This is a genomic window from Heliomarina baculiformis (assembly GCF_019966545.1).
In the GTDB taxonomy this organism is placed as follows: domain Bacteria; phylum Pseudomonadota; class Alphaproteobacteria; order Rhodobacterales; family Rhodobacteraceae; genus Heliomarina; species Heliomarina baculiformis.
Map to the genome: position 1 here is coordinate 173,015 of NZ_JAIMIC010000003.1, position 55,623 is coordinate 228,637.

Annotated in this window: 57 protein-coding genes and 2 pseudogenes (2 of these 59 only partly in view); 29 read left to right on the plus strand and 30 right to left on the minus strand. The window is 62.5% G+C overall.

What is annotated here, in order from left to right:
- The 15 genes from MF268_RS07895 to MF268_RS07965 all read left to right on the plus strand — a co-directional run.
- Positions 1 to 234, plus strand: the 3' portion of a protein-coding gene (locus MF268_RS07895; RefSeq protein ID WP_238370358.1) for a NapC/NirT family cytochrome c. It extends 459 nt beyond the left edge of the window; 234 of the gene's 693 nt are visible here — the last part of the coding sequence; its start codon lies off the left edge, out of view; its stop codon occupies positions 232 to 234.
- Positions 235 to 366: 132 nt separating this feature from the next.
- A complete protein-coding gene (locus tag MF268_RS07900) occupies positions 367 to 537 on the plus strand; it encodes a twin-arginine translocase TatA/TatE family subunit (RefSeq protein WP_238370359.1) in 171 nt (56 codons plus the stop codon).
- Positions 538 to 705: 168 nt separating this feature from the next.
- Positions 706 to 2,886 carry a NosR/NirI family protein gene (locus tag MF268_RS07905; protein WP_238370360.1) on the plus strand — a complete coding sequence of 727 codons (2,181 nt, stop codon included), beginning with the start codon at positions 706 to 708 and terminating at the stop codon, positions 2,884 to 2,886.
- 13 nt (positions 2,887 to 2,899) lie between these two features.
- A complete protein-coding gene (gene nosZ / locus MF268_RS07910; RefSeq protein ID WP_238370696.1) occupies positions 2,900 to 4,798 on the plus strand; it encodes a TAT-dependent nitrous-oxide reductase in 1,899 nt (632 codons plus the stop codon).
- A 17-nt stretch (positions 4,799 to 4,815) separates the two neighbouring features.
- Positions 4,816 to 6,069 carry a nitrous oxide reductase family maturation protein NosD gene (locus MF268_RS07915; protein ID WP_238370361.1) on the plus strand — a complete coding sequence of 418 codons (1,254 nt, stop codon included), beginning with the start codon at positions 4,816 to 4,818 and terminating at the stop codon, positions 6,067 to 6,069.
- The gene (locus MF268_RS07920; RefSeq protein WP_238370362.1) at positions 6,066 to 6,974 is read left to right on the plus strand and encodes an ABC transporter ATP-binding protein; all 909 of its coding nucleotides are present in this window, start codon (positions 6,066 to 6,068) and stop codon (positions 6,972 to 6,974) included. The genes MF268_RS07915 and MF268_RS07920 overlap by 4 nt, the downstream gene beginning before the upstream one ends.
- The gene (locus tag MF268_RS07925) at positions 6,971 to 7,798 is read left to right on the plus strand and encodes an ABC transporter permease subunit (protein WP_028288192.1); all 828 of its coding nucleotides are present in this window, start codon (positions 6,971 to 6,973) and stop codon (positions 7,796 to 7,798) included. Before MF268_RS07920 ends, MF268_RS07925 begins: the two co-directional genes overlap by 4 nt.
- Positions 7,795 to 8,328: a nitrous oxide reductase accessory protein NosL gene (locus MF268_RS07930; protein ID WP_238370363.1), complete on the plus strand. Its 534-nt coding sequence runs from the start codon at positions 7,795 to 7,797 to the stop codon at positions 8,326 to 8,328. The genes MF268_RS07925 and MF268_RS07930 overlap by 4 nt, the downstream gene beginning before the upstream one ends.
- Positions 8,325 to 9,242 carry an FAD:protein FMN transferase gene (locus tag MF268_RS07935; RefSeq protein ID WP_238370364.1) on the plus strand — a complete coding sequence of 306 codons (918 nt, stop codon included), beginning with the start codon at positions 8,325 to 8,327 and terminating at the stop codon, positions 9,240 to 9,242. The genes MF268_RS07930 and MF268_RS07935 overlap by 4 nt, the downstream gene beginning before the upstream one ends.
- Before the next feature lie 83 nt (positions 9,243 to 9,325).
- Positions 9,326 to 10,474 (plus strand): copper-containing nitrite reductase, encoded by a 1,149-nt coding sequence (gene nirK, locus MF268_RS07940; protein ID WP_138862303.1) that lies wholly within the window; start codon positions 9,326 to 9,328, stop codon positions 10,472 to 10,474.
- An 80-nt stretch (positions 10,475 to 10,554) separates the two neighbouring features.
- On the plus strand, positions 10,555 to 11,385 hold the full coding sequence (locus tag MF268_RS07945; RefSeq protein WP_238370365.1) for an SUMF1/EgtB/PvdO family nonheme iron enzyme: 831 nt from the start codon (positions 10,555 to 10,557) through the stop codon (positions 11,383 to 11,385).
- A gap of 39 nt (positions 11,386 to 11,424) precedes the next feature.
- On the plus strand, positions 11,425 to 11,814 hold the full coding sequence (locus tag MF268_RS25355; protein ID WP_238370366.1) for an HPP family protein: 390 nt from the start codon (positions 11,425 to 11,427) through the stop codon (positions 11,812 to 11,814).
- Positions 11,815 to 11,878: 64 nt separating this feature from the next.
- Positions 11,879 to 13,038, plus strand: a protein-coding gene (locus tag MF268_RS07955) for an IS3 family transposase (RefSeq protein ID WP_238370367.1) whose coding sequence is annotated in 2 segments (ribosomal slippage) — positions 11,879 to 12,128 and positions 12,128 to 13,038 — 1,161 coding nt in all. Because the reading frame shifts where the segments join, the coding sequence is not laid out codon by codon here.
- Positions 13,035 to 13,487 carry an HPP family protein gene (locus MF268_RS07960; protein ID WP_420485422.1) on the plus strand — a complete coding sequence of 151 codons (453 nt, stop codon included), beginning with the start codon at positions 13,035 to 13,037 and terminating at the stop codon, positions 13,485 to 13,487. Before MF268_RS07955 ends, MF268_RS07960 begins: the two co-directional genes overlap by 4 nt.
- 113 nt (positions 13,488 to 13,600) lie before the next feature.
- Entirely contained in the window at positions 13,601 to 13,801 is a 201-nt protein-coding gene (locus MF268_RS07965; RefSeq protein WP_238370368.1) for a hypothetical protein, read from the plus strand.
- Positions 13,802 to 14,053: 252 nt separating this feature from the next.
- Here the strand turns inward: MF268_RS07965 and MF268_RS07970 are convergent, their stop codons facing one another.
- The 9 genes from MF268_RS07970 to MF268_RS08010 all read right to left on the minus strand — a co-directional run bounded on the left by MF268_RS07970 (position 14,054) and on the right by MF268_RS08010 (position 22,542).
- A complete protein-coding gene (locus MF268_RS07970) occupies positions 14,054 to 15,262 on the minus strand; it encodes an MFS transporter (protein ID WP_238370369.1) in 1,209 nt (402 codons plus the stop codon).
- Between the two features lie 275 nt (positions 15,263 to 15,537).
- Positions 15,538 to 16,893: an oxygen-independent coproporphyrinogen III oxidase gene (gene hemN, locus MF268_RS07975; RefSeq protein ID WP_238370370.1), complete on the minus strand. Its 1,356-nt coding sequence runs from the start codon at positions 16,891 to 16,893 to the stop codon at positions 15,538 to 15,540.
- Positions 16,894 to 16,943: 50 nt separating this feature from the next.
- The gene (locus MF268_RS07980) at positions 16,944 to 17,636 is read right to left on the minus strand and encodes an NnrU family protein (RefSeq protein ID WP_238370371.1); all 693 of its coding nucleotides are present in this window, start codon (positions 17,634 to 17,636) and stop codon (positions 16,944 to 16,946) included.
- Entirely contained in the window at positions 17,633 to 17,851 is a 219-nt protein-coding gene (locus MF268_RS07985) for an NnrT protein (RefSeq protein ID WP_238370372.1), read from the minus strand. Before MF268_RS07985 ends, MF268_RS07980 begins: the two co-directional genes overlap by 4 nt.
- Complete coding sequence (locus MF268_RS07990) at positions 17,848 to 18,033, minus strand: hypothetical protein (RefSeq protein WP_028288202.1); 186 nt, start codon at positions 18,031 to 18,033, stop codon at positions 17,848 to 17,850. The genes MF268_RS07985 and MF268_RS07990 overlap by 4 nt, the downstream gene beginning before the upstream one ends.
- 1 nt (position 18,034) lies before the next feature.
- Complete coding sequence (locus tag MF268_RS07995) at positions 18,035 to 19,909, minus strand: nitric oxide reductase activation protein NorD (RefSeq protein WP_238370697.1); 1,875 nt, start codon at positions 19,907 to 19,909, stop codon at positions 18,035 to 18,037.
- A 4-nt stretch (positions 19,910 to 19,913) separates the two neighbouring features.
- Positions 19,914 to 20,708, minus strand: coding sequence for a CbbQ/NirQ/NorQ/GpvN family protein (locus tag MF268_RS08000; protein WP_238370373.1), 795 nt, complete (start codon positions 20,706 to 20,708; stop codon positions 19,914 to 19,916).
- A gap of 4 nt (positions 20,709 to 20,712) precedes the next feature.
- Positions 20,713 to 22,068: a cbb3-type cytochrome c oxidase subunit I gene (locus MF268_RS08005; RefSeq protein WP_238370374.1), complete on the minus strand. Its 1,356-nt coding sequence runs from the start codon at positions 22,066 to 22,068 to the stop codon at positions 20,713 to 20,715.
- Between the two features lie 21 nt (positions 22,069 to 22,089).
- Entirely contained in the window at positions 22,090 to 22,542 is a 453-nt protein-coding gene (locus tag MF268_RS08010; protein WP_238370375.1) for a c-type cytochrome, read from the minus strand.
- Between the two features lie 125 nt (positions 22,543 to 22,667).
- Here MF268_RS08010 and MF268_RS08015 point away from each other — a divergent pair, with 125 nt between their 5' ends.
- A complete protein-coding gene (locus tag MF268_RS08015) occupies positions 22,668 to 22,922 on the plus strand; it encodes a DUF1858 domain-containing protein (protein WP_238370376.1) in 255 nt (84 codons plus the stop codon).
- A gap of 57 nt (positions 22,923 to 22,979) precedes the next feature.
- On the opposite strand, the gene MF268_RS08020 is transcribed toward MF268_RS08015, so the two are convergent.
- A complete protein-coding gene (locus MF268_RS08020) occupies positions 22,980 to 23,675 on the minus strand; it encodes a Crp/Fnr family transcriptional regulator (protein ID WP_238370377.1) in 696 nt (231 codons plus the stop codon).
- A 102-nt stretch (positions 23,676 to 23,777) separates the two neighbouring features.
- On the opposite strand from MF268_RS08020, the gene MF268_RS08025 reads away from it, so the two are divergent.
- The 4 genes from MF268_RS08025 to istB all read left to right on the plus strand — a co-directional run bounded on the left by MF268_RS08025 (position 23,778) and on the right by istB (position 27,699).
- Positions 23,778 to 24,206 carry a pseudoazurin gene (locus MF268_RS08025; RefSeq protein WP_138862288.1) on the plus strand — a complete coding sequence of 143 codons (429 nt, stop codon included), beginning with the start codon at positions 23,778 to 23,780 and terminating at the stop codon, positions 24,204 to 24,206.
- Between the two features lie 76 nt (positions 24,207 to 24,282).
- The gene (locus MF268_RS08030) at positions 24,283 to 25,473 is read left to right on the plus strand and encodes an NnrS family protein (protein ID WP_238370378.1); all 1,191 of its coding nucleotides are present in this window, start codon (positions 24,283 to 24,285) and stop codon (positions 25,471 to 25,473) included.
- Between the two features lie 157 nt (positions 25,474 to 25,630).
- Positions 25,631 to 26,860 carry an IS21 family transposase gene (istA, locus tag MF268_RS08035; RefSeq protein ID WP_238370698.1) on the plus strand — a complete coding sequence of 410 codons (1,230 nt, stop codon included), beginning with the start codon at positions 25,631 to 25,633 and terminating at the stop codon, positions 26,858 to 26,860.
- On the plus strand, positions 26,857 to 27,699 hold the full coding sequence (istB, locus tag MF268_RS08040; RefSeq protein ID WP_238370379.1) for an IS21-like element helper ATPase IstB: 843 nt from the start codon (positions 26,857 to 26,859) through the stop codon (positions 27,697 to 27,699). The genes istA and istB overlap by 4 nt, the downstream gene beginning before the upstream one ends.
- A 192-nt stretch (positions 27,700 to 27,891) precedes the next feature.
- Here the strand turns inward: istB and MF268_RS08045 are convergent.
- Positions 27,892 to 29,270, minus strand: a protein-coding gene (locus MF268_RS08045) for an IS3 family transposase (RefSeq protein WP_238370380.1) whose coding sequence is annotated in 2 segments (ribosomal slippage) — positions 27,892 to 28,937 and positions 28,937 to 29,270 — 1,380 coding nt in all. Because the reading frame shifts where the segments join, the coding sequence is not laid out codon by codon here.
- A gap of 74 nt (positions 29,271 to 29,344) precedes the next feature.
- On the opposite strand from MF268_RS08045, the pseudogene MF268_RS08050 reads away from it, so the two are divergent.
- A pseudogene (locus MF268_RS08050) lies at positions 29,345 to 30,342 on the plus strand (IS110 family RNA-guided transposase).
- Positions 30,343 to 30,779: 437 nt separating this feature from the next.
- Here MF268_RS08050 and MF268_RS08055 read toward each other — a convergent pair.
- From MF268_RS08055 to MF268_RS08085, 7 genes are all read right to left on the minus strand, one after another.
- Positions 30,780 to 32,159, minus strand: a complete 1,380-nt coding sequence (locus MF268_RS08055; protein ID WP_238370381.1) for a hypothetical protein — start codon at positions 32,157 to 32,159, stop codon at positions 30,780 to 30,782.
- Positions 32,156 to 33,991: a site-specific integrase gene (locus tag MF268_RS08060; protein ID WP_238370382.1), complete on the minus strand. Its 1,836-nt coding sequence runs from the start codon at positions 33,989 to 33,991 to the stop codon at positions 32,156 to 32,158. Before MF268_RS08060 ends, MF268_RS08055 begins: the two co-directional genes overlap by 4 nt.
- 65 nt (positions 33,992 to 34,056) lie before the next feature.
- Entirely contained in the window at positions 34,057 to 34,554 is a 498-nt protein-coding gene (locus MF268_RS08065; RefSeq protein WP_238370383.1) for a hypothetical protein, read from the minus strand.
- A gap of 79 nt (positions 34,555 to 34,633) precedes the next feature.
- Positions 34,634 to 35,428 (minus strand): hypothetical protein, encoded by a 795-nt coding sequence (locus MF268_RS08070; protein ID WP_238370384.1) that lies wholly within the window; start codon positions 35,426 to 35,428, stop codon positions 34,634 to 34,636.
- 81 nt (positions 35,429 to 35,509) lie between these two features.
- Complete coding sequence (locus tag MF268_RS08075) at positions 35,510 to 37,807, minus strand: hypothetical protein (protein ID WP_238370385.1); 2,298 nt, start codon at positions 37,805 to 37,807, stop codon at positions 35,510 to 35,512.
- 75 nt (positions 37,808 to 37,882) lie between these two features.
- On the minus strand, positions 37,883 to 38,353 hold the full coding sequence (locus MF268_RS08080) for a hypothetical protein (protein WP_238370386.1): 471 nt from the start codon (positions 38,351 to 38,353) through the stop codon (positions 37,883 to 37,885).
- Between the two features lie 281 nt (positions 38,354 to 38,634).
- Complete coding sequence (locus MF268_RS08085; RefSeq protein ID WP_146178912.1) at positions 38,635 to 38,916, minus strand: hypothetical protein; 282 nt, start codon at positions 38,914 to 38,916, stop codon at positions 38,635 to 38,637.
- Positions 38,917 to 39,352: 436 nt separating this feature from the next.
- Here MF268_RS08085 and MF268_RS08090 point away from each other — a divergent pair, with 436 nt between their 5' ends.
- A complete protein-coding gene (locus MF268_RS08090) occupies positions 39,353 to 40,099 on the plus strand; it encodes a sulfite exporter TauE/SafE family protein (RefSeq protein WP_107978730.1) in 747 nt (248 codons plus the stop codon).
- A 327-nt stretch (positions 40,100 to 40,426) separates the two neighbouring features.
- Here the strand turns inward: MF268_RS08090 and MF268_RS08095 are convergent, their stop codons facing one another.
- Entirely contained in the window at positions 40,427 to 40,855 is a 429-nt protein-coding gene (locus MF268_RS08095) for a PACE efflux transporter (RefSeq protein WP_107978728.1), read from the minus strand.
- Between the two features lie 86 nt (positions 40,856 to 40,941).
- Positions 40,942 to 42,042, minus strand: coding sequence for an HPP family protein (locus MF268_RS08100; RefSeq protein ID WP_238370387.1), 1,101 nt, complete (start codon positions 42,040 to 42,042; stop codon positions 40,942 to 40,944).
- Between the two features lie 233 nt (positions 42,043 to 42,275).
- On the opposite strand from MF268_RS08100, the gene MF268_RS08105 reads away from it, so the two are divergent.
- A complete protein-coding gene (locus MF268_RS08105; protein WP_107978726.1) occupies positions 42,276 to 42,974 on the plus strand; it encodes a FadR/GntR family transcriptional regulator in 699 nt (232 codons plus the stop codon).
- 11 nt (positions 42,975 to 42,985) lie between these two features.
- Here MF268_RS08105 and MF268_RS08110 read toward each other — a convergent pair whose 3' ends face one another.
- The 6 genes from MF268_RS08110 to MF268_RS25465 form a co-directional block, all read right to left on the minus strand.
- Positions 42,986 to 43,882 (minus strand): DMT family transporter, encoded by an 897-nt coding sequence (locus MF268_RS08110; RefSeq protein ID WP_238370388.1) that lies wholly within the window; start codon positions 43,880 to 43,882, stop codon positions 42,986 to 42,988.
- Between the two features lie 289 nt (positions 43,883 to 44,171).
- On the minus strand, positions 44,172 to 44,633 hold the full coding sequence (locus tag MF268_RS08115; protein WP_238370389.1) for an AAA family ATPase: 462 nt from the start codon (positions 44,631 to 44,633) through the stop codon (positions 44,172 to 44,174).
- Between the two features lie 96 nt (positions 44,634 to 44,729).
- Complete coding sequence (locus MF268_RS08120; protein WP_107978724.1) at positions 44,730 to 45,686, minus strand: mechanosensitive ion channel family protein; 957 nt, start codon at positions 45,684 to 45,686, stop codon at positions 44,730 to 44,732.
- Between the two features lie 370 nt (positions 45,687 to 46,056).
- Complete coding sequence (gene rnk / locus MF268_RS08125) at positions 46,057 to 46,500, minus strand: nucleoside diphosphate kinase regulator (protein ID WP_238370390.1); 444 nt, start codon at positions 46,498 to 46,500, stop codon at positions 46,057 to 46,059.
- An 83-nt stretch (positions 46,501 to 46,583) separates the two neighbouring features.
- Positions 46,584 to 47,051, minus strand: a complete 468-nt coding sequence (locus MF268_RS08130) for a hypothetical protein (protein WP_107978722.1) — start codon at positions 47,049 to 47,051, stop codon at positions 46,584 to 46,586.
- Positions 47,052 to 47,650: 599 nt separating this feature from the next.
- On the minus strand, positions 47,651 to 47,965 hold the full coding sequence (locus MF268_RS25465; RefSeq protein WP_146178891.1) for a DUF1127 domain-containing protein: 315 nt from the start codon (positions 47,963 to 47,965) through the stop codon (positions 47,651 to 47,653).
- 619 nt (positions 47,966 to 48,584) lie between these two features.
- Here MF268_RS25465 and MF268_RS08140 point away from each other — a divergent pair.
- On the plus strand, positions 48,585 to 49,043 hold the full coding sequence (locus MF268_RS08140) for a hypothetical protein (protein ID WP_238370391.1): 459 nt from the start codon (positions 48,585 to 48,587) through the stop codon (positions 49,041 to 49,043).
- Between the two features lie 90 nt (positions 49,044 to 49,133).
- Here the strand turns inward: MF268_RS08140 and MF268_RS08145 are convergent, their stop codons facing one another.
- On the minus strand, positions 49,134 to 49,550 hold the full coding sequence (locus MF268_RS08145) for an RrF2 family transcriptional regulator (RefSeq protein ID WP_107978718.1): 417 nt from the start codon (positions 49,548 to 49,550) through the stop codon (positions 49,134 to 49,136).
- A 131-nt stretch (positions 49,551 to 49,681) separates the two neighbouring features.
- On the opposite strand from MF268_RS08145, the gene MF268_RS08150 reads away from it, so the two are divergent.
- From MF268_RS08150 to MF268_RS08165, 4 genes and pseudogenes are all read left to right on the plus strand, one after another.
- Positions 49,682 to 50,380 (plus strand): 5-formyltetrahydrofolate cyclo-ligase, encoded by a 699-nt coding sequence (locus MF268_RS08150; RefSeq protein ID WP_238370392.1) that lies wholly within the window; start codon positions 49,682 to 49,684, stop codon positions 50,378 to 50,380.
- A 2-nt stretch (positions 50,381 to 50,382) separates the two neighbouring features.
- On the plus strand, positions 50,383 to 50,796 hold the full coding sequence (locus MF268_RS08155; protein ID WP_107978717.1) for a PAS domain-containing protein: 414 nt from the start codon (positions 50,383 to 50,385) through the stop codon (positions 50,794 to 50,796).
- 169 nt (positions 50,797 to 50,965) lie between these two features.
- Positions 50,966 to 51,175: pseudogene (locus tag MF268_RS08160) on the plus strand (integrase core domain-containing protein); the annotation flags it as partial.
- A 120-nt stretch (positions 51,176 to 51,295) separates the two neighbouring features.
- Positions 51,296 to 52,009, plus strand: coding sequence for a pseudouridine synthase (locus MF268_RS08165; protein WP_238370699.1), 714 nt, complete (start codon positions 51,296 to 51,298; stop codon positions 52,007 to 52,009).
- A gap of 46 nt (positions 52,010 to 52,055) precedes the next feature.
- On the opposite strand, the gene gdhA is transcribed toward MF268_RS08165, so the two are convergent.
- Together gdhA and MF268_RS08175 are read right to left on the minus strand one after the other, a co-directional pair.
- Positions 52,056 to 53,411, minus strand: coding sequence for an NADP-specific glutamate dehydrogenase (gene gdhA, locus MF268_RS08170; RefSeq protein ID WP_107978715.1), 1,356 nt, complete (start codon positions 53,409 to 53,411; stop codon positions 52,056 to 52,058).
- Positions 53,412 to 53,783: 372 nt separating this feature from the next.
- Complete coding sequence (locus tag MF268_RS08175; RefSeq protein WP_238370393.1) at positions 53,784 to 53,954, minus strand: universal stress protein; 171 nt, start codon at positions 53,952 to 53,954, stop codon at positions 53,784 to 53,786.
- A gap of 138 nt (positions 53,955 to 54,092) precedes the next feature.
- Here MF268_RS08175 and MF268_RS08180 point away from each other — a divergent pair, with 138 nt between their 5' ends.
- On the plus strand, positions 54,093 to 54,710 hold the full coding sequence (locus MF268_RS08180; protein WP_238370394.1) for a trimeric intracellular cation channel family protein: 618 nt from the start codon (positions 54,093 to 54,095) through the stop codon (positions 54,708 to 54,710).
- Positions 54,711 to 54,731: 21 nt separating this feature from the next.
- Here MF268_RS08180 and MF268_RS08185 read toward each other — a convergent pair whose 3' ends face one another.
- Positions 54,732 to 55,623 carry the 3' portion of a glutathione S-transferase family protein gene (locus MF268_RS08185; protein WP_238370395.1) on the minus strand. 47 nt of this gene lie beyond the right edge of the window, so only the last 892 of its 939 coding nucleotides appear in the window; its start codon lies off the right edge, out of view — the gene reads right to left on this strand; it ends in the stop codon at positions 54,732 to 54,734.

Genomic DNA, 55,623 nt, shown 5'->3' on the forward strand with positions numbered 1-55,623 from the left:
ATGGACCTCAGCCGCCAATCGCCGCGCGCGGCGGAGATCCACACAGAATACCTGCTGTCGGGTCAGCGAACCTGCATCGACTGTCACAAGGGTATTGCGCACGAGCTACCGGACATGACCGGCGTCGAACCGGGCTGGTCCGTGCCAAAGGAACTTCAGGGCGAGACACAGCCGGGTCTGTCACCGGCGGAGGAAATCCAGAGTTTTCTTCTGGAACGGCAGATCGGCGACTGACGCCTCGCGAGTTTGCTGAAGCGCAAAGACAGCAGCCGCAGGGAAGCGCATATCTATCAGCGTTCTTCGCGATTGATGCGAAGTTAGGAGCGGCCGACGTGCCAGTGTAATTGAAAAAAAGGGCATGACGTCATGCTGAACAATATCGGATTGCCGGGTCTGGCGATCATCCTCGTCGTCGTGATTGTGCTGTTCGGGCGCGGCAAGATTTCCTCGATCATGGGCGAGGTGGGACAGGGATTGACCGCCTTACGTCGCGGTATCAGGCAGGAGCCGGAGACAGACGAGACCACAGCCGCCTGAACCGCGGGCAAAAGAAAGACAGAAAGAGAGTGCGGGGCCGGAGGCCCCGCTTTTCGTTTCACAGCCCCCCTAATTCGCCGAGAACGTTGCTCAATCGCAAACTCCGCACCCGGCCCCGCCTTTAAGCAACGTCCAATGAAGTTTGGGCTGATGTGAGGCAGAGAGAAGATGCGAAGCGCGATGCGCCAGATTGCTTGGGCGTTGGCTCTCCTGTTGGGCTCTGCTGTTCAGGCCTTGGCGGCGCCTATCGTGGATCAATTCCTTGAGGTTGTAGAGCCTCAGGACTTCGTGCCTGGAGCCGAGGCCTTCGGTGTTCCACGCGATGACGGGCTCGTGCCGACGCTGAAGGGGAGCGACACGATCGGCTGGGTCTTCCTGACCTCTGATTTCGTGCCCACGACCGGGTATTCGGGCAAACCGATCCACATACTCGTTGGCCTCTCGCCGGAGGCGCATCTGACCGGCGCGAAGCTGATCAAGCATTCGGAGCCGATCGTTCTGGTCGGCATTCCCGAAAGCGAGATCCGGGCGGTCATCGACCATTATACCGGGTTCGATCTGCGCTCCGTGGCCGGTCCGCGGGATACCGGTGACCTGGAAATCGTCTCGGGGGCCACGGTCACGATCATGGTGATCGACGACTCGATCCTGCGGGCCGGGGTCAAGGCTGCCCGCGCATTGGGGCTGGAGGGTTTCGCTGCCCCTTCCGCATCCGGACCGGGAAAAGAGATCGCCCCCGATGCCGGTCAGGTCACCGACTGGGAAACGCTGGCCGGCAATGGTGCCATTCGCCGCCTCATGCTGGACGTCGGAACGATCAATGCGGATTTCGCCGCGCTCGGCGATCTGCGGACGGAGAAAAACGCGGAAACAGCGGCACCCGATGAGGCCTATGTCGATGTCTGGACCGCGTTGGTCAGCCATCCAGCCATTGGGCGGTCGCTGCTGGGCGAGGCGGGCTGGGACAATCTGGCCGCACGGTTGGAGCCAGGGGATCACGCCATCGCAGTATTCGGTGCCGGAGAATGGTCCTTCAAGGGCTCGGGTTATGTGCGCGGCGGCATTTTCGACCGTTTCCAGCTGATCCAGGGTGAGATGTCCTATCGGTTTCGCGATCGCGGGCATCAGCGCATCGGACAGATCGCGGCCGAGGGCGCCCCGGAATTCGGAGAGATGGACCTGTTCATCGTCCCCGCAGCGTCTGGGTTCGATCCGGCCAGGCCCTTCCGGCTACAGTTCCTCGTCAGCCGTGCCGTCGGTCCGATCGAGAAGGTCTTCCTGACCTATGATCTGGGCTACGAGTTGCCGTCCCCATATGTGCGCGAGGTTCCTTCTGAACCCGTCGCACAGGCGGAACCGGCAGCTGTCGACACGGACGCCCGCGACGCGCTCTGGCAACGGATATGGGACACCAAGCGACTACAGGTGATCGTTCTTGCCACCGCGCTGGCGCTCCTGTCGGGCATCTTCTTCTTCCAGGCCTTCGCGACCCGGAACGCGCGAACCTTTGCGATCCTGCGCAACGCCTACCTCGTGTTCACGCTCGTCTTTGTCGGCTGGATTGCCAATGCGCAGCTCTCGGTCGTGAACATTCTCGCGGTGGTGAACGCTCTTTTCAGTGACTTCCAGTGGAACACCTTCCTGATGGACCCGCTGATCTTCATCCTTTGGTTCGCCGTGGCGGCAGCCCTGCTGTTCTGGGGGCGTGGGGCCTACTGTGGCTGGCTGTGCCCGTTCGGCGCGCTTCAGGAGCTGTCGAACAAGATCGCGCGCCGGTTCCGGGTGCCGCAGGTGACGTTGCCCTGGGGCCTGCACGAGCGGCTCTGGGCGGTCAAATACATCATCTTTCTCGGACTCTTCGGCCTGTCGCTCTATTCGCTCGAACTGGCCGAGCGGTTCGCCGAAGTTGAGCCATTCAAGACCGCGATCATCCTGAAGTTCGCGCGGCCTCTGCCCTACGTGCTGATCGCATTGGCCTTCCTGCTGCCGGGGCTTTTCATCGAGCGGTTCTATTGCCGCTATGTCTGCCCCCTCGGCGGCGGTCTCGCCATCCCCGCGCGGCTGCACATGTTCCGCTGGCTCAAACGCTACAAGGAATGCGGCAACCCGTGCCAGCTCTGCGCGACGGACTGCCCGGTCGATGCGATCCACCCGACAGGCGAGATCAACCCGAACGAGTGCATCTCCTGCCTGAATTGCCAGGTGCTCTACCAGGATCACGCGCGCTGTCCGGTCGTCATCAAGACCGACAAGCGGCGCGCCAAGGACGCGGCATCGGCGGCTGCGCTCGCCGCCCATGCCGAACGACCGAACCTCGGTCATCCCAACCAACTTTCCAGTGCCAAATGAAGGAGGAAAGACAATGAGCGAAGAAACCAAGGGTGTGTCCCGCAGAGGGCTGTTCAAGGGAACCGCCGGTGTCGCGGCGCTCGCGACCGTTGCCGGGACAAGTGGGCTGGGCCTGCTTGGCTCGACCCGCAGGGCAGCGGCCGCGACGGCCTCGACCGAGGTCGCACCGGGCGAGCTGGACAGCTACTACGGCTTCTGGTCCTCGGGCCAGTCGGGCGAGGTGCGCATCATCGGCGTGCCGTCCATGCGTGAACTGATGCGCATCCCGGTGTTCAACCGCTGCTCGGCCACCGGCTGGGGGTCCACGAACGAAAGCCTGAAGATCCTGACCGAGGGGCTGCTGCCCGGGACGAAGGAGTTCCTCGCCAAGCGGGGGCGCGTCACCTACGACAACGGCGACCTGCACCACCCGCACATGTCCTTCACCGAGGGCACCTATGACGGGCGCTTCCTGTTCGTCAACGACAAGGCCAACACCCGCGTCGCGCGCATCCGCTGCGACATCATGAAGACCGACAAGATCATCGAGATCCCGAACACGTCGGACATCCATGGTCTGCGGCCGCAGAAGTACCCGCGCACCGGCTACGTTTTCGCCAATGGTGAACACCGCGTCCCGCTGCCGAACGACGGCATCGTGCTGGACGAACCCGAGAAATACGTCTCGATCTTCACCGCCATCGACGGCGACACCATGGAGATCGCCTGGCAGGTGATCGTCAACGGCAACCTCGACAATTGCGATGCGGATTACGACGGGCTCTATGCCTTCTCGACCTGCTACAACTCCGAGAACGGGGTGACGCTGGCGGACATGACCGCGAACGAGCAGGACTGGGTGGTCATCTTCGACATAAAGGCGATCGAGGCGGGCATCGCGGCCGGGGATTACACCGAATACAACGGCGTGAAGGTCCTCGACGGGCGGGAAGCCGGGAAATACACCCAGTATATCCCCGTCTCGAACAGCCCGCACGGCTGCAACATGGCCCCCGACAAGCGCCACCTGTGCATCAACGGCAAGCTGTCGCCCACGGTAACCGTGATCGACGTGACCAGGCTGCCCGAGGTCTTCGGCGGGGCGGAACCGCGCTCGGCCGTGGTGGCGGAGCCGCAACTGGGCCTCGGCCCGCTTCACACCGCCTATGACGGCAAGGGCAACGCGTTCACGACGCTCTTCCTCGACAGCCAGATGGTGAAGTGGAACATCGAGGACGCCATCAAGGCCTTCAACGGCGAAGACGTGGACCCGATCATCGAGAAGATCGACGTGCATTACCAGCCGGGCCACAACCACACCACGATGGGCGAGACGCTTGAGGCGGATGGCCAGTTCCTGATCTCGCTGAACAAGTTCTCGAAGGACCGTTTCCTGAACGTGGGTCCGCTGAAACCCGAGAACGACCAGGTGATCGACATCTCGGGCGAGAAGATGGCGCTTGTCCACGATGGCCCGACCTTCGCCGAGCCGCATGACTGCATCCTCGTGCGGGCCGACAAGGTGAACCCGGTGTCGATCTATGACCGTGGTGACAGCCTGTGGGAAGAGGCGCGGCTTCAGGCCGAGAAGGACGGCGTGGAACTGGAATACGGTGCCGATGTCATCCGTGACGGCAACAAGGTGCGGGTGTACATGCACTCGGTCGCGCCGGCGTTCAGCCTCGATCAGTTCGAGGTGACGCAGGGTGACGAGGTGACGGTCTACGTCACCAACATGGACGAGGTCGACGACCTGACCCATGGCTTCACCCTGGGCAATCACGGCATCGCCTTCGAGGTCGGTCCGCAGGCCACCGCATCGGTGACCTTCACCGCCGATCGTCCGGGCGTGCACTGGTATTACTGCCAGTGGTTCTGCCACGCGCTCCACATGGAGATGCGCGGCCGCATGCTCGTGAAACCGGTCGCGTAAGGGGAGGGGACCGGATCATGCGCTCTCTGGTTTTCGTGCTGGCCCTTTGCCTCGCTCCGCTTGCGTCCCTTGCGGAGACGGTCGAGGTGCGGCCGGGACCGGGGGCGCTGGTGCGGGCCCTCGCGACCGCCCGGCCCGGCGATACATTGGTGCTTGGGGAAGGCACTTATGCCGGGCCGGTGAGTATCAAGACACCTGTCACGCTGACGGGACCTCTTGCCCGGATCGAAGGTCCGGGCGAGGGCTCCGTCATCACGGTCGACACCGGCGGCGTGACGATCACCGCCCTCACCATTTCGGGCGCGGGTGCCCGCCTCAGCGATCTCGACAGCGGTATTCGCCTGACGAAGGCGGCCCGGGGCACGATCATCGACGGTGTGACGCTGGAGGGGAACCTGATCGGGGTCGACGTCCATGGGGCCCGTGACGTCACCATCCGGAACAGCCGGATCGAGGGGCGAAACGACCTGCGTGTCGCGGAACGCGGGCCGGGCATCTACGTCTGGAACGCACCGGGTCTGACGGTCGAGGACAACCGGATCTCGAAAGGCCGGGACGGCGTGTTCATCACGACGTCAAATGACGCGGTCTACCGGCGCAACCGCTTCAGCGATCTGCGGTTCGCGTTCCACTCCATGTACGCCAACCGGATCGAGGTCACGGACAATGTCAGCCGCGGCAACGACATGGGCTTTGCCTTCATGTATTCGACGCGGCTGATCGTCGAACGGAACCTGTCGGACGGCGACGCCGACCACGGCTTTTTCATGAACTTCGCCAACCGGGCCGAGATGCGCCGGAACGAGGTGCGCGACGGCGGCGAGAAATGCCTGTTCATCTACAATTCCAACCACAACCGCATCGAGGGCAACCGCTTCGAAGGCTGCGGGATCGGTGTCCACTTTACCGCAGGCAGCCAGGGCAATGTGCTGGCCGGAAACGCCTTCATCGGCAACAGGACGCAGGTGAAATACGTCGGCACCACCTGGATGGAATGGTCGGCCGACGGCATCGGCAACCACTGGTCCGATCACGTCGCCTTCGACGTGAACGGCGATGGCATCGCCGACAGTCCCTATCGGCCCAATGACAGCATCGACCGGCTTGTCTGGTCGCAGCCGGCGGCACGGCTGCTGATGGGGGCGCCGGCCATGCAACTCATCCGCTGGTCGCAATCACGGTTTCCGGGGCTCTTGCCCGGAGGCGTGACCGACACCCATCCGCTGACGTCGCCGACCGGAACCGGACTGCCGCAAGGAGATCCCTCATGACCGAAACCCTCGCCATCAAAGCTCTCTGTCTGTCTTTCGGCGGGCAGAAGGTGCTCGACGATGTCTCGCTGTCCGTCCAGCCCGGCGAACGGTTGGCCCTGCTCGGCCACAACGGGGCTGGCAAGTCGACGTTGTTCAAGACGGTCCTCGGCTTCCTGCGACCCTGCTCCGGAACCGTTGCCGTTGCAGGGCACGCGCCGGGCTCCGACCCGGCCAGGGAGGCCGTGAACTACCTGCCCGAGGTCGTCTCGTTCCAGCGGAACCTGTCGGGCCGCGAGGTGCTGAGCTATTTTTCGGGCCTGCGGGGAACACCGAAAGCCGAGGTTTCGGACCTGCTGGCGCGTGTCGGCCTTCTGGAGGCCGCCGATCGGGCGGTCGGGGCCTATTCCAAGGGGATGCGGCAGCGTCTCGGGCTGGCGCAGGCCCTGATCGGCACTCCGAGGCTTCTTCTGCTCGACGAACCGACCAGCGGTCTCGACCCGGTGTCACGGCACGAGTTCTACGAGGTGATCGCCGATGCGGCGGCCCGGGGATCTGCCGTGCTCCTCTCGTCGCACGGGCTGGAGGAAGTGCAGGACAAGACGGACCGCATCGCGATCCTCGCCCGCGGACGGCTGACGGCAGAGGGCACACTGGCCGAGCTGGCCCACAGGGCGGGTTTGCCGACCACGATCCGCATATCGGCCAGGCCGGGGGCGGCAGACGCGCTGCATGGCGAATTCGGCGGGCGGCGGATCAACGGATGCAGGCTGGACCTCGATTGCGCACAGGGCGCGAAGGTGGATCTGCTCGCGCGCCTCGGGCGGCACCATGACAAGCTTCGGGACATTGACATCGCGCCTCCCGGTCTCACAGACATCTACCGGCATTTTTCCCGAACGGGCCCGACGGAGAACCAGACATGAGCACGCGCATCGGCACCGTTTTCGGACAGGAGTTGCGGCAGGCGCGCCGCAATCTCTGGGTCATTCTGGCGACCGCAGTGCTTGGTCTGTTCGCCTTGGCGCTGGCGCTCTTCGGGGCCGGGCAGGGAAGTGGCCTGAAGGTTGACGTCCTGACCCTGACGGCGGTCAGCCTCGCCACCCTCTCGGTCTACCTGATCCCGCTGATCGCCTTGCTCATGTCCTATGACTCGATTTCCGGTGAGGTCGAACGGGGGTCCCTTGCCCTGACATTTGCCACACCGGTCCGTCGGTGGGAGGTCTTCGTCGGGAAGTTCCTGGCCCAGACGGTTGCGGTCTGCGTGGCCATCCTGATCGCCTTCGGCACGGTCGGATGTGTCATCGCCCTGCTTTCCGAGACCGGTCAGGACGGTATCTTCGCCTGGCTCCGCCTGATGCTTACCGCAGGCGGGCTCGGGGCGATCTTCGTGGGGATCGGGCTGATGGTGTCGGCGCTGACCTGTCGCACCGCGCGGGCTGCTGCGGCCGCTGTGGGGGTCTGGCTGCTGCTGGTCGTCCTTTATGACGTCGCGCTTCTGGGGGCCATCATGGCGGCAGGTGAGGGCATCTTCGCCACCCACGTCTTCCCATGGCTTGTCATCGCGAACCCCGCCGATGCGTTCCGCCTCTACAACCTCGCCATGATCGACGCCGCGCCCGTCGCGGGGATCGACGGTCTGGCCCAAACCCTTCCCTTCCCGCCGGTGGCCGCGCTGGCTGCCCTCGGGATTTGGCTGGTGGCAACCATCGCCATCGGCTCAGCCCGCACCAGGAGGATTGTCCCATGAAGAAAGTCGTGGTCGCCCTTGCCCTGTCTCTCGCCTTGACCGCCTGCAAGGAAGATGTGGCGAGCGTCGTTGTCCCCGTCGAGATGACGGACGATGCGCTCGGCCATTATTGCCAGATGTTCGTCGCGGATCATCCCGGCCCCAAGGCGCAGGTCCATCTGAAAGGTCGGGCCGAGCCGCTCTGGTTCAGCCAGGTGTCCGATGCCGTCGCCTACATGAATGACCCGGAGCGGGAGATGGAGATCACCGCGGTCTTCGTCTCCGACATGAGCCATGCGGAAAGCTGGAGCATGCCGGGCATCGCCAACTGGCAGGCCGCCGAAACCGCCTTTCTTGTCATCGAGAGCGATCAGCTCGGCGGAATGGGGGTGCCTGAAGCTCTCCCCTTCAGCCGCCGGGAGGACGCGACCGCCTTCGTGGCGGACCGGGGTGGACGCCTCGTCCAATGGGGCGATGTGCCGGAGAGTTATGTGCGTCCCGCGGAAATCGGGATGAGCGGGCATGCCGGCGACCGGGAGCTGATGCAATGACCCGGTTCTCGAGACGTCGTTTCATTGCCATGTCGGCCGCGACCCTTGCGGCTGGCCGTGCATCCGCTGCGGGCAGAGAGGTCGCCTACTGGCGGGGACAAGCGCTTGGCGCGCGCGCCGAGATCGCCCTTTGCGGCATTTCGCAGGCCGAGGCGGCTTCCCTATTCGACGGCCTTGAATTGGAGCTTTCGCGTATCGAGAGCCTCTTCTCGCTCTACCGGACGGACAGCGCCCTGGCTCAGCTGAACCGGGATCAGATCCTGCGTAACCCCGATCCCGCCATGCTGCATCTCCTGTCCCAGGCCCGGGCGGTCTTCACGGCGACAGAGGGCGCCTTCGATCCGACGGTCCAGCCGCTGTTCGACCTGCATGCTCGTGCATTTGCAGAAGGTCGCCGTGTCGGGGCGGACGAAGTGCAGCAGGTGCGTCGCCGGGTCGGATTCCAACATGTGTCGCTATCCCCGCAGGCTATCAGGTTTCAAAGGGGCGGTATGGCTCTGACCCTGAACGGGATCGCACAGGGCTATGCCACGGATCGTCTTGCCTCTCTTCTGAAGAGTGCCGGCCTTCGGGACATCCTGGTAAACGCAGGAGAAATCCGGGTCCTTGGGGACGGGCAGGGGCAGGGGTGGCGTGTATCGATCCCCGGCGGCCGGGCCGTCACCTTGAAAGACCACGCAATCGCCACTTCGGATGCTTCGTGCACCTTGGTCGATCCCGCCGCGGGTATCGGACACATCTTTGACCCCAGGCGTGACGCGCAGCTCACTACCGGGGCGGTCTCGATATGTCATGATAGTGCGGCGATTGCGGATGCCGCATCGACCGCCGCCGTTCTCATGTCGCCAACGGAACGCGACCTGCTTCGGCCGTTAGGGGCGAAAATCGTCGGTATGGTTGGTATTCGGTCCTGAAGTTTGTGTTCCCGCAACGTTCGGAAACACCAAGGCCGGTAGCGTCTTCTCAAACAGCATTCATACCTGAAAGGAGATTGAAAATGCTGACGAGAAGAGCCGCATTGATGGGCGCCGCCGGCATTGCCGCGCTGCCCGTTCTCGCCAAGGCCGCCAAGGCCGAAGAGATCATGGACACGTCGATGGCCCCCCCCGCAGATTTGTCGAGCCTGAAGCGCATTAAGCGCAAGCTCGTGCGTCCTCCAATGGTGCACGAGCATGAGCAGGAGGCCCCGGCCGAACCGCGCATCGTCGAATTCGAAATGCAGATCGTGGAGAAGGAGATCGAGGTCGATGACGGGGCCTACCTTCAGGCCATGACCTTCAACGGGTCCGTTCCCGGCCCCATGATGGTTGTCCACGAAGGCGACTATGTCGAACTGACGCTGTTCAATTCGCCCGAGAACATGATGCAGCACAACATCGACTTCCACTCGGCGACCGGTGCGCTTGGGGGCGGGTCCCTAACGCTGGTGAACCCCGGCGAAAAGACCACGTTGCGGTTCAAGGCGACGCGTCCGGGGACCTTCGTCTATCACTGCGCCCCGGGTGGCCCCATGATCCCCTGGCACGTCGTGAGCGGCATGTCCGGCTGCATCATGGTCCTGCCACGTGGTGGTCTGACCGACCACAAGGGCGATCCGGTGCGCTATGACCGCGTGTTCTATATCGGAGAAAACGACTTCTATATCCCGAAGGACGAAAACGGCGACTACAAGCGGTTCGAGGACGTGGCCGAAAGCTATCCCGACACGCTCGAAGTGATGAATGGCCTGATCCCGAGCCACGTCGTCTTCAACGGCAAGGTCGGCTCCCTGACCGGCGACAACGCGCTGCATGCGGCGCAGGGCGAAAAGGTCCTGTTCGTGCACAGCCAAGCCAACCGGGATACCCGGCCCCACCTGATCGGTGGCCATGGGGACCTCGTCTGGGAACGCGGCAAGTTCAACAACACGCCGCAGCGTGACCTCGAAACGTGGTTCATTGCGGGCGGGTCCGCCGGCGCGGCTCTCTACGAGTTCCTTCAGCCGGGCGTCTACGCCTACGTGAACCACAACCTGATCGAGGCTGTGAACCTCGGCGCGACGGCCCACGTGGTGGTCGAGGGTAACTGGAACAACGACCTGATGGAGCAGGTTCAGGCGCCTGTCGAGTATAACGCCGCCTATGAAGGGAAGACTGCGCTGCCATAAGGCGCGGCTGTTCCAAGGCGGAGGGTGACTGGGGCGGCCGGATTATCCGGGCGCCCCTCTCTTGGTCATGAGGTCCCGATATGGACAGGATTGGAGTGACGATCGGGCTGGCGGGTCTGACGCTGGTCTGCGGCCTCGGGGCAGGGGCGTGGCTTGGCGATCTGGCGCGGGACAGGGAGGCTGCGCAGGCCTTGCGCGCGGCTGCCCTGGAAAGTGATATCGTGCAGGTGCCCGCGGGCGAGGTGGCCTATCGGCCGCTTGGCAACTTCAGCCGCGACGGCAAGGCCGTGACGCCCGGTGTGCAGAGGCTTCCTGTCGGCGCGTTCGACATGATGAAATACCAGGTCTCGCGCCGGGACTACATGGCCTGCGTCGCGGAAGGCGCCTGCGCAGACGTGGAGACTGGCACTGGCGGGCTGGCCCAGACAAACGTCAACTGGTTCGACGCGACGGCCTACGCCGCGTGGCTATCCGAACAGACCGGCCAGACATGGCGTCTTCCGACCGTGCAGGAATGGCACCGGGCTGCGGCCGAGCGTCAGGGTGATCCGGCCCCGGACGAAGGCGACCTCGACCCCGGAGAACGCATGCTTTCGCAATACCAGCGCGGCGTATTCCTGCGCGGCGATTCCAGTCCGGCCCTGAGACCACGCGGCGGGTTTGGCGAAAACAGCCTCGGTCTGGCGGACATGGGCGGAAACGTCTGGGAATGGACGGATGGATGCATGGAGAACGGCGAGGTCGGAGAAGATGGCGAGATCACTGCCCGCGATCCCTATTGCGGTGTGCGCATTGCCGGCGGTCGTCATCAGGCGGCCATCATCGACTTCGTCCGGGACGCAAGCGTCGGTGGGTGTGCCGTTGGGCTTCCACCGGATCACCTGGGATTCCGGCTGGTGCGGGAACGATAAAGCGGCATTGCTCGAACATGTGCTTGAACTCTGGGCGATGTGCTGAAAATTTGCGCGCAATGTAAATGCGGGTCTTGTTTGCAAATTTTCAGATCTTTCGGACCTGCGGTAGGACACGTTCATACCAGTGAAGCTTTGCGTGCCGGTCTCGGTGCGGTCGTCGGTCTGGGGCTGACAGGGCTGTTGCTACTGTCGCCGTCTATCGATTTGGAGTGGGGCCGTTACCTCGTCGCACCTTTCGGAGCGACGTCGGTCCTTCTCTTTGCTGTTCCGAACTCGCCTCTTGCTCAGCCCTGGTCAGCCGTCATCGGCAATACCGTCGCAGCACTGGTTGCTGTTACAGTGTGTCTGCTTGTCTCGGATCCCCTTATACGGGTGGTTGCGAGCGTCGGTTTGGCAATCAGTGTTACCATGATGTGCCGCGCCTGACCTGCCCCCCGCGAAATCCCTCACCGTGATGTAGAGTCTGCGCCAACTCTGAAGGAGCAGACGCATGCGAAAGAGCCGTTTCACCGAGGCGCAGATAATCGGGATGATCAAGGAGCAGGAGGCGGGAATGCCGACTGCCGAGGTGTGCCGCAGGCACGGCCTGAGCAGCGCGACGTTCTACAAGCTGAAAGCCAAGTATGGCGGCCTGGAAGTATCCGAGGCGGCCAGGCTAAAGGCCCTTGAGGACGAGAATGCCAAGCTGAAGCGCCTGCTGGCGGACACCATGCTGGACAACGTCCTGTTGAAAGACCTGCTGGGAAAGAACTGACGACATTGATCAAGCGGCGAGACGCGGCGCTCCGGGTGATGCGGGATCATGACATCTCGCAGCGCCGGGCCTGCAGGCTGATCGGTGTCGATCCCAAGACAGTCCGGCGTGAACGCCCGCCGGACAGTGTTGAGATCCGCAAGGAGATGCAGGAGATCGCCGGCAAGCGGCGTCGGTTCGGCTACCGCCGGATCGGCATCCTGCTGGAACGAAAAGGCATGCGCATGAACCACAAAAAGCTGTATCGCATCTATCGCGAGGAAGGGCTTTCGGTGAAACGACGGCGCGGCCGGAAACGGGCGCGTGGCACCAGAACACCGATGCCGTCGGCCGCGGGCGCCAACGCGCGCTGGTCGTTGGACTTTGTATCCGACAGCTTCGGTGCTTCGCGGAAGTTCCGGATCCTCGCCGTGATCGACGATTGCACGCGCGAATGCCTGTGCCTCGTGGCGGACACCAGCCTGTCCGGCGCACGGGTTGCCCGTGAGCTCAGCGCCCTGATCCGGATCTACGGCAAGCCCGGTTGCATTGTCAGTGACAATGGGACCGAATTCACCAGTCGGGCCATCCTGAAATGGGCAGACGAGAACACCGCCCCCTGGCACTACATCGATCCGGGTAAGCCCCAACAGAATGCCTTCGTCGAAAGCTTCAACGGCAGCCTGCGCGACGAGCTGTTCAACGAGGAGATCTTCGACAGCCTGGGCGATGCGCGGCGGAAGCTGGCCCTCTGGCGCTACGACTACAACACGTTCAGACCGCACTCCTCGCTGGGCAACCAGACCCCGCAACAAGCGCGCCGAGCGCTTGAGCAATTTGAGGGCTCCGCGCTCGGCGCGCTTGCGCCAGACGGGGAAGCCGAATACCAAAATCCAACCTGCAGACTCTCGTTATGAATGAGGGACCGGCAGGGGCAGGTCACGCCTTGCATCCACCGGCCGGTGCCGTGGCGATGACCGCGGCGCTCTCTCCGGAGGCTATCCAGAGCCTCGGCTTTTGGTTCGCGATTATGCCGATCGGCTTGGGCACAGCGGCTCTGGTTGCTGTCGCGATGTGCTTTGCACGTCTGACCGGCCGACGTTATCCCTTCCGGCAATTTGAAGATCCGGGTCCGCAAGGCACGGAAGACGCCTCTCCGATTGAACGCCTCGGCCTTACAGAGAGTGAACTGAGTTCTATTCTCGAACGATACAGACAGTCATTTAACCTGGGGGTCGAGGATCTGGCCCGTTTGATCGGTGCTGCCGAGATCCAGGCGGCTACTCACGAGACCGGACCACTTACCGCAGCCCAGATTATGTCCTCCGACCTTGTTACGGTGGTAGTGTCCCACCGGTTGGTGTAGGAGGCCGCGCGCGGAGCCCCCGGCGTAGTGCAGCGCGCGGCCGGGCTGGCGGCCACCGCACTTCTTCGTAGTCTGAGGTTGTTCAACGACCGACGACAACGAAGGAAAGCACGATGACCGAGACCATGATCGACCTTCCGGGCGTGATCGCCAAGAGCGATGACGCGGATTTTCTGCGTGAACTCATTCAGGATGCCGCGCAGCGGCTGATGGACATCGAGGTGTCCGCGGTGTGCGGTGCCGGACCTCGTGCCACGACCAATACGCCGATCAGTGCTCTGCTCCCAATGATGACTGATGGTGATGTCGTTTGACAGGTTATCGAACACGGCGCGATCACGGGCATCGTAACGCGAACGGACCTGATCGCTGCGCTGGCCAGAAGCGTCGTAAGGAAGACGTAGAAAAGCGCGGTTGCTGTTCGATCACACCGGGGTTCGGGCATGGCTTTGGTAGTTGTCTGTCCCCCAAGAGTCCCAATTCGGCGCTTCGTGTTCCCCCTGTCGTCGTGGATTTTTGTGGTGTTCGAACAGTATTCCTTTCACCGGCGTGAATATCGAACTTGTCTACATGACACGCCGTTCCTCGATCGGTGGCAAGAACCAGACAGCAAGCCCCGCCAAAGGCAGAAAGGCGCAGAGTCGATAGACCGCCTCGACTCCGTACCTGTCCGCCGTTACGCCAAGGAGTGCCGCCGCGATCCCACCAAGACCGAAGTTTAGACCGTAGAACAAACCGCCGATCAGACCGATGCGGTTCGGCAGCAGGTCCATGGCGTAGATCAGGATTGAGGCAAAAGCGCTGGCCATAATCAGGTTGATCGCCACCGTCAGCACGCCGGTCCAGAATAGGTCGGCGAAGGGCAGGATCAGGGTCAACGGAAGGGGCCCCAGCACAGAGATCCAGATAATCTGCCGCCGCCCGATCGCATCACCGACGATTCCGCCGATCAGCACGCCAACCGCCGCTGCGATTAGGAATAGAAACAGCATCATCTGCGACGCGGGGATCGAAAGACCGAACTTCTCGATCAGGTAGAAGGTGTAGAAAGACCGGAAGCTCTCGCCATAAGTGTTCTTGGTGAACATGAGGAAGGTGAGCACGCTCAATCCCAAAGTGATCGTTGCTGCGCTATGCTCGGGTGAGGGAGTATCGGCTCGGCGGCGGGCGGAGCGTTCCGTGAACTCTGAGCGGATTCGATGCTGCTGGCTCCCGATCCAGGTCAACAACGCCATCGCGAGAAGCGCGAGCACTGCGAACCAGGCCAGGCTCGGCTGGCCCCAAGGCACGATGATCAGCGCGGCAAGGACAGGACCGAGAGCGCCACCCGCCTGTCCGCCCACTTGGAATATCCCCTGTGCAAGTCCCTGTCGGTCGCCTGCCGCGTAGCGTGCCATGCGCGTTGCCTCAGGATGAAAAATCGAGGATCCGATGCCAATCAGCGCCACCGCGACGAGAATTCCACCATAACTTGCGGCGAAGGCCAGGCACCACAATCCGGACAAGGTGAAGGCCATGCCAACCACGGGTGAATACGGCGCTGGATAGCGGTCCGTCACCATACCCATCACTGGTTGCAGCAGCGATCCGGCGATCTGAAATGTTAATGTGATGAGTCCGATCTGCACGAAGTCGAGCCCGTATGCCTCCTTCAGGATCGGATAGGCTGCGGGAATGAGCGACTGCATCAGGTCGTTCAAAAGATGTGTCGCGCCGAGTGCGGTAAGCACGACGACGTAGGTCCGGGCATGCGTGGTGGCGGTCAATTCAGTCACTTCTGGCGCGTTTCGACGGATTATGCCTCCAATTGCCGAAGCTACAAGTATGATGAGGAAGAGTTAGAATCCGCTAAGAGGCGCGGAATGGATGTCGTCGGCGCTTTATGCGCGTGGGGCAGTTCGCTGCTGCCATCCGCAGCGAGCCGCCGACAGTTCTGCCAAAAGCGATGGATAAAGGCAGTTGGCCCTGTTCGCCATTGGTTTGTGCAATCTCCAAGTTGTTGGAGACCAGTCGAGAAATTCAGCGCTTCCGGCACTCGTAGAGCATCCGTTCATGAGGCCTGACTATATTTGACGCCGTCCGGGACGTGAGCGTCGAACCAGCTTGCGATGATGCGCGTGAGTGGTCTGCCCGCACGGGAAATGTCGAGATAGTTTTCCGAAAGCTCCACGTAGTCGCGAAACCGGGTAGCCACCTGAGCAATCAATGGATCGACGATGTTTGGTGTGTCGCCGAACACCTGACGAAGTGCAGGTCGGTTGAGGCGGAAATCGCACATCAGCATCTCGATGACGCGAGCCCTGAGCAGATCTTCCTCTGTCATTACGTGACCGCGCGACCCTGCCAATGTCCCGCTCTCAATGCGCTGGATATAAGCGGCGGTGGCCGGCGCGTTCTGGACGTAGCCCGAGGGCAGACGCGAGATTGAGGAGGCCCCGAGGCCGATCAGCGTCGGGCAGGTGTCGTCAGTATAGCCCTGGAAGTTGCGCCGCAGGTGGCCGGTGCGGGCTGCCTGCGCGAGGCTATCGCCGGGCCGGGCGAAGTGGTCGATCCCGATCGCGTCGAAGCCCGCATCCCCGAACCGCTGCGCCGCCAGTCTTGCGAGTTCATATCGCTCGACCTCCTTCGGGAGGGCGTCACCGTCGATCAGTTGCTGGCGTTTCGACACCCACGGGACATGGGCATATCCGAAAATGGCCAGCCGATCCGGCGCCAGCTCGAGCACCTTGGAGACCGTGTCGTCCAGCCGGGTGAGGTCCTGATGCGGCAGGCCGTAGACGAGGTCCGCGTTCAGCGAATGGATGCCTGCGGCACGCAGGTTGTCGACACAGGCCTTCGTGACGTCGAAGGGCTGAATGCGGCCGATGGCTTGCTGCACCTTCGGGTCGAAATCCTGGATGCCGATGCTGGCGCGGTTCATGCCCTCTTGGGCCAGCGCTGCGATCTTGTCGGGATCGACCATAGTGGGATCGATCTCGACCGAGAACTCGTGGTCCTCGGTTGGGGGGATGACGGCGCGAACGGCCTGTGCCAGCCGGTGGATGAGAGGCGGCGCGAGGATCGTCGGCGTGCCGCCGCCCCAGTGCATCCGGCCCATCCGCAGCCCGGCGGGCAGGGTATCTTTCAGCAGCGCCAACTCCTGCTCCAGCGTGCCGATGTAGCTTTCAACGGGGGAAAGGGTCTTTGTGCCCTGCGTGCGGCAGGCGCAGAACCAGCACAGCCGCTCGCAGAAGGGTATGTGGAGGTAGACCGAGACGGGTTCGTCCGGGTTCAGCGCGGCGAGCGCTTTGACCTGGTGAGCGGCGCCGACCTCGGGCGAGAAGACCGGGGCGGTGGGATAGGAGGTGTAGCGGGGCACACGGGCGTCGAAGAGGCCGAGGGATCTGAGGCGGTCGATCTGTTTCATATGCCCCGTATGTGCCTTTCCCGGGTCGTGAACGTTGCGCAAGATCAAGCTCAGAAGGGAAAGGGCGATGCGCCGATCAAGGATCCGTGCAGGTGAAGGGCGGCGACCCAGATCAGTAGGCCGATGGTGGCCCGGATTGTCAGCGGACGCGCGTTTTCTCGGACCCATGCTCGGTCGGTCACGGGGTATAGCGAGAAGGTGCCGGTGGCCTTGAAGAATGCCGTGGCTTCGGGGCCGAGTGAACGGCGGGCTTTCGCGTCAAATGCGGGGATGGCGGCGAGGGCCATGAAGGTGAAGCTGCCGAAGAGGATCACATGGGCGAGGTCACCATTCGGCACGAGATGCGTCCCGGCCCAAAGTGCCAGTGCAAGGAAAAGCGGGTGTCGGGAGACGGCTGCGAAACCCGGATCGTTGGGATCGACGATGGCGTCGCGCTTGCCCCCAAGCGTGTAAGGGTTCCGCAGGCCGAAGCCGCAGACAACCAGCATGGTGGCGACGGGCATCGCGATATTGGGGCCCCATCTGGTCCAAGGAGCCTGTGGCCAGAGTTCGACATAGGGCGCCCGGCTCGCCGCGATGATGACCCAGACCAGCAGGGCGAGGGACAAGAGCCCGTAGGCAGAGAAATACACCCGCCGCCCGACGGCGCCGATCAGCCTGTCGCGCAGCCCGCCGATGCGCGGCAGGACGTGGCTGGCGACGAAGATCACCAGCGCGAGTGTGTATTCCGTCCATCCGGTCATCGGCTTTCGGCTTTCTCCATCAGTCGCACGATGTGACAGGCGAAGGCGTAGGTCGCGGGCAGGCCGATGACGAGTCCTCCGGCGGCAGATTGCCAAGGCGTCAGAACGGGCCAGCCCATCCAGGATCCGATCAGCGAGGCGAAGAAGAGGTTCACTCCCATGGCCCCGGCGCCGAAGGGGTAGAGCGCCGCGAAGAGTTTCGGTGGTGGTCTCATCGGCGGCTCACCAGCATCTGCACGGCGACGAGCGACAGGATCAGCGCGACCGAGCCGACGAAGAACCAGAATTCAGCGGCTTCCGTCTGCGGCTGCGGGATCGGTCTGTCGAACGCCTCGGCCAGGGCGGTCGTGGGCAAGGTCAAGGCAAGATACGGGGTGATGGTGAGGATGCGCTTCATTTCAGCTCTCCATGGTCAGGGTTTGATAGATCTCGGGCAACGCCCGGGGCAGGCGTTCGGGATGCGGCAGCAGGGTGAAGCCGGCGCGGCCGAAGATGCGGGCGAACCAGTCCTGCCCGTCCTGATCGACGATGACGCCATGCACCGCCTGGCCAAGCGCGCGGGCCTCGCGGACGGCCATGCGGCTGTCCTCGATCCCGTGCTGGCTCTCGTAGTGGTCGAGGTCGTTGGGCTTGCCGTCGGTCAGGACAAGCAGCAGGCGGCGGCTGGCTCCTTCATCGGCCAGTTGCGCCGAGACATGGCGGATCGCCGCTCCGAGGCGTGTGTAGTGGCCCGGGGTCAAACCTCCGATCCGGGCGGTGACCTCGTGGGACATGGGTTCCTCGAAGGTCTTGGCGCGATGCAGGAAGACACGGTCGCGTCGTAGCGAGGAAAAGCCCCAGATGCCAAGCCGGTCGCCGGCGGTGTCGATCCCTTCGGCCAGCGAGGACAGCGACTCGCGCGCAACCTCGATCACCGAGGTGTCGCCGATCGCGGCCTCGGTCGAGCGGGAGCAGTCCATCAGGATCGCCACCGACAGATCACGCGCCACGGGGCGGCCCGCCTGCCAGACCCGGTCCGACCCTTCCTGCCCGCAGGCGATGTCCGTGCGGGAGGTGACCAGGGCGTCGAGGTCCAGATCCTCCCCGTCGATCTGACGAGGCAGGACAACGCGGCGCGGATGCAGCGGCGCGAACTGGCGTTTGACCCGGGCGACGAGGCGGGGGTCGGGGGCGTATTCGGCGCGCGGTTTCGCGGCGGCTTCCAGCACGCGGGTATGGCCGGGCATGTAGTCGCCGGTGCGGCGGTTCCATTCCGGGTAGGTGAACTTGCCCGCCAGCATCTCGTGATCGGCGTCCTGCGGCGACAGGTCCAGCGACAGGCGCAGCCGGGTCGCGGCGCGCTTCATGTTCTCCGAGAATGTCAGGTGGTCCTGATCCTCGGCCGCCTTGGCGGCGTTGTCCTGATCGTCGTCATCGACCATGCGGTTGATGTTCAGGCTTTCGGCCCAGGACATGATCGTCTCGAACCGGTGGATGATGAAACCGTCGTTGCGGTTGGCCTGGTCGCGGTCTTCGCGTCTCGCCTCCTTCCGGCTGGGCACGGCGAAGGCGGGTGCCTGGTCGGGCTCTTCCGCCGTATCCGACGCGCCCTTGCCGGTGGTGCGCGGCAGGAACCGCAGCCAGATCGGCACCGGGGCATAGCTGCGGTAGCCGCGCGGGGCGGGGGCGTCGATCACGGCGATCCCGCCGCGCTGGCAGCCGATCTGGTCCAGTATCATCCGTTCGACGGATGCCTCGTGTCGGGGCAGGGCGCTGCGTTTGCGCAGGGCGCAGGCTTCCCGACACAGGGCGTGATAGGCGTCCTGCAGGCCGGGGCAGGCGCGGAACGCCCGGTCCATCGCAGCCCCGTTCGCCGCGATCTGGGCGAGGTCGTTCCGGTAAGGGTCATCGAGCCCCGGGGGCACCGTGGCAAAGGCCGCGATGGAGGCGAGCCAGAGATAGGCGGCGCGGTTGAGGTCCCGCGTCGAGAAGCAGTCCATCTCCGGCGGCAGCCGCAGCCGCTCACCGTCGAAATCTGCCAGATGCACCATCTCTCGCGGAGTGCCGACCCGGCGGAAGAGGCCGGGCCGGTGGTCGGAGGAGGCGAGAGGCGCTGCCACGATCTCGACCCCCGCCGGGCCGCCGAGCGCCCGGAAGAGGGCTGCAAGGCTGGGGCGCATGGCATCGAAGGTGACGGCGCGGTCCGCATCCGATGCGGCCTTGCGCGTGGCAATGTCGTGCCAGAGGTTGCCGACGGTCTCCTCCGGCTCCATGAGGTCGAGAACGTGGATCATGGCATCACCCGAACACGGCGCTGGCGATATCGCGCAGGGCCTGTTGCACATCCGGCTCATCGCTGAGCGGTTCGATGATCGCCGCCTGAAGCGCCCGGTCGACGGGCATCCCCTTCGCGATCATCGTGGCGGCGTAGATCAGCAGGCGGGTGGAGACCCCTTCCTCCAGGTCCATCCCCGAGAGGTTGCGGATGCCGCCCGCCAGCCGGACCAGCGCCTTCGTCCGACCCTCGTCCAGCCCGCTTTCGCGCATGACCACGGGCACCTCGACCTCCGGTGTCGGGAAGTCGAACCCGACCGAGACGAAGCGCTGCCGCGTCGAGGGCTTCAGCTTCTTCAGGATGTTCTGGTAGCCGGGGTTGTAGCTGGCCACGAGCATGAAGCTCTCAGGCGCCACCAGTTCCTCGCCCGTCTTGTCGATGACCAGTCGGCGGCGGTCGTCGGTCAGCGGGTGCAGGACGACGGTGACATCCTTGCGGGCCTCGACCACCTCGTCGAGGTAGCAGATGCCGCCCTCGCGCACGGCGCGGGTGAGCGGCCCGTCGACCCATACGGTTTCGCCCCCCTTTAGCAGGTAGCGCCCGATCAGGTCGGCGGCCGAGAGGTCGTCATGGCAGGCCACGGTGTGCAGCGGCAGGTCCAGACGGGCGGCCATGTGTTCGACGAAGCGCGTCTTGCCGCAGCCGGTCGGTCCCTTCAGAAGAAGGGGCAGAGCGTTGGTATGGGCCGTTTCGAAGACCGCGCATTCGTCGGCGACGGGCTGGTAGAACGGCAGATCGGCTGTGTTGAGGTCTTTCATCGGATCACTCTCCCGGAACGGCCGCGTCCTTGACGACGGGGCCGGGTTTGACCACCTCGCGGCGCACCACGAGCATGGAGTAGATGAAGAGGAGCGCACCGAGGACCACGGCGATGCCGGAGCCGAAGCGCATCAGGTAGAAGAGGCCGAGCTGGTCCTGCACGTCCATGTAGTAGTCGCCCACGATACGCTGCATGTGCGTCTGGATCGTGCCCGCAAAGGTCAGCGTGAAGGTCATGAAGGCCATGCCCCCCGTCATCAGCCAGAAGCTCGCCATGTTGAGCACCTGGTTATAGGGCGCGCGGTTGCGCAGCAGCGGCATCGCATAGCTGAACATCGCCAGGTTGAGGGCGACATAGGCGCCGTAGAAGGCGAGGTGCCCGTGTGCCGCGGTGATCTGCGTGCCGTGGGTATAGTAGTTCACCCCGTGCAGCGTGTGCAGGAAGCCCCAGACGCCGGCCCCGAAAAAGGCCACGGTGGAGGACCCGAGCGACCACAGCAGCGCAGCCTTGTTCGGGTGATTCTTGCGGCCCTTCCAGACCATCACGAAGGCGAAGGACATCATGGCGAAGAAGGGGACGACCTCGAAGGTCGAGAAGACCGATCCGATCCACTGCCAGTAGCCCGGCGCGCCGATCCAGTAGAAGTGGTGCCCGGTGCCGAGGATGCCCGAGAAGAGCGCCGTGGCGACGATGATGTAGAGCCATTTCTCGATCACCTCGCGGTCGACGCCCGTCAGCTTGAGCATCAGGAAGCCGAGGATCGCGGCCATGACGAGTTCCCAGGTCGCCTCGACCCAGAGGTGCACGACGAACCACCAGTACATCTTGTCGAGCGACAGGTTGTCCGGGTTGATGAAGGCGAAGACCCAGAGCAGGCAGAGCAGCCAGAGCCCCGTCATCAGGATGTTGGTGATCGCCGTCTTGCGCCCGGCCAGGAAGGTCAGCGAGACGTTGAAGAGGAAGATCACGGCAGCCACGAGGATGCCGAACTTGACCCAGAGCGGCTGTTCGAGGAACTCCCGCCCGCCGTGGATGCCGACAAGGTAGGAGCCGACGGCGCCGAGCGTGCCGACCACGAGGATCGCCAGCTGGATGTAGGCGAGCTTGACCGAGAAGATCTCGCGCTCGCTTTCCTCGGGGACGAGGTAATAGGCCGCGCCGAAGAAGCCGAGCAGCAGCCAGACGATCAGCGCGTTGGTGTGGATCATCCGGACGATGTTGAAGGGCAGCACCTCGGACAGGGTATTGGGCGAGACGTAGATCCAGCCCAGCAGCAGCCCGCCCAGCACCTGGATGCCGAACAAGCCCATCGCCGCGAGGAAGTAGGCGTAGGCCACTTTTTGCGATTGGTATTTCATGGTCTTTCTCCTTGAAAAGGCTCAGCCCGCGTCGTTCGGCGGCCAGTTCTGGGTGTCGGTCTGATCGGCCCAACGGAGAAATTCGGCGAGCGCGCGCATCTCCTCCTCGGTGATCTCGAAATGCGGCATCTGGCGGCGGCCCTCGATGCCCGAGGGCTGCGCCTTCATCCATCCGTCGAGGATTTCATAGGCGAGCTCGGGATCACCCTGCGCGCCCCACCTGGTCATCACGTTGCCGACCTCGGGCGCGAAGTAGGCGCCCTCGCCGTGGAGCGTGTGGCAGTTGATGCAGGAGTGGCGTTCCCAGACGTGCTTGCCCAGCCGGACCTCTTCGGTGAGGGGCATTCCGGCCGTGGCCTTGTCCACGATGTGACGGTGGCTCTGCGCCGTCAGGGCCACGAACACTACGACGAAGAAGATGGATCCCCCGTAGAACACGTTCCTGGCCCGCGATTTGGTGAGTAGTTCTGACATGTCGCGGTCCCGACAAATTGTTGCGGATACCGGATGTCTATTGACTGCGATATCGCCACTTGTTGCGAAATCGCAAAGAACGGGACGAAAGGTGAGCGCAGCATGCGGGTATGAAAGGACCCGCTATGAGCAAGCCTGACTTCGATGACCCCAATCTGCCCTTGTCAGAGTTGTTTGCGGCCTGGCCTGAGGTTGCATCGGTGTTTTTTGATCGCAGGATGTTGTGTCCTGGCTGCCCGATTGCGCCCTTTCACGCGATTACAGATGCGTGTCTCGAATATGACCTGGACGAAGACGCTTTTCGGGCAGAGTTATCCGCGCGCATCGATGACCAGGCTGATGGCAACGGGAAACTGGGCTCAAACAAGCGACCAAGGTAGCGACTCTCTAAGATCATCCCGCCCTGCGACGTTCGGGGCGGCGTCTTCAAGCGATGGTTATCCTTCGATGCCGCTCAAAAAAACAAGGCGGTGTGGAGCTGTGACCACGATGTGTTTGCGCGTCGACTGCACAATACCGTCCTTCTGCCAAGCGGAAAGCAAACGGCTGACCGTGTGCAGGGTAGTGCCGGTCATCTCTGATATGTCATGCCGAGTGACGGGAAAGGCGATTTCGATTCCTCCCTCTGTCTTCCGCCCTGTTTGGTTCACAAGTCGCAAAAGAGCGCACGCCACGCGTTTCTCTACGGCCTGCGTAGCCATTTCGGTCAGCGTATCCTGAATCTGGCCCAAACGCTGACCGAGAGTCTTATAACTCTCGGTCGCGAAGCCTGGGTAATTCGTGGTGAAGTCTGACCAAAGGCTGACGGGCCACGAGAGGGCAATCGACTCGGCAGCAGCGATGGATGTCGCGGGGTAGGTGTCGCGCTGCAAAGCCGGGGCTATCCCGAACAACTGACCGGGCGAGATATGCAGAACGATGATCTGGTCACCACCGGGGGTTGTCCGAACCACGCGCAGATAGCCGTCGAGCAGCATATAGAACCGGTCCGCGTCGTGTCCTTCACGAAAGATCGCAGTGCCTTCCTCGTAGCGACGTGACACCGCGTGGTCGAGGACCTCGCGAATCTGGGACCTCTCAAGAAGGGAGAAGGGTGGCAGGTCGCTCAGAAGGCTTTCGTCGAGTTTGGGCAATATTTGGGTCCGGAGTTTGTTTCAGAGCAACGTTCGGTTGCTCACCTTAACGCATAACGCGGCCAGAGAATGCAACTGGACAAGATACGAAAGGATGTTCCGATGCTTACGAAACTGATGATGACCGCTGCGCTTGCCCTTGCCGCCGGTGCCGCCAGTGCCGAGACCTTCGAGGTCCACATGCTGAATAAAGGCGAGGCAGGTGCCATGGTCTTTGAGCCTGCCTTCGTTAAGGCGCAGCCCGGCGACGTGGTGAAGTTCATTCCGACCGATAAGGGCCACAACGTCGAGGATATCGACGGTATGCTTCCCGACGGGGTCGAGGGATTCAAGACCAAGTTCAACGAGGAATTCGACCTAACCGTCGAGGCCGAAGGCATCTACGGCATCAAGTGCACACCGCACTATGCCATGGGGATGGTTGCGCTGATCCAAGTGGGCGACGCGGTCAATCTCGAAGCGGCCGAGGCCGTTAAACAGAAGGGCAAGGCGAAAGGCCGCATGGCTGATCTAATCGCTCAGGTCGAATGACGCAGCGTCCCGCGTCTGATGACCGATCCGGGCGGTGCCAGTGGTGCCGCCCGATTGCTTTGAAAGGGTAAGATCAATGAAAACGCGCGAAATCTATGAAGGCCCGGCACTCTTCAGCTATGGCTTTCGTCCTTTCTTTCTTTTTGCGGGTCTCTTTGCTGTCGCGGTGATCCCGATGTGGTGGCTGATCTGGCGCGGAGATGTCAGTATAAGCGGCCACCTCGCACCGACTGACTGGCACATCCACGAAATGATCTTCGGATATGGTGCCGCCGTGGTTGCCGGGTTTCTGTTCACGGCCGTGCCCAACTGGACCGGGCGGATGCCGACACGCGGCTGGCCATTGGCGGTGCTATTGGCACTGTGGCTGGCGGGACGGGCCGGTGTCGCGGGGCTGTTGCCGGTCGGTCCGGTCGGGGCCGCCATCATCGACCAGATGTTCCTGCTGGCTGTCGCCGCGATGATCGCACGGGAAATCGTGGCTGGTCGCAACTGGAAGAATCTCAAGGTGCTCGTCCCGGTCTCCCTGCTTTGGGGCGCGAATATCCTGTTTCACATCGAGGCGTTGACCCAGGGTGTGTCGGATATCGGCCGACGGCTTGGGATCGCCCTGTTGATTTTCCTGATCATGCTGATCGGGGGGCGCATCGTGCCAAGCTTCACGCGGAACTGGCTTGCCCAACGCAAGTCGGAGCGGATGCCGGTTGCGTTCAATCGTTACGACGGTGTCTGCATCCTTTTCGGTGCCGGCTCGCTGGTCAGCTGGGTCATTGGGCCATTTCATGTTGCGAGCGTTCTTGTTGGCAGCGTCGCAGCTCTGCTGCACCTTATCCGGCTGCTGCGTTGGCGGGGGCTCCATACTTGGCGGTCGCCGCTCCTGCTGATGCTGCACCTTGCCTACCTGATGGTGCCGCTGGGCTTTGCTTCCATCGGGGCTGGAGCGGCGGGCCTCGTGGGGCCGGCCGTCAGCGCTCACGTGCTGGGTATTGGGGCAGTCGCCGGTATGACACTGGCGGTCATGATGCGGGCCACGATGGGCCATACCGGTCGTCCGCTCGTTGCCGATCCTTCGCTTACGGCGGCCTTTGCCCTGATCTGTGGCGCCACGGTGGCGCGTGTGGGTGGGCAATGTGTGGTGGTTGGTAGTTTCGACGGCGTAGATCTTTCCGCCGCCCTCTGGACGCTGGCGTTTAGTGTCTACCTTTGGCGAGTCGCGCCTTGGCTACTTGGTCCCAAGGTCGCGCGGAAGGCAGCGTCAAAGGTCTGACAAGTGTAACTGCCGCTCGTAATCTCCCCAGAACCGCCGTTTGAAAATTCCCCAGGCGCGAGCGGCGGCGCCGATTTCCGGACTTCATTTATCCGGAAATTGGCGTCGCCGCGGACCACTGGCCTGATCCCCTCAGCGAAGCGACGGGGACGTGCAGGTGAAGGGACTAAGGGAGATCGTCTTGATCCATGATCTGAAGAAGCAGGGGCTGAGCATCAGCGCCATCGCGCGGAAGGTCGGCCGCGACCGCAAGACCGTCCGCAAACATCTTGATCGCGGGCTGGAGGCCCCGGCCTATGGGCCGCGAGCGCCGCGACCGCGGACCATCGAGCCTTTCGAGGCGTTTCTGCGGGAGCGCGTTCTGGCCTTTCCCGATCTCAGCGGAGCCCGGCTTCTGCGCGAGATCAAGCAGATGGGCTACGCGGGCGGCTATACCGCAGTGACGGACTTCCTGCGTGAGGTTCGGCCAACGCGGCAGTCCCGCTTCGAGCGCCGGTTCGAGACGCCGCCGGGGCGACAGGCGCAGATGGACTTCGCCGAGTTCGCCGTCGAGTTCAGCGAGGAGCCTGGCGTCATCCGGAAGGTCTGGCTGTTCAGCATGATCCTCGAGCACAGCCGCTGGCTCTGGGGCCGGTTCGTCGCCAGCCAGAACCTGCAATCGGTTCTCCGCTGTCACATCGGCGCCTTCGAGGCGATGGACGGGGTGCCGGAGGAGGTCCTCTACGACCGCATGAAGACCGCGGTGATCGGTGAGGACGAGGCCGGGGTAATCACCTGCAATGCTGCGCTGGTGGCTCTGCTGAAGCACTACGGCGCGGTGCCTCGCGCCTGCCGTCCCTATCGCGCGAAGACCAAGGGGAAAATCGAGAGGCCGATCCGCTACATCCGGCAGGACTTCTTCCTGGCGCGGAGCTTCCGCAACCTCGACGACCTGAATGCCCAGTTCGACGCCTGGCGAACCGAGGTGGCCAACCCGCGCGTCCACGCCACCACGCGGCGCGTCGTCGACGAGGCCTTCGCCGAAGAACGGCCGAGCCTGAAACCGCTGCCCGCCACCGCCTACAATGCGGTGTTGACCGACGAGCGCCGGGTCAGCAAGGACGGCATGGTGTCGGTCGGCGGCAATCTCTACTCGGTGCCGGACACCACCCGGCGGCGCACGCTGGAGATCCAGCATCATGCCACGGAGCTCAGGATCTTCGAGGACGGCCAACTGATCGCCCGTCATCCCGTGCTCGAGGGCAAGGCCCTGCGCCGGGTCGACCCGGCGCATCGCAAGGCGCCGCCACCGCGGCCACCGCAGCAGACCCCCGGCCAGGGGCTGCACCGTTCACTGGAGTTCTATGACGCCGTCGGCCGCCGGCTGGCTGCGGGTGTTCCGCAATGAGCGAGCTCATCGACCGTATCCGCGGCGCGCTGGTCGGGCTCCGGATGCCCCGCGCGCTGGAGGCGCTGGACCACACGCTCCAGCAGCTGGAGAAGGGCGAGATCACCGCCATCGAGGCCATCGACGGTCTGCTCAGCGAGGAGTTCGCCACGCGCGAGAGCCGCCGCATTGATGTCGCCCTGCGCACCGCCAGATTGATGCCGGTCAAGACGTTGGAAAGCTTCGAGTTCAGTTTCCAACCTTCGCTCGACCGGGACCGGATTGCGGCCCTGGCCCAGCTCGACTTCATCCGCGGCGCCGAGGTGGTCCACTTCCTCGGGCCGCCCGGCACCGGCAAGAGCCATCTCGCCACCGCCCTCGGCGTCGCCGCGGTGAAGGCCGGACGCAGCGTCTACCGTGCGACCCTGGCCGAGCTGATCGAAGGGTTGGCCCAGGCCGAGCGCGAGGGACGCCTGCCAGAGAAGATCCGGTTCCATGCTCGAGCATCTCTGCTGATCGTCGACGAGATCGGCTACCTGCCCATCACCCGCGGCGGCGCCAATCTCTTCTTCCAACTCGTCAACGCCCGCTACGAGAAAAGCGCCATGATCCTCACCTCCAACCGCGGCTTCGCGGAATGGGGCGAGGTGTTCGGCGATCCCGTCGTCGCCACCGCGCTGCTCGACCGGCTCCTGCACCACGCCGTGGTCATCCAGATCGAGGGCGCCAGCTACCGCCTGCGCGCCCACGCCGACCTGATCCCCGAGCACGTCCGCGCCAACGCGCCCATCTCATCCCCGCCACCACCCAAGCGCCGGGGACGGCCGCCGAAAGCCAACAATGGAGCTGCCAATCACTGACCCCGGCTGTTCGCCGGACCCGTCGAAGTGGGGAATTTTACTTCGGCGCTTCTGGGGAAATTTACGTCGACGTTGACAGACAAGCTCTGTCTTCTGAAAACTGGACCGTATGGTGGAGCCCTATGTCGGTTCAGGACGTTGATGACCTGCTATCTCCGAGGGTGGACAGGTAGTCGGGCGGGCAGCAGCAGTTCAGAAGGAAGGATCACTGTGTTCCGGAATACGCCTTTTTGCTGAAATGTCCGTCGTCAGATGATTTGGAACACGAAGGCCTGACTGGGAACGGAGGGTCTGGCTCGATTCTGCCCTGCCGAGATAGACATCGGCAGGCGTGAGGTTCCCGAGGCTCTCGTGGTAGCGGTCATGATTGTAGTGGTCGATGAAGGCTGCGATCGCCTCTTCGAGAGCCCCGGGCAAGTAGTAGTTCTCAAGGAGAATTCGGTTCTTCAGGGTCTGATGCCAGCGCTCGATCTCGCCTTGGGTCTGAGGGTGCCTGGGCGCGCCGCGGACGTGATCCATGCCCTCGTCGGTAAGCCAGTTGGCCAATTCGCCGGAGATGTAGCTGCTGCCATTGTAGCTGAGCAGCCTGGGCCGGTGGATGACGGTGGCTCGGTCGCAGCCCGAGGCGGCCAGGGTATCTTCCAGAGTAGCTGTCACGTCTGATGCCTTCATCGTCGTGCAGAGCCGCCACGCGACGACGAAACGGCTGTAGTCGTCGAGGATCGTCGAGAGGTAGAACCAGCCCCAGCCGATGACCTTCAAATGGGTGAAGTCGGTCTGCCAGAGCTGGTTGGGGTGGGTCGTCTTTTCATGGAACTCGTTCGACGCCTTGATCACGACGAATGCCGGGCTGGTGATCAGGTCTTGTGTCTTCAGAACCCCGTAAACGCTGGCCTCCGACACGAAGTAGCGCCGGGTGTCGGTGAACCTGACCGCGAGCTCCCCCGGCGACAGCTCAGGTTTTTCGAGCGCGAGATCGACGATCTGCCGGCGCACCTTGTCCGGGATGCGGTTCCAGACCCGGGTCGGACGCGAAGGCCGGTCCTCGAGCCCGGCGGCTCCGAGAGACAGATAGCGATCATACCACCGGTAGAAGGTCGTGCGGGGCACGCCGATCATGTCGACTGTCCGCTTCGCCGGCAGGTGAGACTGCTCTACCTGCCGGATGATCTCGAGCTTTTCGGAGGCGGGATATCTCATTCCTCGTCTCCCCCATCCCCGAGCATGCTTTTTTTGAAAAGGCGGTTCTCCAGCGTGAGATCGGCCACGGCTTCCTTCAGCGCTGACGCCTCCTGACGCAGCTCTTTGACCTCGGGGCTGGTCGCCTGGCGGGCCGTATCACCGGCCAGCCGCTTCTTGCCGGCCTTGAGGAACTCCTTGGACCAGCTGTAATAGAGGCTCGTCGCAATCCCTTCGTGCCGACAGAGCTCGGCGATGCTGTCTTCGCCACGCAGCCCTTCAAGCACGATGCGGATCTTCTCCTCGGACGAATGGTGCTTCCGTGTGCGCCGGCGAATGTCCTTTACCATCGCCTCAGCCGTAGGCTTCGATGTTCCGGGTTTCTGTCTCATCTTATGGAATGGACGCCCCTTGCACCCAAGCCGATAGTTTTCGGGACACGTGGCAAGCAGAAGGAGTTCATAAAATGCAGTTGCTCGCGATCGATTTGGGAAAGCAGTCTTTTCACATCCACGGGATCACGAATGAAGGCGAGGTGATCTCGAGGAAGGTAACCAGATCAGAACTTGAAAACGCGGTTCAGGAACTTTCTCCTGAAGCCATTGCTATGGAAGCCTGTGCCAGCGCCCATCATTGGGGGCGTCGTTTCGGGGCCATGGGATTTCCTGTTCGCCTCATTCACCCACGCTTCGTTATGCCATTCGTCAAAGGCTCGAAGAATGACGCGGTCGATGCAGAGGCGATCCACGAGGCCGCACAGCGTCCGACTATGCGGTTTGTACCGGTGAAGACGACTGAGCAACAGGATTTGCAAATGCTGCACCGAACACGCGACCGGCTCATCACGCAACGCACCGGACTGATCAATCATATCCGTGGTCTTCTTGGGGAATATGGCGTTGTCATTCCTGTCGGTGCCGTCCGGTTCCGCAAGGATATCAGGACCGCTGTTGCCGAAGCCAAACTGTCGACCCTGGCGAAGCAGAACTTCAATGCACTCATTACTGAGTTCGAGGCCTCTGACAAGCGCGTGGCCGAGATCGATCGAAAGCTGATCGCAATTTGCAAAACCGATGATCGCTGCAAACGACTGGCTACCCTCCCCGGCATCGGGCCGGTGATCGCAACCGCATTGATTGCCGCCGTCGATGACGGGAGGCACTTCTCGTCGGGCCGCGCTATGGCAGCATGGATCGGTTTGGTTCCCAGACAATACACGACTGGGGGCAAACCTCGGCTTGGCGGCATAGGCAAACGGGGCAATCAATACTTGCGCCGCCAGCTCATCCACGGTGCGAGGTCTGTCCTGATCCGGATCGCCGGGCGAAGTGATCGGCGGCCAAATGGGCGCAGGACCTACTTGCTCGCGCGGGCCACAACAAAACCCTCGTGGCAGTCGCCAACAAAACAGCACGCATCGCCTGGGCCGTGTTGCGCAATGGAGAAAGCTACAAAACCGCATAACCGGGGCGCGCGACGCTTCGAATGTAGAGATGCGAGGTGAAAGACGATGGTGTAACGGCATGGGCCGCCTATTCACAGCCTGTAAGGAGCGATGGCCATCAAAGGCCGGTCATCTTGGAAGGCACGAAGACAAGCGGATCCCATCGAGGCCAGAAGCAAGAAAGCTTCGTAAAAGGCCGGATAGATTCACGCATCCAATGCCGTTGGAACCGAAGTTGAAAAACACCTTGCGCAGGGGGCGTCCATAGATCCACTCCTTGGTGGCTTCGATGAGCCTGAAACCCTCCGTTACGAAGTCAACTCAGATGTCCCAGGAGCGCTGATGGCGGACAGATCGCTCATCGTCAGCCTCCTTCGAGCGGAGGCACGAATCACGCGACGCGTCGCGCATCAATGGATCCTGAGCCTAAATTGGGGTGCCATCTGTAGGAACCATCTCATGCATCATACGCGTCGAAGATGTTGTCGATCTCTTTACCGGCTGCTGCGAGCGAGGCCTGCTTTGCCCTGTCACCGGTGTATTTCTTGCGCGCCTGCTGCGACGTGTGGTCATTCATGAGCATACCGGCCAGCGTCGCGTCCTCGCTGATCGCGAACACGACGTCATAGACGATGGATCGGCAGACGTGAGCGCCGGTTCCGAGCTCCGAGGACCAGACCTGCGACACGTAATTCTCGGCAACGAGCGTGCCATCTGGATGGATGAATAGCGGCCATTCTTCTTCCTCGGCCGCCTCGCGCAGGGCGTCGAGATATTTCGGGTCATCATCCTGAAGCAGGCGGGCGTCGACGAAATGCTGCACGCTCGGATGAACGGAGCCGGGGTATTCTTCCCGACCAGGAAGATGCCGGGTCTTGCGCAACTTGTAGTTCCGGAGGCGATAGCGGCCCTCGGTCCAGACGAGGTCGCGGCCGAACCTCAGATCATGCCATTCACGACGAAGCGGAGTCAGCGGAGGCACCGCGATCGCAAGGGCCCGGTTGCGCTTAATGACACGCTTTGCCGGGTTGGTTTGCGTCGCCACACCTTCGAGCACTGCCTCGGCGCGCGGAAGAATGGTGGTGATGTCGATCGCGGCGAGGGCCGCGAATTTCTGCGCCGTCTCCACGCTGGCCCGATCCCGAAGCTTCTGGAGAAGCTTGTCGATTTGCTTGACCAGGGGCTTCGGATAGGCCTTCGAGAACCGCAGGAAATCCCTGAGATCGGCGAATGTCGCGATGATGGTCGAGGTGCTTAGAGGCGCGCCCCGGACGGAAATTCTCGTTGTTTCATAGGTATAGAATTTCCGGAGCGACGCGATCTCGAAGTCCAGTGCAAGCCCGCTTTCCCGCAGATACCAACCGTACTGGCAGAGCTTCCGGGTCATGCGGTTGTAAAGATCCGGAGCCAGCTTGATTTCGCCATCGTCCCTGCGATCCCGGATGCGGGCCAGATGGTTTTGCCAGTCCATCGGAAGGTCGTCGCGATAGAGGGAGATCTTGCGCTCGTAGGCGCGACGCGGCTCTCGGGAGATGCCGGCGAAGCGCGCGCAGGCGGTCAGGGACTGTTCTGCAGCACCCAGGGACGCGAGCGGCGAAGCTTCGGGTCCGTCGGTCTTGATCATGGCCGCGATGGCATGTTCGATCGCGGCGGCACCGTTATTGAGGCGCGCCCACACCCGGCAGTCGGACGGCGTGAGTTCCGCGCAGCCATGTTCGATCATGAACTCGACCAGGCTGTCGAGCGCCTGCAACTCCGCGAGCGGCATGCCGAGCAGGATCGGCGACGCGGCGTTTGGTTGCCAATGAGGTTTTGCGAGGATCACGTGGCGGGTCATTTTCCGGCCAAAGCCTCCGCCAGGAGATCCTGCACTTCTTCGAGCTTCTGCTTCTTGTCGATCCACCCGTAATAGGTGTCGAGCACGCCGACCGAGCACCCGAGATAGGCGGCTGCCCGCCCCCGGTTGCTCCAGGATCGCGCGAGCAGGAGCGTCGCGAAGCCATGCCGGAAATTGTGCGGGAACATCGGCAAGCCGATCTCTGCGCTGCTTCGGGTCAGCCATTTGTAGAGCATGGACCCAGCCAGAGGACGGGCCGATCGCTCCGAAACGAACAGGTGCGTGGCCAGTGCGCACTCTTTCTCCTCGCAGTAGTCTGGGTCGGCGAAGTCGAAGAGCGGCCGCGCCGTCTTCAGATACCAATCGAGCACCTCGTAGCCGCAATACTTGTCATCCCGGATGTGGATGGGGGGCAGCTCAACATACTCGCCTTTCATGTCTTTCTGCGCGATCCGTAACTCGAAGAACTTCCTTTCACCTGCCGTCTTGCGGAAAAGATTCTGCCCGGTGCCGCTACACTCTGCAGCCAGCGCACTGCCTTTCCGTAGGCCGGCGCCACGGATTGCCAGCGCGGAGAAAGCGGCGCAGGTCGAAAGACGCCGCGCGGCACGCAGTTGCGATTTGGTGAGAGCCTTATCTGTCGCGAGAACGTCCTTCGCACGCTCTTGGTAAAGCACGTGCTGCCGGAGAAACGTTCGAACGTCTGCGGGATTGTGTATGAGGTTCTCGCAGTAGGTCCGGTTCTTGGGGGACATCTTCTCCCCCGCCGCGTGACCTTCCTGAAGGTGCGGATTCTTCTTCAAATTCTTCAGCCACTTTTTGGTCTTGAGGCCGTTGGCCTTTCCAATTTGTGCAATGATGCGGACGTAATCCGCGGCGGTCCGAAGACTGAACCCGGCATCCGTTTCGGACTGGTCGATCCAGTGGCGGATGGCGGCGATGCGAACCGGGGTCTCGAACAGCGAGTCGAGACAGTTCAAAGACGCCAGGTCCGCAGCGTCGGTTTCCTGTGCGGCCCGGGCCAGTGCGACCAAAGCGGCGCGGTAGGTCTCGGCCGTTTGCGCCTTATAATTCTCTGTGCAACTCTCGGAGACATCATCGTAGGTGCTTTGGTCGTAGCGTGCCGTCTCGACCATGTCGGCGATCTTTTTGCGCACGGAGGCGGGCACGGGGGTGCGAACCGACGGAATGAGGTAGGCCGGGTCGAAGTCGGGAGGCAGATGTGCTGCGATCTGCGGGAAGACGCGATGGCGCGCGAGCGCCCTGAGGGCTGTGGCGGATGCATCGCTCTCATGGGTCGGCATTCCCTCAAGGAAGGGCGGAACGATGTCGGGGGTCAGGTCCATCGGGTCGAGGCCGGCCGACCTTGCCCGGTCCGAGAAGGTTCGAACCGCGCCGAGTGTCCCCGGATGCACCGGGCCGTGGTCTTTCGAGAGGTCTTCGAGGACCGCAAGAAAGGCAGTCCAGCCATCTACTCGCGCGCGAAGTTCCTTCTGCGCATCGACCAGTCCGAGGGTGGTCCGGATCCGTCGACGGACGACCTCGCGCCACTTGGCGTAACTGCTCGTCGACTTCCAGAAACGGCGATCTGCGCCGGGTAATGGGCCCGCCCCGATCTGCTTGAGAGGCGGGAAATGGCTGTCGAACCAGGTCAGCAGGTCCACCCCGTCACCATCGAGGATCGAGAGTGGCTTGTCGAAGAACTCGCCGACCCGGACAATGCGGTTGCGTTCGGTTTCGTTGACGGTCTCGTCGAGCACCGTCTGCATGGTTTGTGAGACTGGCACGGGAACGGCCATCGCAGTCTGGGAGGCAGTGGAGAAAAAACCCATTCGGTATTCCTTATCGGGTTGTAGGGAGGCGGCCGCCGTCCCGGAGGGGCCGCGTGATTTCGGGGTCAATCGGACTTAGGGTTCGATGCGGCCTTACGGAAATTCGCGTAATAGGCTCTCGTGCGCCTGACATCAGTGTGTCCGAGAAGCTGGGCTGCCGGGATCGGGGAGTGGGGGTGCGCATTCGTTCGGGAGAGGAGGCTCGCCTGGACGTGACGGATGCGCATGACGGACGTGCCAAGCGTGTAGACGTACCGCCCGATGGCGCGGCGGACGGCGTTGCGCCAAGCCTGGTAGGCTTGGGCACTGGTCCAGAGCGCCTTGGCACCGTCGAAGCCGCCGCTCGGAAAGTGCGCATCGAACCAGTCGATGTCCGCCGGCATAGTCCCGAGGGGGGCGCCGAGGGCAGTCTCGAGGCGCCTCAGGGCGGACTGGAGACGCCGATCAGGTTCGTGCTCAAGCACCTCCCGAAGAGTGAATGGCGCCTGTGCGGGCAGGTTCACGACGATGCGATTGAGGTTTTTCCTTTTGGGAACCATGGGATTTCCTTTCATCTGGTTCATTGAGGAGATTGGTCGCTTGGCGTGCAGACGAAGCGAAAATGTGCACTCGAGTCGGAATATTCGGGAACTAAGCCACGCCTTATGTTCCCGACAGTTTCGCCTCGGGCGTCGCCCCGTGCAGGCAATCGCCTCGGCGTGCATTTGCGCCGGATCCTGTGCAGGAGAGCTGCGTTTCAGACTGGGCGGCCGCGCGTGTCATGGTGTCTGCGAACAGGCCGTGAGACGCGCCGTCCGTGGAGGAGGGTGTGACCTCCGGGATGGCGATATTTGTCTCTTCGGCCCGGAGATCGTCCTCCGAAGTGGGTTTCTCTTCTGAGGATGCGAGCCTGTGCATCACGTCCGAAACGATGTAGCGGATCCGCCCATCGCTGATGATCCGGGCCGGGAGGTGGCCCTTGTCCGCGAGGATCGCGTCGATCCGGGCTTGCGGCACCTTGAGATGCCGCGCCAGGCGCGAGGCGGGCAGAGCGTGTCCCTCGATCGGAGCCAGGCTGTGAAAGGCGTTTCTGGGGCTTGCCAGCAACTGCTCGACCTGCGCGTTCAGCATCAGGTTCCGTCTTGGCCCGAATGCATAAAGCGGCGGGTAGGGGTTGCCGGGGGTGCGCAGCGCTTCACGGAGGTCGTCGCCGGGGAGACCGAACCTTTCCGCGACGTCAGTCGCCCGTATCAGGCCTCCACCGAGCATTTGCTCCTCGGCAGCATCCGCTGGCGACAGGCCGAGCAGATGCTCGTAGATTCGCAGCATCGGGAATTTGCGCCGGAGTGGTTCAATAGCGAACCGCGCAAGGAAGGGGCGAACCTCGTTGCGCGAAAGCGTCGACCAGGTGTGCAGGTCGAGGAGCGTCGCGGCGTGAAATCTCGTGAAGGGAAGCATGGGCATCTCCTGTTTTGCAGGAGATGGTTCCCTTCACAGCGGGACGGAAAGAATTTCTGAGCCGACGTGGTTGACGCTGATCTAAACCAGGCCTGGGCGGCTTTCGCGCCAATCGCGGATCCGCGCGACGTGGAGGCGGGCCGACGCGGGCGTCATAAAGGGTTGCTCGCGCATGATCCGCTCGAGGTTCTCCTCCGACACCAACTCGCCGGTCAAAGGATCGTCCCCGCACGAATGGACCCCGAACTTTCGCAAGCAGCGCCAGACGAAATGCGCGGCCTCGAGAACCTGCACGGTCTCGCCCTCGAGCGCGGTCTCGAACCTGCGCGGAAGGGGGAAATGCGCATTCTTCAGCCGGGTGCCGATCCGGGGCATCGGCCCGAGTTTCTCGGCCGGCAGAAGACTGTCCCCGGCGATTTCTGGAACGGACCACAAGGCATCGAAGTTTTCTATGGCGCGGACCCACTTTCTGCGCAGGTCTGGACGCAGGGATCTCTCATGGATCCATGCCCATTCGCGATCGAGCTGCCAGGGTTCACGCGCTTCGTGGGCCGCCACGTCCATCAACGTGTCGACAGGATTTCTGGCTCGCGGAAGACCAGCCTCCACGATCCTGGACTGGAGCTTTTGCCAACCGGGTGTCCACGCGCGGCCGACGCGATCAGCCAGACGCTGCAGTGGCGCGCGGTAATGGAGCATTTCCCGTGGATGGCTCGCGGCCGCCGCCGCGATCAGGTCTCGCCATGGAATGACGTCGATCTGAGCTTGGAAGACCTTTTTGTCGGACGTCAGCTCAAACAGGCGCCGCGCCGCAGTGATCAGCTCCTTCACCCCAAAGGCGCCGTATCCCGCCGCTTCGGCGATAGACCGCAAGGAGTTCTCCAAGGCTGTGGGCATGTCACCGCGGTGATGGCGAAGCCAGTCGCGCTGGTCGCCGATCGCGGGCCCCGGCAAGAGCTCGGGAAATACAGAACGCAAGACGTCGAGGGCTGCCAGTCCCGTAAGGCACTTCGGAACATCTCGCAGTCCTTGAGCCTTCAAAAGGAATTCCCGCGCGACATCCATGTCGATCTTTTCGGGAGGTATCGGCGGCTCGGAGCATTCGGCATATTTCCTGACCAACAGCAGGCCCTGCATGTCGGTGCCGCTCGCGATCGTGCCCTTGGCGCGGGAGATCATACCCTCCCAAGAAGAAAGCCTGTGCGTGTGCGCCAGAAACGTGCGGAGGGCGGTCCGGTAGTCGCGCCGAGTGAGGTCCGCACGTTCCTCGACCCTGGTCTCGAAAAAGACCACGGCGTCCTGCAAAAAGGTGGGACTGTCGATGTCGAAGCCTGCGTCCAGAAGGTCTCGCAGCAGCCGGCGTAAGTCCTTCACGTGCCGTCGGCTGGTCGAGCGGTCTTTCGCAAAGGCCGCAACCTCTGCCTCGATCGCGGTCGGTAACATGACCGGTTTTCTGTTTGTCTTTCGTTTCCGAGGTTCGGCGAGCCTGTCATGGCGTTCAGGTCGACGCACCCGGTCCGCAGTAACATCTTCGGACACAGCCGCAGGCTCGGTGCATCGAAGTAACGAGAGCAGCGTCCGGAGATAGAGAGCCGCGGTGTTCGCGGAGATCTGCTGCCCTACCGCTGCATGATATCTCGTCGCATCCTCGAGGCTCAGCGACCAGCCTGGCTTCGGCCCGTCTTCTGAAAGTAAACCAAAATCCACGGCAAGTTCGAATGCGCGCCGAGCGTGAAGGGCGTGGCCGACGGGAAGTCGTCCTCGAACTGCCGCGAGCGCGGCCGGCAATTCGATGCGGTGTTTGTCGCCATCGCGATAAGCCGGGAAGGGGCCGATTTTCTCAGGGCGAAGGATCCCGGCCACGACAACGCGCGGATCGTCTCTGAGCTTGTCAATTGTCGTAGCGGAATTCCGGAACGCATTCCTCTGCTTATCACGGAGATCGCGGTCGGCTGCGATGGCCAACTTACGCGTCACATCCCGCAAGATCGTTCCAGGGAACATCTCTTCCATCAGTTTCCGGTTCACGCCAGGCAGACGGCGTTCCCGCGCAAGCTGGTTAAGCAGCGTGTAGGGATCAGTGTCGGGCCATGCCCCTGCCAGCCGTGCGTGCCGCAGGAGGCTCTCCCGGCACCGGCCGTAAAGGCCAGCGTCCCCGAATGCAGCGGCAAGATTGTCGTCTGGAACCTGGGGAAACGTGGCCGCGAATGATGCTTCCGAAGCGAGCACCCCAGGGTCGTGGAACGTCTCTGTTCCTATCGCGCAGCAGGCAAGGTCGAGGAACGCCAGGATAGAGATTCTGCCCGGTGATTGCACGGCGCCGCTTTCGATCCGCATCCGCAGATCGGCCAGGCACAGGGAAGGTTGCGAATGGGTCATGTGGAGCAGATGGGATCATTCGGGAAATCGAAAAATCGCCCTTGGCGACCAAGCTGGCCGCCAAGGGAAAACCCGTCATTTGGCCAGACCCCTCTCGAATGCTCCGATCGCGTCGGAGAGCAGGTCGGCAATCACGTGCAGGACGGCGCCACGCCCTGTGATCCTCCACTCCGCACCGTAGGGATCGGCCGGCCGCTCCACTGCGAATTCCGCTTGCGCTGCCAGCTCCTCGACCGCCAGCTGACGATGGACGCAGATGAGCATCGTCCGGCAGCTCGCCAGGCGCTCGGCGTCCGCCGATGCTGCGCCGAGAAGCACATGGTAGTGGGACACGCTTTCCGAGAATGCTGGGGCGGCGGCATGCGACCGGAACCGGATCAGGACGAGCCATTGTGCCGCGCGGCATGAAAGCGCCTGTGCTCGCAGAAGGCGGCCTGACATGTCCTCTTCGATTGCGAAGCTCGCCGCCGCGCTGGCTCGGCCGACGCTGCTATCCTCCGTGTGATCGGTGGCGATGACGGACACGCGATTAGTATCGTGATGCATGGTTTCCCTTTCCTCGAGTGAGAGATTGCGGCGATCTGCCGCTTCAAGGGCTCGGCCCGGGCTACTGACCGTCTCGTGGTGGTTCTTTCATCCGCCGGCGACCATGAGATTGGCCAGAGCTTGGTCAGACGAAGAACTTTTCTGCAACGTTTGAGCATGGGAAGAAAAAAGTAGCCATCATCACCCGGCCATGACAGTAGAGTTGAAAGGCCCCACAACGCCTGGTCACCGGCTGACGATCCCGTCCAGGATTGCGTGGCGAGGACGGAGATCGACTCCAGCTATTTCGCGCGGGAAAATGTCGTCAGCTCGCGGGTTTTTTGCGTCAAGGCGCGGGGAAATATCGTCATCTCGCGGGGTTCCTGCGTCATTTTGCGGGGAAATTGCGACAGAGAAGGCTCTAAGCTGCTGATTTTTCGAAACGAAACAACCTCTGAATCAAGAGAATCCTGAATCCCCCTGAAAGAGCCGCAGAGCGGCGGATTTTGGGGGCCTTTGGAGGCACCAGACGCCCGCTTGAAGAAAAACCGATCGGATGCTTTTCTCTCCGGCGAACGTTCCAATCTACTCTTCGTGTCGGGTGCACCTCGACAGGGACTGAAACAGACGAGGCTCTGCGGCGCGCAGTAGGGTCTATGGCTGGAGCAGGACTTGGCGAGATCGGTCCGGCGCTGGCTCGCAGACGTGCGAGCAAAGGCTCTCGCCCTTATTGCGCGGGAGTTGAGAAGGTTGCTGTCTCGGGAGGGTCGAGATGTGAAGCCTGTTGCGGCGCGCAGCAGTAGGCTCTGCTGATCGACAGTTTCCGGGGCAGTGACCACCTTCATTCGGTGCTATCTGTTCGATCGGACGCAGGGTTTTGAAACTCCGACGATCTTCACCAATGGCCGGTGGCGGGGCGATCTTCGCTCACCTCGGAGCGGCACGCCATGCGGAAGACCAATTTGCAGACCAATGTGGCAAAGGGGCAGATACGCGAGGACTCAGGTCGAGGATGCGCGAATGCTTTCCATCATCATATTGGTCGTGGTGGGCCTGCTCGCCGGGATGGTCAACGCCATTGCCGGTGGCGGGACACTCATTAGCTTTCCTGCCCTGGTCTGGCTGGGAGTGCCGCCGATCATGGCCAACGCCACGGCGACGCTGACTGCCTTGCCAGGTTATATTGGCAGTGCATGGGCCTACAGGCACGATATATCCGCAGAGGGAAGCCACGGGCTAAGGAGCATCATCGTGATCGCCGCGCTTGGCGGCCTGGCGGGGGCGGGGCTGCTATTGCTTACGCCGGGCGATGCTTTTGTCGGAATCGTGCCTTGGCTCTTGCTCTCCGCCACGCTGCTCTTTGCAATCGGTCCGCGTCTCGTAGCTCTGGTTCGCGCGAAGGGACTGACGATCGGACCGAGTCTCTCGGCTTTCGCGATCTTCCTCGTTGCTGGCTACGGCGGCTATTTCAATGGAGGTCTTGGCATCATGTTGCTGGCGGTGTTCAGCCTGATTGGCTTCCAGAACCTGCACGGGATGAATGGTCTGAAGAACCTGCTTTCAGCCGTGCTTTCCCTGGTATCTGTCACGACGTATGTGACCGCTGGCCTGATCGCTTGGGAGTCCGCTACGATCCTGGCGATCTCGACAACGATTGGAGGATACATCGGCGCCCAACAGGCGCGGCGGATTCAACACACCGAGTATCTGCGGGCTTTGATCGTCGGTGTTGGTGCATCGATGACGCTGGTATTCTTCGCAATCTGACTGTCGAGACTCAGCGTGGAACTAACGTTCCAGGTGCGCTCCGTCGGAGAGAAAAACCTCCGTCATCGGGACGCGCCAGGGCATGAAGTCGATGGGCGCCAAGAGGCCAACTGTAGGATCCCGCACCGATGATCCGTGACCCCGACAACTGCCGCTGTCGCCTTCGCGCGCTCTTCCGACGACGCAGCGCTCGCCGCGAGGAGTGGGGCCCGCTCTGCGCGCTGGACCGGCCGACGGCCCGTGCCGTCTTAGGGTCGACCGGATGCCCGTCGGCAAGAAAGTGAGCTAATCAGGGAGCGGCGCCTCTGCCGGCCTCATCGTCCCTTGTCACGCTGTCCGTGCGGTCCGTTGAGGCGGGAAAAGGGTATCGTAACCCCAAGTGAAGACAAAGGCGTAGCCCATATAGAAAACCGCAAAGGAGATCTCCATTACCAGTGAGGCGATCAGTGGGACACCGAGCCACCAGGCGAAGAGTGGCAACAGGAGGACCAGAAGCGTCGCCTCGAAGAGCACGGCATGAACAATCCGAAGCGGCATCGTCTTACGGACATCGCGTCGCCGCCAATTCAGAACGTGGTCGAATACCAGGTTGAAGATGTAGTTCCACATCGTCGCGGCGGTGGCACCAAGCACGACCAGTGCTCCCATGTCGCCTATGGGGTGATCGAAGACCCAGGCGAAGAGCGGCGTGACGATAACAATGCCGATGAACTCGAAACTGAGAGCTTGGCGAATTCGGTCTGCGGTGCTGCGCATGATGGCTCCGATTGTTGTTCGGGCCGTCCCGCGTGTTGACCATCTGGCTGGGCGAGGCCGTCCTCGCTTATCGATGCAAGCGGCCTTCATGCCGCAGGACGTTCCTCTGCCCCAGCAAGCAGTAGTCGCATGATATCAGATCGGGTCAGGATCCCGACCAGTCGCTGCTCCCGGGTCACCGGAACAACCTCGCTTCCCTGCGCCGCCAGCCTGTTGAGGAGCACGCCAACGGGCATATCGTCCGGCACCGCACGGTCGGCGGGTCGCATCACGTCTGATATGGTGCGACGCGGAGATCTCTGCCGCCAGGCCGCCGGGCGGTCCTGCGCCGCGACGACGTGCAGAAGATCGGCTTGGAGCACGAGGCCGCGCAGTATCATATCTTCGTCTACGACCGGGAGGCTCTTGATAGAATGGCTGCGGAAAAGCCGTGCCGCATCCGAGAGCGGCGTGTCGGGTCGGACCGTGATCAGACCGGTGGTCATGACGTCAGCACAGGTTGTTCCGTCAAAACGGTGCTGGGCCGCCTCTGCTTCGGCAGCGGCCAGCAACCGGCCGAGGTCTGCCACACCAAGGTTGGTCGACTGGTTGAACCGGTGGAGAAGCTCACCGAGTTGCTCGGTCGTCAAACCCAGGCGCAGCGCGGGATTTCCCGTCTCGTCCGTCTCAGGCTGGCGGAACGGATATACCCGGCCCGTTGCCCTGTTGTAGACGATGGCGGCAAGGACCAGTACGGCGGTGGTCAGCCCGACCGGCATCAAGGCGAAAAGCAGTCCCGCTTCCCGGGCCACGCCCGGATCGAGGGCGGTGAGCAATGCCACTGCCCCTCCCGGCGGGTGGAGCGCCCGAACGAACATCATGGCGGTGATCGCTGCGCCGACGGCGACGCCAACAGACCAGGGAGCGGGCACGATCCGGAGAACCAGGAGAGTGACGAGTGCTGCCGTCACATTGCCGACGATGGCCGACCACGGTTGGGCGAGGGGCGAGTTCGGAACGCAGAATACGAGCACTGCCGTCGCTCCAAGCGGAGCCATCAAAAAGAATGTCGATTCCCCCAGCCTGGCGGCCAAGCTCACTACGAGAGCGCACAGGCTGATCCCGAGAACTGCGCCGAGCCCGGCGCGCAACTGCTCGCGGCCGTGAAATGCCGGCAGCGCCGGGTAGAGATGATACCATGCCCGCATACGAAGGCCTCCTTCGCTGCCCGAAAAGAGAGCAACTTCCGCCTCCTATGCCTTAGATGATGGCAGAATGTGAACAGCTGCATCCGACGAAAAGGACATTGGTCCTATCTCCAATTGAATGGGGGGATCGTGGTCCCGCGTAGACGTCAGGATCGAAACGACCGATCGCACGCAGGCTCCCGCTTGTTTTCAGCGGTAAATGGTCTGAATATTGGCCTGAATGGGGGAATGGCATGCGAACAGGCAAGGATGCGGCACGGGCGCGACTCTGGCAGGTTCTCGAGGAACGTGCGCCGGCCTCGGGAGATCGTTTACCGCCAGAGAGGGTGCTGAAGGATCTCGTCGGATGCAGTCGTGAGACGCTTCGTGGGGCGCTCGCCACCCTCGAGGCGCGCGGCGAGATCTGGCGCCATGTCGGTCAGGGGACCTTTCGCGGCCGAGCGCCCCTGGGCCGTCCGGTGAAGGATACGCTCCTGCTCGAGGCGACAACACCCGCGGACCTGATGGACGCACGCCGCCTACTTGAACCGCAGGTCGCAACGGCTGCCGCGTTGCGGCGTGTAACGGAGGACATTTCCCTGCTGCGACAGCGCGTCGCCAACGGACGTGCCGCTCGAAATCGCGCGGAATGCGAGCGGGCTGATGACGCCTTCCACCAGTCGATCGCGCAAGTCGCGCGCAACCCTCTCTTGATTGCCCTCCTGCGTCATTTCTCGAGCGCCCGATGCCGCGCGGTTTGGCAGAGGGAATGGGATCGCACCTATCGCCGAGTCGGCGTGGAAGAGTTCACCCGGGTGCATGGCGATCATCACGAACAGGTCGTCGACGCAATTGCCGCCGGCGACGGGCCGGCCGCGCATCGTGCCATGGCCCATCATCTCGAGGCTGTCAGCATCGATATGGGCGTCCTCAACCCAGTGCCGTCATGCTGATGATGCCTCTGTCACCGAGGTCGGATCCTCCGGCTCTTGTGAGCGGTCGGCAGCATGGAGGCCGGCGCGCGTGATCTCTCCCGATAGACGACGTAAAGGCCCGAGGTGAGGATGACTGCGATCCCCAGCCAGGTCATCCGATCGGGAAAGTCTCCGAAGACCACGAACCCGGCGGCGGTGGCGCCGATAATCTCGAGATACTGGAATGGTGCCAGGAGACCGGCTTCAGTGTGGCGAAAGGCTTCGGCGATCAGGACATAACTTGCAGCGGCGAGGAGGCCGCTTCCCAGGATGAGGACCGTGGCCCAAGTCGAAAGGGCGCTCGGGTCCGGAGACACAATTCCCGCTGCGTGAAGACCGGAAGAAAGCGCTACCATGCCGAGGCAGGCATAGGTTGTGGCGCCGCACTGAATGGTCAGCCCGGAGCGGGTGCGCGAGGCACGGCGGAGGACAATCATGTTGAGCGCATAGGAGACGGCCGCGAGGAGCGGCAGCAGCGCAGCGACCTCGAACTCGGGCCCCGGCCGGATTACGATAAGCGCGCCCGCGAGCCCTGCGCCAACTGCTGCGAGGCGTCGCGGTCCGACTGTCTCGCCGAGGAGTGGACCTGCCAGCACAGTCAGGATCAAAGGCTCAACGAAAAAGATGGCGATCGCGGTGGCAATCGGCATGACCGCGAAGGCGCCTATCAGGCAGATGAGGGTGATCATCACCAGCAGACCGGACAGCGCGACAACCGGCGAGAACATGGCGCCCCTGAGACGTTTCCGCAGCACCACCGCCGCCGGCAGGAGGAAGGCCCCCTGGGCGAGAACGCGCGCGGTCGCGACGTCGATCGGATTCAGTTTCTCTGTCAGAAGCTTCGACAACGTGTCGCCCAGTGGTAGCAGGAGCATTGCCGCGGCCATGCAGGTCATTCCTGCGAAAGATCCAGTCCACATGGTCTGCGACCTGTCGAGCAAGGCAAGAGTCATAGGACACCTCATAACTTCAGGCTCCGCACGATATGTGCGGAAGCAAGTCCGGGCGTTCAGGACATCGGTTGAAAGTATCGGGGCGGGGCAGCGGACGCGCGACGCCATCGCATGCTGCCTTGCAACGCGGATATAGGGGTCTTCAAAGGACTTGTCCAATCCGGAGAGCAGGTAGCTCTCTGGCTTATTGCTCGGCAAGGCCAGTGACGTCAGGCAAGAGCGCTCAGAATGAAACCGGCTCGCGCTTCGACTTTGAGCCTTGGCAGAATGACGGATCATATCCGAGCCAATCGAAAGCCTCGATCAGCCGATGATGCTCGGCGATGCCGTCCTTCAGATCTTGCTGGCGTTCACTGTCCCTGTGGTGGTTCTCTGGCCAAGGTGGAGTTAGAAACACTTGGTGATGGAAGCGGGCGTGTCCCGAGAGGGTGACGGACGCCGCCAATCCGCTTGCATGTTCCAGCGCGATGGCCGCATCCAGCAGCCCGCGATCGAAGAACACCCAACCCTGCGAAGACGCGACGCGGTTGCGGTCTCCGGTCGCCATGTCGATGGCGCGCCTTGCGAAGGCTTCGAGATCGACCCAGGGAAGTGCCACACCTGCGCCGTTCAACTCCTCCTGCACGATCTTCCTGCCGGGCTCCTCGACAGTTTCGAAGCCTCGGGAAGCGAGTTCGGCCAGCAACGTCGACTTCCTGCCTCCCGAGCAGCCGGAAAGGACCACGTGCTGGCCTCCATGGCCGTTTGTCATCGGATGTCTCTCCATGTTGTCAGCCGCTCCTCACGCCCCGATGCGCTCTGTCTTGGGCGGCGCAGCGAATATCCGTGCGACCTCCGTTTCATGATCGACGGGGAGCATGGTTTCCCCGCGGGGCCTATTCAGCTCGATCTGCATGCGTGGGGTCGGGACTTTCGCCTGCCGCATCGCGCGGTCGATCAGAGACAGCAGCTCGTCGCGGCAGTCAACGTCCCGTTCGAAGCGCGACAGCCAGAACCGGACCGCATAGGAATTGCCTTCGCTTCCCAGCTCCTGCACGCGGACATCCGGTGCCGGCTCGCTCTGGATCAGGCGCGCCTCGCCCACGGCCTTCAGGATTATTTCCTTGGCGGCGTCCACGGAAACCTCACGCGATAGCTTCAGAGACAGCTGCGCGCGATACTGTGGTTTCGGTGCCGAGTAGTTGATGATGCGTCGGCGCGCGATCTGGCTGTTCGGCAGGATCAAGTAGGTCGAGTCCAACGTCAGCACCCGTGTCGTGCGCCAGCCGATCTCGATGACCTTGCCTCGTGCGACCTGCTCGATATCGACCCAGTCCCCGATCCGGTAGGGTGCCTCGACGCCCAGTGCGATGCCGGACAACGTGTCCGCTACGACGTTCCGGATCGCGAAACCCAGCACCGCGAGTATCAAGCTCGATCCCGCAAGCGCGCCAAGGAGACCTTGTTCCAGCAGGAGCGAGGCAGAGGCAACGATGGCGGCGAAGAACAGTAGAACCGCCACGAGATCCCGAAACAGACGCGGGTATGGGCGCTTGTCGCGTCTCCGGCGATCCGCGAACAGGCCGAACAGCCGGCTACCGAGCCAGGCCGCAGCAAGGCAACCGACAACGCCGCCAAGCATGCGGAGAGGTAATCCAGTCCGCCGCTCGACATCCTGGTCGAAGATTACCAGGCCGGCGGCGACAAGAAGCAGGACCGAAGGCCAGATCAGCCGACGGAGATGTGAGAGAAGTCTCATGTCAGCAGCCCTGTTGCTGATGCCGCGATGGTCGGCGAGACCGGCACTGGAGGCAGGTCACGGCGGCGCCGGCATGTCGCTCGACGGCAGAGCCACAACGACGACAGGAAATTCGGATAATGGGGGTATTGCCCCCGAGAATGTGCCGACAGCTGGGACAGCGATGAGCGGCCGCGCGGGGAAGCGATGTCTTGCAGGAGGGGCAGGCAAGCGGAAGGTGACGATTCATGGGACCCTCTTTCAACGGGAAGGGAAGACGCCGAAGCGGCGATTGCCGATATCCCGGAAGGAGCGTCGTGGCTTCGTCAGCGCATCGAGCGGCTCCTTCCGGGCAGAGCATGGGCTTCGGCAGGGTCCCGGGAATGTCGGTTCATTGTGCCTCCAGGCTTTCGGGGGCATCCTGGGACGCGACGTGGAGCACGGTCAGAACCCGCCGCTCTCCGTCCCTGGTGTCCCAGTGGAGCGATGCGCCCTCTGCCAGTCCGATCAGGGCAACCCCGATCGGTGTCAGGATCGAGATCCGACCGCGTGCGATGTCGGCGTCCTCGGGATAGACGGGCGTCACCGTCTTTTCCTGGCCGGTCGATTCATCCCGATAGCTGACCGCGCGACCGATGGCCACGACGTTCTGCGGGAGTTTCGCCGCCGGAAGGATACGGGCCCGGCCGATTTCGCCGAGCAGCCGGTCGGCAAGGTCCGGGTTGCGCTGGATCGCGCCCTCCGCAAGTGCCTCGAGCCTTTCCAGGCAGTCCGCACCTATGACGACCCTGGGCCGCCGGCCGGTGCCGCGTGACGTAGAGAGTTGTTTGTTCATCGTAGTTTCCTTTCCACCATCTGGTGGTGTGAGTGAATTATGGGTGGCCATAATCCCTGACCCGCCACGAACGGATCAAAGCATCAGGCCGCGGCGTGGTCCGGCGACGGATGCACGTCCAGTACCACGACGACTTCGATCTGACCGTCGTCCCGCAGGAGCGGAACCTTCTGCAGCTTTCGCATCCCGATCAGGGTCGCCCCAAGCAATGAAGCAACGAGAATATGTCCCGGGACCGGCGCGGGGTTCATGGAGAGCACGCCGCTGCGAGCGCCCTCACCGCTGATCATGTAGGTGACGTGGCATCCGGCCACGACAAGATCTGGCGAGGCCGGCTCGGGAGTTCCGCGCGAGATCCGCAGCTTGTGGCGCAGCAGCCCGTTTAGTAGAGCGGGATTGGGCGAATTCCTGGTTCCGCGATAGCGAAGCAGGTGCTCGATGCCGAGCCGGTCGTCGACAGTGAGAAGAAAGCCGCTCCCGACAGCGGAGCGTTCGAAGAGCGATCGAAAGTCACTGCCGGCAGGCAGGTGGGGGATCCTGGTAATGGTCATGATGTGTCTCCCGGAGCGGTGAAGCCCGCGTTCTCAGATGCAAGGGTGTGAGAAAGCCCCGGGTGGTCGAAGACGCGCTTATGCGCAGACCGCCCGGGGACCCGGGCGGTTTAGAAGCAGAAACCGGAAAAGGTTCTCGTGCGTGACCATGATGAGACCTTAGTCTTTGGGCGCAACCTGTCAATCTTGGAGACCGGGCCAGTTCTGGAACGGTCAAGGATGCACAGATCTCGAGACGGCGAATTGATGACGAGGTCCACGAGGCGGACTTCGACGACGGGGGGTCACCGACGGCGCACCTCGAAGATTGAGTCACGTCGAGCTTCCTGGATCGGCCGACGGTGTGGCAGCGGGATGATGTTTGCCGAAGTCGTGCGACCACCATCATCTTCCCAACGCGCCAGGCACTTGGCGCTCGGCTCAGCGACCGACCTCTCCATGTCACTCGGCCGGAAAAGTTCCGGAAACAGCTCGTCGAAATCTGCCTTGCAAAGCATCATTTTGTCACTCCTTTCCATCGCTCCATAGGGAGCCACTGCACGGCGAAGGCTGCGCACCACTGCAGTCCAGTGGTGCGGGTTCTCGAGAATGGGACCGGCTTATGCCGTTCGGCCGCCGCGCCACCGCGCATCGACCTGCACATCCGAAGAAACTGGACGCATGCTCAGTTCGCGATCCGTGAGACCATCGACGACGCGCGGGATATCACTGCGATCAATCCCGATGTCGCGCAGCAGGCGATCGTCCATGCCTCGAAGAGTTTCGATCATTTTCCCGCGTTGCCAGCGGTGGAATGCGGTCTGGAGCCAATGTCGAAACGCTCCGGGCTTGCGGTTGCGCGGACTGGCCGCTCGAGGGGGTGGGAAGTGATGGTTATTGGATTTGAAGACGTGGGGGTGCATGTCATGCTCCATGACGAAGAAACTGAACCGAGACGCACGCACCACGTCAGCTGGGCGACCCGCACAGGCGTGGTCTTCCGGCCAGATTGGCGCGTTTGTCACTTCGACTGATCTGTAAGAGATCGAGAAGACCCCGAGGCGCGGACCGGCACGCGGCCTGATCCCGCCCGGGGCTACCGGCGGTTCAGTGTGTTTCCTGCGTTGAGCAGGAACCTCGTATGAAGACTGAACATGGTCATGACTGAGATATCGGCATTCCGCGTGCGTATATCAAGAGCACGGCGTGGCCTGCGACCTTCTGGCACTGCCGCCATGAGAGGCGGACGAGGCTCATGGATGATGCTCCGCCAAAGGAAATCGCAGACCTCGGTTTTATTGTCGCGCAGCAGTGAGAACAAACTCTTATAGTGTTGTCACTTCGCCGCACCGCGGCCGTGACGGTTGACAGAATCCATTTGTTGCATAGCCATGTGTACATGGTTACGAACGAAAGCCTCTTCCGGTTTCTGCTTCTGAACCGCCTCCCTGCCCGGGGGGCGAGCGCGTAAACGCGTTCACGGCCACCCGGGGATTTCTCGAACATTTGGATAGAGACATCGGGTCTGCTGAGATCAGCCCCTGGGAGACGAACATGACCAACGCACAATATGCGCGGGTGCCGAATAGCTTTGCTTACGACACCACCCCAGAAAACCGCCTCAACGATGTAGAGTTTTTTCTTCGGCCTTCTGACCGCACCGACATCGACTGGCTGCTTTCCCGAGATGACCCCGCGGCGCGGAATATGCCGCGTCTTGTAGAAGGGATCCTGCGCTACAAGATGCGAACGGCCGGGAAAGCGGCTGGCAAAGGCATCGACCAAATCGCATTGCCTTTGAAACGCATTACATATGCTGAAAACAATGGCCCTATACAGAAGGGCATTTTGACAATGAGCGTAGTAGAACGGCCGGGCCGCATTCCTGTGGGGTCCCTGCTGGGCGCAACTCTCTTGGGCATGTCAAGATACCAGGAAGAGCCCCTGAAGAAAGAGGACGGTCGCACTGTCATTGTCGGCGTTTTGAAGATCGAAACGGTGGAACCGGTCTAACGCGCCGAGTAGCAGACCGATCTGCGGCAAGGCATCGCGAGTGACTTGCTGCCTCGGTTAATCTGCGCCGGTAGCGCCACGATCGCCGTGTCAGGCGGGTTCTGGTGCGGGGAGGGCGACATCGGCAAGGGTCGAGCGGTTGAGGTTCTCGATAAAGGCCATTTCGGCCACCCGAAGCCGAGCCTTCAGGCGACAGCATCCGTCGATCGTGCAATCCCCACCATTCGGTTGGAAGCATTCGACAAGCGCTTGGCCCTCTTCCAGCACCCGAACCACGTCCCCCAACCGGATCTCCTTCGGGGCGCAGGCCAGGGTTGCACCGCCACCGCCTCCACGGCGTGTCTGCACCAACCCGGCCCGACCGAGTTTCTGCATGATCTTGATGAGATGGTTGCGGGAAAGCTGGAATTCCTTGGCGAGATCAGCCGTGGAAAATGCTCGGTCCGGCGCGCTGGCAAGGCGCATCAGCATGCGGAGTCCGTAGTCGGTGAATGAGGTAAGGCGCATCTGCCATCCATGAAGTGGAAGTGGTATTTACAGTGCCTATTATGGCGCTTATCCAGAAGAGTGAACAGTCCCGGCGCGGATAAATGGCTCTTACCGCGAGAAAGACTACACCTGCATTTCGGAGTTCGGCCATGGGCAATGGGTCCAACAGCTTCAAGAGTGAGGGAGGCTTTGCCTCCCCGCCCTGCATGGCGGCAGAGGTCGATCCTGGGTATTTCGATCCCTTGGCCGTAGATCCCGAACAAGCGCGCGACGTGGCCCGGTGGCGCACGGCGGAACGCAAGCGGCTTCGTGAGGCGCGTCGGACGCTTTCCTCACCCCGGAGGAAAGCAACAGGTGAAGCGCTGATGACAGGACTGGAGAGACTGTTTGCAGCGAACTCTGCCGGGGCGGGCGACGGGATCGTTGCCTTCTATTGGCCGATCAAGGACGAGCCGGACCTGCGATCTCTGATGACCGAGATGCAGGCGTCTGGCCGCCGCATTGCCCTGCCTCTCGTGGAGACGCGGGCGGCGCCATTGGTGTTCCGCCTGTGGACTCCGGAGACCCGGATGGAGCGCGGACACTGGAATATCCCTGTGCCGCCACGGGACGCGCCGGAGGTGATGCCGGATGTCGTTCTCGCGCCTCTCATGGGCTGGGACAGTGAGGGCTATCGCCTTGGCTATGGTGGAGGGTATTTCGATCGAACCCTGGCGGCGCTGTCGCCGCGACCCTTCAGCATCGGCGTGGGTCTCGCCGCGGCGCAGCTGCCCACGATCTATCCGCAACCCCACGATATTCCGATGGATGTCATACTCACCGAGCGTGGGATCGAAGTCGGAGGCTAACGATGGACAGAAACCAGATGGCGCGAAAACTGTTCGAGGGCATGCCCGATGCGCTGGTGGTCGCGGACCGCGAAGGCATCATCCGCGTCTGGAACGGGGGTGCGGAGCGGATATTCGGCTTTGCAGAGGGGGAGGCGCTTGGCCAGTCATTGGACATCATCACGCCGGAGCGACTGCGTGAGCGACACTGGATCGGCTACGAGGCCACCATGCGGACGGGCCAAACCAAATATGGCGCAGGCGATCTTCTGTCAGTTCCAGCAATCCGTAAGGACGGAGCGCAGATCTCGATCCAGTTTTCCATCGTTCCGTTGCGCGGCGAGGACGGCGACTTGCAGGCGGTCGCGGCGATCATGCGCGACGTCACCGAGGACTTTGAAGAGCGCAAGAGGTTGCGGCGCGCGATTGGCGGTTGAGGGGAGTATCGAGGCGCTCTCACTGCATGTTCTGAGAGGGCGGATTACTACACTACCCGCTTGATCTTCGGCGATCCGATCCTCGAAAAATGGCCCGCGGCTGTAGAAATAGCAGACCGCCTCCCCGCGCGGTCGCTCGTATCAGGATGCTGGTTGAACGGTGACCGGGACAGCCTACACCGAACCAAGCTTACCTTGGGAAAACGGATGCTGCGAGAGCTTCAATGCCCGGTTCCGCGACAAACTATTCAACGGAGAAATCTTCTGTAGCCCCAGCCAAGCGCTGGCTCCGATCGAGCGAAGTCGGAAACACCACAACACCAAGCGACCCCATGGCGCTCTGGGCGATCACCCTCCGGCTCCCGAAACTATCGCCCCGATGGACCGAAAGCTGACTGTTCTCCAGCATACAAACTGGACTTTCGGGGTAGGGCCGATCATTGCGATAGAGCCGCAAGTAGCCCGGCGTGGTGGATTTCGCTTACGAGGATCACCGGACTTGTCCAGCAGTTCATTCACACGTGTAGACAGGCTCTTGTCCTCGATGGGATATGGTGCCCGCAAGGACATCGCGCGGCTGGCGCGGTCTGGTGGCATTGTCTTCGATCAGGCTGAGATCCTGGACGCCTCCGTCCGCATCCCTGTCAGCGCGGACCTGCCCCGCCGCATGACGGTCGCGGGCAGTTCGCTTGATCCGCTTGCTGGCCTGGTCGTCATGATGAACAAACCCTTGGGCGTGACCTGTTCGCACAAGGAGGCAGGCGAACTTGTCTATGACAGGCTGCCTGCTCGCTGGCGACGCCGCAAGCCCGCAATTTCAACCATTGGGCGTTTGGACAAACAGACCTCTGGCCTTTTGCTTCTGACCGACGACGGAGACCTTCTGCATCGTATCAGCAGCCCCAGAAGCCGGCTCAGAAAAACCTACCGTGTCACGCTTGCCCGTCCACTCGATGGCACGGAAACCGCACTGTTTGCGTCTGGCAGACTCACGCTCAGAGGCGATGACAAACCCCTGGCGCCGGCAGTGCTGGACATAATCTCGGAAACCGAAGCCCTGATCACCGTCACCGAGGGCCGATACCACCAAGTTCGCCGCATGTTCGCCGCATGTTCGCCGCCACCGGCAATTTCGTCGAAGCTCTGCGACGTGAACGCCTGGGCGATCTCTGCCTGCACGAGAACTTGGCTCCCGGTCGATGGAATCTGCTGAGCGAGGAAGAGACCGCCCTCGTCTTTCGATGACCGAGGGGATCGGCTCAGATCACTCCCAGCATCCGCATGGCTTTCGCAACCCGCTCGAAACCGGCGATGTTCGCGCCGAGGACGTAGTCACCGGGGGCGCCATACTCATCGGCAGTTTCGGCGCATCTGTCGTGGATGCTCTTCATGATTTGAGCCAACCGCTGTTCAGTCTGCTCAAAGCTCCAGCGGTCACGGCTGGCGTTCTGCTGCATTTCGAGCGCCGACGTCGCAACGCCCCCGGCATTCGCCGCCTTGCCAGGCGCGAACAGGATCCCGGCCTCGCGCAGGATGCGGATCGCCTCGGGGGTGCAGGGCATGTTCGCGCCTTCGCCGACAGCCAGAACGCCGTTCTTGACCAGTGATTTCGCGTCCTTGCCCGTCAGTTCGTTCTGGGTGGCCGAGGGCATTGCCACGTCACAGGGTAGATCCCAGACAGAGCCTTTCCCGACAGGCACAAAATGAACCCCGTCCCCACGCAACCGGGCATATTCCGAAATGCGCTTTCGGCGCACGATCTTGATCTCCTGGAGCAGGGCAAGATCAATCCCGGCTTCGTCTATGACGTAACCGCTGGAATCCGAACAGGCGATGACCGTGCCCCCAAAGGATTGCACCTTTTCGATGGTATGGATGGCGACATTGCCCGCGCCCGATACCACGACGCGCTTCCCGTCGAAGTCGCTCTGGCGCGTTGCAAGCATGGCCCTGGTAAAATAGGCGTTGCCGAAACCAGTTGCCTCGGTCCGGGCGCGGGATCCGCCGTAGGCGATGGCCTTGCCGGTAAACACGCCTGATTCATAACGGTTGGTCAGGCGCTTGTATTGTCCGAACATGTATCCGATTTCACGCCCGCCAACACCGATATCGCCGGCAGGCACATCCGTCTGCTCGCCCAGGTGGCGGTGCAGTTCGATCATGAGAGATTGACAGAAGCGCATAATCTCGCCGTCGGATTTGTTCTTGGGGTCGAAATCCGTTCCGCCTTTTCCACCACCGATCGGCAGGCCGGTCAGGGCATTCTTGAAGGTCTGCTCGAAGCCCAGGAACTTGATGATTCCCAGATTGACAGACGGGTGGAAGCGCATCCCTCCCTTGTAGGGACCGAGGGACGAGTTGAACTGGACGCGAAATCCTCGATTGATCTGGACATTCCCCTGGTCGTCAACCCAAGGGATGCGAAAGATAATCTGGCGTTCGGGTTCGCAGATCCGTTCGATGAGCGCTTGTTCGAGATAATCAGGGTGCTTTGCCACGACTCGCCCGAGGCTTTCCATCACCTCGTGCACGGCCTGGTGGAATTCCGGCTCGCCGGCATTGCGCCGCGCTACTTCGGTAAGGATCGGTTGTAGCTTTTCGTCGATATTGTTCATGTGCCTCGTCGCATCAAAGGGGGGTGTTGGTCGGGTGCGGAAAATGTGTGCATCAGCACCACGAGCGCCCATTTGCTCATCAGCTATTTGATCCTCGACCGTTGTGCAAACCGTTCTCGCGCAGGGTGGACTCCAACAGACGGTGGATCGAGACACGAGACGTGGTCCCTTGTGGAGGCAGACGGAGAACGCAAGATTCTCTTCGAGGCTCACGAGGTCGGAAAGGCGGGCGTGTCGCAGACCGTTGAACAGCGTTTTCTGGCCTTGCGCGAGGCGCTGCGGGGACCGCAGGATGTAGCGCGCGAGATCTGGCTGGGTCTCGAGGACTAACCGGTGGGCCAGCCTTCTGCGTTGGCAACGCCGACGCCTGGCTCACTCTCCACGTTTCGGGGGAATTGCGAGCACGTCGGTTTGCGCGGTTCTGAGCACCTGCTCGGTCACGCTGCCGATGAGCATTTTGGCAAGTCCGCTTCGACCATGCGTCGACATCACGATCAGGTCCGCCTCCTTTTCACTTACTGCTTTCAGGATTTCGTGTGGCACTGGCGAAGCTTCGTATCGCGTGATCGGTCGCTGGCAGCCCTTCTTTCGCGGTATTCCTCGCAGGCGGGTCTGAGTTGAATGGACGACTTCCCGTAACTGAGCGAAGGTGCACACCTATCTCATTGCCTCGGTGACGATATGGACGTGCTACCTTTGGGTCTCTGGCTGGATTTTCTCGGAACCTTCGTGTTCGCCATCAGTGGCGCGCTGGTGGCGGTCCGCCGCGGCCTCGACATATTTGGGATTTTGGTCCTCTCGGTCGCAGCCGGCCTCGCGGGTGGCATGATCAGGGATATGCTTCTGGGTGCGACGCCGCCAACAGCGTTGGAGGATCCGCGTTACCTTCTCACGGCGCTCGCTGCGGGTGTCTGCGTGTTCTTCGGGCATCGGCTGCTGGAACGCTTGAACAAGCCCGTGATGGTGCTGGACGCGCTCGGGCTCGGGGTCTTCGCGGTCAGCGGCTGCCAGAAATCACTCCTGTTCGGTCTCGATCCGTTGCCCGCGATCCTGCTCGGGGTTCTGACGGCTGTGGGCGGTGGCGCGACGCGGGATCTTCTTGTTGTCGAGATCCCGCGTGTCCTGCGCGAAGAAGTCTATGCGCTTGCCGCGACGGTCGGCGCGACAATCGTGGTGGCCGGGACTGCGCTCGGTCTCTCGGAGGTCTGGATCGCCGTCGCCGGTGTCGTGGCGGCCTGCGGGTTTCGGGTGATCAGTGTCTGGCGGGGCTGGCGCGCCCCGCGCGCGCCAGGGTCTTGATTCTGAGGGCCACCGGCACCGTCAGCCCAGGGAACATTCCGGCCCGAGAGGAACGATGCCGGTGGGGTTCAGCGCCTTGATCGAGTAGTAGCCGCGCTTGATGTGGTCGACGTTGACCGTATCGCGCACGCCGGGGATCGCCAGGATCCGTTCCTGGTAGCGGCTCAGGGCGGGGTAGTCCGCGATGCGGCGCAGGTTGCACTTGAAGAGGCCGTGATAGGCCACGTCGAAGCGCACCAGCGTCACGGACAGCCGCACATCGGCCTCGGTGAAGCGATCTCCCGAAAGGAAGTCTCGGCCGTCAGCGAGACGATCTTCAAGTTCATCAAGCATCGCGAAGACCTCGCGGAATGCCTCCTCGTAGGCGACCTGCGTGGTGGCAAAGCCCGTGCGGTAGACGCCGTTGTTCAGGGCCGGATAAATGCGGTCGTTGAGCGCGTCGATCTCCTCACGCAGGTCTGCCGGATAGAGATCAACGCAGTCGTCTGCCAACTCTCCGAAGCCGGAGTTCAGCATCCTTAGGATATCGGCGGACTCGTTGTTTACGATGGTCCCGCGAGCCTTGTCCCAGAGCACCGGCACCGTTGCCCGGCCGGAGATGCCGGGATCGGCCCGGGTGTAGATCTCGTGCATGTAGGAAGCGCCCTCGGCTTCGGTCGGATCGCCAAAGCGCCAGCCTTGGTCGGACAGTTCCGGCTCGACCACAGAAACAGAGATCACGTCCTCCAGTCCCTTCAGCTTGCGCCCGATAAGCGTGCGGGATGCCCATGGGCAGATCAACGCGACATAGAGGTGGTAGCGGCCCGGCTCGGCTTTGAAGCCGCCCTCGCCGGTCGGCCCTGGCGCGCCGTCAGGCGTGACCCAGTTGCGGAAGCTCGATGTCTGGCGGACGAAGCCGCCCTTGTCGTCCTTG

Excerpts from the sequence above, each read along its gene's own strand:
- MF268_RS08155 (WP_107978717.1), top strand. The coding sequence starts at position 50,383 with ATGGACAGAAACCAGATGGCGCGAAAACTGTTCGAGGGCATGCCCGAT.
- MF268_RS08140 (WP_238370391.1), top strand. The coding sequence starts at position 48,585 with ATGACCAACGCACAATATGCGCGGGTGCCGAATAGCTTTGCTTACGAC.
- MF268_RS08060 (WP_238370382.1), bottom strand. The coding sequence starts at position 33,991 with ATGGGTTTTTTCTCCACTGCCTCCCAGACTGCGATGGCCGTTCCCGTG.
- MF268_RS08105 (WP_107978726.1), top strand. The coding sequence starts at position 42,276 with ATGCGAACAGGCAAGGATGCGGCACGGGCGCGACTCTGGCAGGTTCTC.
- MF268_RS08080 (WP_238370386.1), bottom strand. The coding sequence starts at position 38,353 with ATGCATCACGATACTAATCGCGTGTCCGTCATCGCCACCGATCACACG.
- MF268_RS08100 (WP_238370387.1), bottom strand. The coding sequence starts at position 42,042 with ATGCGGGCATGGTATCATCTCTACCCGGCGCTGCCGGCATTTCACGGC.
- MF268_RS08120 (WP_107978724.1), bottom strand. The coding sequence starts at position 45,686 with ATGAGACTTCTCTCACATCTCCGTCGGCTGATCTGGCCTTCGGTCCTG.
- MF268_RS07980 (WP_238370371.1), bottom strand. The coding sequence starts at position 17,636 with ATGACCGGATGGACGGAATACACACTCGCGCTGGTGATCTTCGTCGCC.
- MF268_RS07995 (WP_238370697.1), bottom strand. The coding sequence starts at position 19,909 with ATGATCCACGTTCTCGACCTCATGGAGCCGGAGGAGACCGTCGGCAAC.
- istB (WP_238370379.1), top strand. The coding sequence starts at position 26,857 with ATGAGCGAGCTCATCGACCGTATCCGCGGCGCGCTGGTCGGGCTCCGG.
- MF268_RS08055 (WP_238370381.1), bottom strand. The coding sequence starts at position 32,159 with ATGACCCGCCACGTGATCCTCGCAAAACCTCATTGGCAACCAAACGCC.
- MF268_RS07945 (WP_238370365.1), top strand. The coding sequence starts at position 10,555 with ATGGACAGGATTGGAGTGACGATCGGGCTGGCGGGTCTGACGCTGGTC.
- MF268_RS08025 (WP_138862288.1), top strand. The coding sequence starts at position 23,778 with ATGCTTACGAAACTGATGATGACCGCTGCGCTTGCCCTTGCCGCCGGT.
- MF268_RS08030 (WP_238370378.1), top strand. The coding sequence starts at position 24,283 with ATGAAAACGCGCGAAATCTATGAAGGCCCGGCACTCTTCAGCTATGGC.
- MF268_RS07960 (WP_420485422.1), top strand. The coding sequence starts at position 13,035 with ATGAATGAGGGACCGGCAGGGGCAGGTCACGCCTTGCATCCACCGGCC.
- MF268_RS07935 (WP_238370364.1), top strand. The coding sequence starts at position 8,325 with ATGACCCGGTTCTCGAGACGTCGTTTCATTGCCATGTCGGCCGCGACC.
- MF268_RS07900 (WP_238370359.1), top strand. The coding sequence starts at position 367 with ATGCTGAACAATATCGGATTGCCGGGTCTGGCGATCATCCTCGTCGTC.
- nirK (WP_138862303.1), top strand. The coding sequence starts at position 9,326 with ATGCTGACGAGAAGAGCCGCATTGATGGGCGCCGCCGGCATTGCCGCG.
- MF268_RS08015 (WP_238370376.1), top strand. The coding sequence starts at position 22,668 with ATGAGCAAGCCTGACTTCGATGACCCCAATCTGCCCTTGTCAGAGTTG.
- MF268_RS07965 (WP_238370368.1), top strand. The coding sequence starts at position 13,601 with ATGACCGAGACCATGATCGACCTTCCGGGCGTGATCGCCAAGAGCGAT.
- MF268_RS08110 (WP_238370388.1), bottom strand. The coding sequence starts at position 43,882 with ATGGCCGCGGCAATGCTCCTGCTACCACTGGGCGACACGTTGTCGAAG.
- MF268_RS08070 (WP_238370384.1), bottom strand. The coding sequence starts at position 35,428 with ATGCTTCCCTTCACGAGATTTCACGCCGCGACGCTCCTCGACCTGCAC.
- MF268_RS08095 (WP_107978728.1), bottom strand. The coding sequence starts at position 40,855 with ATGCGCAGCACCGCAGACCGAATTCGCCAAGCTCTCAGTTTCGAGTTC.
- MF268_RS08065 (WP_238370383.1), bottom strand. The coding sequence starts at position 34,554 with ATGAACCAGATGAAAGGAAATCCCATGGTTCCCAAAAGGAAAAACCTC.
- gdhA (WP_107978715.1), bottom strand. The coding sequence starts at position 53,411 with ATGAACAATATCGACGAAAAGCTACAACCGATCCTTACCGAAGTAGCG.
- MF268_RS08000 (WP_238370373.1), bottom strand. The coding sequence starts at position 20,708 with ATGAAAGACCTCAACACAGCCGATCTGCCGTTCTACCAGCCCGTCGCC.
- MF268_RS08180 (WP_238370394.1), top strand. The coding sequence starts at position 54,093 with ATGGACGTGCTACCTTTGGGTCTCTGGCTGGATTTTCTCGGAACCTTC.
- MF268_RS08150 (WP_238370392.1), top strand. The coding sequence starts at position 49,682 with ATGGGCAATGGGTCCAACAGCTTCAAGAGTGAGGGAGGCTTTGCCTCC.
- MF268_RS25465 (WP_146178891.1), bottom strand. The coding sequence starts at position 47,965 with ATGGAGCATGACATGCACCCCCACGTCTTCAAATCCAATAACCATCAC.
- MF268_RS07930 (WP_238370363.1), top strand. The coding sequence starts at position 7,795 with ATGAAGAAAGTCGTGGTCGCCCTTGCCCTGTCTCTCGCCTTGACCGCC.
- MF268_RS07925 (WP_028288192.1), top strand. The coding sequence starts at position 6,971 with ATGAGCACGCGCATCGGCACCGTTTTCGGACAGGAGTTGCGGCAGGCG.
- nosZ (WP_238370696.1), top strand. The coding sequence starts at position 2,900 with ATGAGCGAAGAAACCAAGGGTGTGTCCCGCAGAGGGCTGTTCAAGGGA.
- MF268_RS07905 (WP_238370360.1), top strand. The coding sequence starts at position 706 with ATGCGAAGCGCGATGCGCCAGATTGCTTGGGCGTTGGCTCTCCTGTTG.
- MF268_RS08130 (WP_107978722.1), bottom strand. The coding sequence starts at position 47,051 with ATGACCATTACCAGGATCCCCCACCTGCCTGCCGGCAGTGACTTTCGA.
- hemN (WP_238370370.1), bottom strand. The coding sequence starts at position 16,893 with ATGAAACAGATCGACCGCCTCAGATCCCTCGGCCTCTTCGACGCCCGT.
- MF268_RS08075 (WP_238370385.1), bottom strand. The coding sequence starts at position 37,807 with ATGACCCATTCGCAACCTTCCCTGTGCCTGGCCGATCTGCGGATGCGG.
- MF268_RS07990 (WP_028288202.1), bottom strand. The coding sequence starts at position 18,033 with ATGAAGCGCATCCTCACCATCACCCCGTATCTTGCCTTGACCTTGCCC.
- MF268_RS07915 (WP_238370361.1), top strand. The coding sequence starts at position 4,816 with ATGCGCTCTCTGGTTTTCGTGCTGGCCCTTTGCCTCGCTCCGCTTGCG.
- MF268_RS08145 (WP_107978718.1), bottom strand. The coding sequence starts at position 49,550 with ATGCGCCTTACCTCATTCACCGACTACGGACTCCGCATGCTGATGCGC.
- MF268_RS08090 (WP_107978730.1), top strand. The coding sequence starts at position 39,353 with ATGCTTTCCATCATCATATTGGTCGTGGTGGGCCTGCTCGCCGGGATG.
- MF268_RS07985 (WP_238370372.1), bottom strand. The coding sequence starts at position 17,851 with ATGAGACCACCACCGAAACTCTTCGCGGCGCTCTACCCCTTCGGCGCC.
- MF268_RS08010 (WP_238370375.1), bottom strand. The coding sequence starts at position 22,542 with ATGTCAGAACTACTCACCAAATCGCGGGCCAGGAACGTGTTCTACGGG.
- MF268_RS07920 (WP_238370362.1), top strand. The coding sequence starts at position 6,066 with ATGACCGAAACCCTCGCCATCAAAGCTCTCTGTCTGTCTTTCGGCGGG.
- rnk (WP_238370390.1), bottom strand. The coding sequence starts at position 46,500 with ATGAACAAACAACTCTCTACGTCACGCGGCACCGGCCGGCGGCCCAGG.
- MF268_RS08005 (WP_238370374.1), bottom strand. The coding sequence starts at position 22,068 with ATGAAATACCAATCGCAAAAAGTGGCCTACGCCTACTTCCTCGCGGCG.